Genomic DNA, 57,671 nt, shown 5'->3' with positions numbered 1-57,671 from the left:
AGTTGATTTCCTCATCGCCGAGAAGGCCGGAGCCGTCGCCACGGCTCGCGGCTGGTATGGAGCCGTAAACATTCCCGAATGCGCCGAGGCCGGCAAAAGCGTCGACATCATCAAGTTGAACAACGTGCTGCGTCAAGCCTTCTGGGGCAAAAACGACATGCGCGTCACAAAAACGTGGCTGAACGAATCCGCCGAGATGCATGCCTGGGTAAAAGGCATTATGGATCAGTATGGCTTCGCAGTGAGCTTCGATGCCGACCAGGGTGAAGGGCGAGGCGGCGTAGGCGTCGATATGTACGTGCCGCCCATCCAGGTGAGCTACACGGCTCGCGAGGATTGCCCCGAGGAGCATGCCGAAATGAGCCGCAACCAGATCTTCGAGGACCTGCTGAACAAACAGGGCAACGAAGTGCTCTTCGGCTTCGACCTCGTCAAGCTCGTCACCGACGAGAGCGGCGCAGTCAGCGGAGCCATCTTCGATGCCAAAGACGGCTATGTGCAGATCAACGCTGAGGACGTGCTGCTCGCCACGGGTGGCTACGCGGCGAACCCCGACATGATCGAGGGTATCAACCCCATCCTCCCGCGCTGCCTGACCGCCTCCAACTGGGAGCCGGGAAACACGGGCATGGGCATCAAGGCTGGCCTTTGGGCCGGGGCCATGAAGGATCCCGGCGCAGCGGCCTTCGTGTTCGATCGAGGTGCCGTCCCTCCGGGCACCAAGGCCGGCTGGACCGAGGAGAGCGTGGCGACGGGCGAGCCCATGCTGCCCGCTTCAGGTCAGTTCAATCCCGGCTCGCAGCCTTTCCTCAAGATGAACCTGCACGGCGAGCGCTTCACCAACGAGTCGGGCAACTACGACTGGCTGCCCTACGCAGCCGCCTCTCAACCGGGCGGCGTGTACCTCGAGGTGTGGGACGCGAACTTCGCCGATGACGTGGCCCGCTTCCACAGCCTCGGTTGCGCGAGCCTTACCAATCTCATCGTAAACGTCATGGGTGCAGGCACCGAGGGCTTTCTGCAGGAGCAAATCGACCAGGGTGTCGTCGTAAAGGCCGATACCCTCGAGGAACTCGCCGATAAACTGCTGCTCGAAGGCGAACATAAGCAGAACTTCCTCGCATCCATCGAGCGCTACAACGAACTTTACGATAAACAGGTGGACGAGGACTTCGGCAAGGAACCCTACACCCTGTCCGCTATTCGCCAGGCGCCCTTCTACGGCGTGACCCTCGGCGGTACCCTACTGGACACCTCAGACGGCCTTCGCATCAATGCTGACGGGCAGGTGCTCAAGACCGACGGCGAGGTCCTGGAGGGTCTCTGGGCGGCGGGCAACTGCGCCGGTTCGCTGTTCGCCGACGGCTACTACAATTTGACTCACGGCATGGCCTGCGGCCGCCTGCTCACCTTCGCCCGCCATGAGGTGCAGCACATCGCCGGAAAGAAGGCATAGCCGCTCTGGCGCACCGAGGTGCCGCGCGACGGGTCACGATGGAACCGTCGCGCGGCACCGCAGCACACCGTTGCGTCGAAAGGCGCTTACGAACACGCCTCCCCCTATAGGGACGGCCCTCGCCGAGGGTCGTCCCTTTGGCGCATTCGAGGCAACGCGCACGGCGAGCAGTCAGAGAGGCCCTTCGACTATAATAGTGAGAAGGGAAGAGAGGACTTCGCGTCAATGAGCACCACCAAGCCCTGGCTCGCCGTCTTCGCGGCAGGAGCCTGCGAAATCGCCTGCAATCGGCTACTGAACGCCGATATAATCGCCCCGCTCTCGGTAGCAGCACCCGTTGCCCGCGACACCCTGTTCATTGTGGCGAACATATGCCCGTTCCTTCTCGTGCTCTTCGCCCTGAAACGCGGGTATCTCACCCGGATGGGCCCTTGGGCCGCAACCGCGAGCTGCGTCCTCGTGATCGCCGGAACGCTCCTGGTGGGCCTCCACGCGAAAACCGGCTCGACGGCGGCACTGTGCGGCGGATACGCCCTCTGGCAGCTGGGAAGCCTATGGGCAACGCTCATGTACCTTATCGCCCTCTGCCAGCTCGATAACATACGCAGCGCCATGCTGTGCATCTGCGCCTCGGCTCTCATCGGCACGCTCGGCCAGCGAGCTGTCGACCTCTTCTCTCTTCCGATGCATCTCATTCTGTGCGCCGTCCTTCCCTGTGCGACCCTCGCTCTCTCCTCCCACCTGGCGAGGGAGAATCTCGCGCTTTTGAACGAGACGGGCGGCTTGGAGAGCGTCGAACTTTCCAATCCGGCAGCCTTTGTCAGCCCCCTGAATCCGGCTTTCCTGTGCCTTTTCGTGTTCAATCTCGTATTTGGGTTCTCCCTCGCCCTCAACTGCATCTCGGGCATTCCCGTCGATACATCTCCTTCGGGTATCGTCACCGCGCTTCTCGTAGGCGGGGTCGTCGTTGCCAGTCGACGGCGCAGCGGATTCATCGACCCTTTAGCCGCCCTGGCCGCCCTCGTCGTGATCGCGGGCCTGCTCTGCGCCATTGTGTCGCTTTTCCTCCCCCTGGGATCTGCGAGCAACTACATCCTCCGCAGCGGATCCGCCTGCTTCTCCATCATCCACTACCTGGTTATCTTCGGCATCGGCTCGCGCAACCGCATCGGCGCCCTGCGCGTGGCCGCCTGGGCATGTTTCCTCACGGGCCTGGGTACGCTGATGGGAACCTTGTCGGGCCATGGCGTAAACCGCCTCGTGGGCACGAACGATGCCCTGGCCGCAGGCCTACTCTGCGCCATCCTCGTCTCCTTTGTGGCCCTCGCCTTTCTCTGGCTCGCGAAGTTCAGCTTCCGCGCCGTCATCTTCGGCGTGGAGCCCATCACGCCCGCCGTCGCGCCGATTGAAAGCGGAAAAGAGCGGGAAAGCATCGAAGATCGCTGCGCTCGGCTCGGCACGCAGCATGGTCTTACCAAGCGCGAGGTGGAACTGTGCGCCCTGCTTGCCCGCGGCCGCAACGGCCGAGCCATCAGCGACCAGCTCACCCTGTCGTACAACACCGTGAAGACCCACGTCAAGCACATCTACATGAAGCTCGATGTTCACACCCAGCAGGAGCTTATCGACCTCGTAGAGGATGGTCTCGGACGACAAGAAGGCGCATGAGAAAGCGCGGACGCCTCGGTGGGTGGGACAACTCGTTGGCGCACCCGTCGCCCACCATGCAGCCCACGTTAAACAGACCCGGGATGGGCTCGTCGTCCTCGTCGCACACCTCCATGTCCGCGCTCGTGCGCAAACCGCCCATGATGGTCATGAACGTGCAGGTGTTTTTCGCGGCGTAGTAGGGGCCCGTGGACACCGTGGACGAGTCGCCCAGCGTCGAGAAGGCATGGGCGAACGAGTGCCCCAGCTATCGGTGTCGCTCGTGCCCGGCGCGATCATCTTGAGGTCCGCGATCTGGACGGCCAGCCCTTCGTCACCTTCGGTAAGCGCGACCACCTGCACCGCTATTTCATGGAAACCTGCGCCGAGCTCGGCGTTGCGCCAAAACAGCCGAGCCCGAAGGATCGAGGCCCTCGGGCTCGGCGGGGAAACTACGCTATTCCAGGCCCATTTCCTTCTTGAGACGGGCCAGATCGTCGTCCACGGCGGCGGTGGCACCGGCCTCGGCATACTTCTTGGCCAAGTCCTCGGTGGGGTCGGCCGGCTTCTCGGACAGCTCGGCCACGGCGTTGGCGCGATCGAGCATCTCGTCGGCCTTGGCCTCCATGCGGTCGAAGGCGCTGCGGGCACCCTCGGCGCGGTCGCTCGCGGAGGTCATCTCGTTCACCTTGGACTGGGTCTTGGCCACGGCGGCCTTGGCCTTGATGGCAGCCTTGCGCGCGTTCAGCTCCTCGATATCGGCCACCAGCTTGTCGTGCATCTGGCGCATTTTGTCGGCATTGGCCTTGGCGCCCTCAAAGGCCACGACAAGCCCCTCGCTGCGCCCGGCCAGCTCCTGCTTCTTCGCCAGGAACACCCGGGCATCGGCCTCGTTGCCGGCAGCCAGGGCCTTGCGGGCCAGCTCCTCGTACTTCTCCATCTCGGCGCGGTTCTCGTCCACGAGCTTCTTGCAGCGGCGCTCCTCGGCCATGACGCCGGCCGTGGCCTCGCGCACCTCGGCGAGGGACTCGGTCATCTCGCGCAGGTACTGGTCGACCATCTTCTCGGGGTCTTCCGCCTTGTCCAACAGCTCGTTGATGTTCGCCTTCACGATGGAGGTGAAGCGATCGAGGATACCCATGGTGCATCTCCTATCTGGCCGAATCGGCCCGGTTCGGTTGCCCCGCGCGGAAGCGGGACGTTGTCGGCAAGCGCCAGCGGGCGCGGTGCTCCCTTCGGCGACCCCGGAGGCCTTTCGTGGCCGGGGCCGACCTTCTTACTGCGGGGGCCTCGTAGGTTGTACGGGCGGTGCGTCCGAGGTTCCCGCAGCTGAGGCCGTGTACTTCTTTTCCAGGTCCTCAAGTTCGCCGTCGGCGAACGATTCCAGCGGTGTGCTCAGAATCTGCTCCATGCGCTCGGCTTCGCGTTGCCGGGCCAGGCGCCGGTTGCGCACGATAACGAACACGACGACGGCGACAATTATGACCGCTCCGCACACCGCGATAATCGGCAGCGGCGAAGGTGTCACCTCCATGATACGGTCGGCGGTGTCGGCAAACGCCTTCGAGAAGATCTCCTCCTCGGACAGGCTCATGTCGTCGTAGTTCTGGCTCAAATAGCCCTTGAAGATGTTGATGGCCTCGTCGTCGAGCACTGATCCTGTCTGCGCCCCGGCCCAATACGCAGCGTTGAAGCGCCCGTTGCCGTCATCGCAGAACACCAGCACGAAGTGGGCCTGATCGGTGAACAACTCGCTGTACTTCTCCTCGGCAATGGATTGCAGCTCCTGATAGGAACGCACCGACCCGTTCGGCAGGATGTACACATAGGGCTGCACGCCCGTCTCCTCGTAGAAGTGGCGCAGACCGCGCTCCAGCTTGGCGGGATCGTGAATCCAATCGCCGTCCTCGTCGGTGAAGTAGCCGGTTTCGTTCGCGGAGCCGGGCGCGAGGGCCGTGCGCTCCACCGTGGAACGGGGAATATCGGCACCCGAGCAACTGCCGCCACCGAGGGCCACCACCAGCAACACTACGAGCAGCACCGCCGCCAGAACCACGAACACGGTGCCGAGGCCGCTGTTGGGAGACTTGCGCTGAGGCGAGTTCGAGCCGCCCGATCCGGACGGAGGCACGCCCGGGCCTCCCGAGTCCGGCTGCGAGCCGCCCGGACCGCCACCGTTGCCAGAGCCGCCGGGACCCGGCTGCTGCGGGCCGTTCGACTGCGGCATCTGCGGAGGCATTGAGCCGCCGCCTCCGCTGCGGCTGGAGCCGATGAGGCCGCCGAGCAGGCCGCCCCAGAAGCCACCGCCACCGAAGCCGCCGCCGTAGTAACCACCCCCATGGTAGCCCCCGCCGAATCCCGGACCTCCGAAGCCGGAGCCCCCGGAACCACCAGCGGAGCGGCCGCCATGGCCGGAGCCGCCGGAGAAACCGCCGCCAAAGCCACCGCCGCCGCTTCCAAACCCGCCTCCGAAGCCACCGCCTCCGGAAAAGCCACCGCCACCTGAACGACCCATTCTGCTTCCTTACGTTTCGCGCTCCACCCGCTTCCCGGGCAAAACCTGTCACAAATGAACGATGCGCCCGGGCGCTTCGAGGAATCGGGCGCTTTTACCCTCGTTGTGTCCCGCTCGCGCAGATTTCCCGTCGCAAATCGCCGATCTGCCCGGGCGCATCGCACTTTCGGGGCAGGCCTTACCTTCCCGAAGGCCTCCGAGGTGCGTTTGCCGCCCCAAACATGCGCTATGAACGAGCAGATCGCATTTTTGGGGCACGCCGCAGCACCAGAGCGGCCGTCGTCCGCCGACAATGGCGGGAACGGGCTACTTCACAATAAGCACGGGCACGTTGGTCTTGTGCAGCACCGAATAGCACACGCTGCCGAGCATGCCCCGCACCGCGCCCAGACCGCGGTGGCCCATGACGATGCAGTCATAGCCGCCCTCGTCGGCATAGGCGGTAATGGAGTCGTGGGGCGATCCGTTCACCACGGCGATGGCAATGCCCTCGGCGTCGCCCACCAAAGGCGCAATGTTCTCGGCGATGGCATCGGTGTCGGCCTTGATGGCCTCGTTCTCCACCTCGGCCATCACGTCCATGTCCATGGTGTCGCCCATGACGCCGGACATGCGCGAGGCAATTTTGAACGTCTCAGCGTTGAAGTCGTGCCAGTCCACCACCGAGAGCACAGTGATCTGGGCGCCAGGCACCCCGGCAGCCAGATCGAGGGCCGCCGACAGTGCGTGCTGAGCCGGTTCGGACTTGTCGTAGGGGACGAGAATCTTCTTGTACATAACGGCCTCCTATTCCCCGGGTCGCGCGAATGCTAACCCGCCAACTCACAATAAATAAGTTGCAGGGTCATTTTATCACGGGCCGCCGCCCCGCCCGCGGCTCCTGCAAGCTGTAGACGCGGCGTTACCGCGCACCGCCCGATGGACCGCAACGCCGGCGGCCTGCGCCCTCGTGCCCGGCAGCACGGCCCCCGACCCTCTACCGCGGTTCCTCGTCGTTGAGCAGGCGGTGGCGCGACACCATGATGCGGAACACGGTATAGCCCCCCAGCACGAAGGCGCCCAGGTAGCCGAGCACGCCGAGCAGGGGCACATCCAAAAACCGCGGCTGCATGGCGGTGGTGCACACGATGGAGGACCCGATGAACAGCCCCGCCGACAGCAGCGCCAGGGACAGGCGCCCCACCGAGGCGTAGACCGTTGCCAGAATACGGGAGGACACATCGACGGATCCGTTCACCTTGATCTGGCCGCGATCCACCATTTCCAACGTGTTCGACAGCTGAGTGGGCAGCTTTGCCAGAGCCTCCACCGAGGCGGCGCTCGACACCACCAGATCGAGCACCCGCGTGCCGAGCAGCTTCGGATCGCCTTGCTGGGCAATGACGTGCTTGGACACGATCTCAATAACCGAGGTGGACGGCGAAATCTGCGCGATAACCCCCTCAAGGGCCACAAAGCCGCGGGCGAGCATGGTTACCGACGAGGTCATCACCATATTCTGATCGCGCAGCACTTCGATGACCTCGGTGAGCACCGTGCCCACGTTGATCTCCTTCAGCTCGGCGGTGCTGTACTTGGCCAGAAGACGCGACAGCGACGCGAGCAGGGCCCCGTGATCCACCGGCCCCGTCGCCCGCACGAGCCCCATGACCGCTTCCTTCAGCAGATAGGCATTGCCGGTGGCCACGGCCGTAAACGCCTTGCCCACGAGCATACGCTCCGAAACGGTGAGCGTGCCCACCATGCCCAGGTCGATCCACACCACCTCACCATCACGCACGAGAATGTTGCCCGGGTGCGGGTCGGCGTGGAAGAACCCGTTGTCGAGCACCTGGGTCACGTAGCTCTGGCACGCCCGTCCGGCCAGGGCGTCCACATCGATGCCCCGGCTGCGCAGGGCGGCCGTGTCGGAGATTTCCACGCCCTGCACGAATTCCATGACGAGCACCGATTCGGTGGAATAGGCCGGATAGGCCACCGGCGAGGTCACCCCCTCCTCATTGGCCAGCTCGCCGTGAAAGCGCACAAGATTGCCCAGCTCCTGGGTGAAGTCCACCTCGTTGGCCGTGGTGCGCTCGATCTCCTCCACGAAGCCCTCCAGCGACAGCAGCATATCGCGGTGGGCGTTGGAGGCGAACTCCCCCAAGGCCAGCAGGTGCTTCATGAGCATGATGTCCTCGGCCATGGACTCGGCCACGCCGGGTCGGCGCACCTTCACGGCCACCGTAGTGCCGTCGAGGAGGGCGGCCCTGTGCACCTGGGCGATGGAGGCGGCCCCTAAGGGCTTCGGGTCAATGGAGGCGAACACTTCGTGCCACGACTTGCCGTAGGCACGGTCGATCTGCTCGATCACCTGGTCGAAGGCCATGGGGTTCGCGTCGTCGCGCAGCCGCTCGAAGGCATCGCAGTAGGCCTTGGGCAAAAGATCGGAGCGGTTCGACGCCAGCTGGCCAATCTTCACATAGGTGGGCCCGAGGGCCTGGAGCACCTCGACGGCCCGCTCGGGGGTAAGCCCGCGCAGCCCGTGGTACTCGCGCATGATGTGGATAATCTCGTCCATGCGCTTGTGGGAGGTCTTGTCCTTCAGGGAAATCTCGGCAACCTTTAGAAATTCCTCGAACGTGGCCATGGGCCCTCCTTTCCGGAAACCCCATGGTATCGTCCCTAAAGCCGACCTTGCCGATGAACTATTGACTTGGTGCCGAGTCGTTGCCGCCGAGCGGGAGCGACGAGCAGGGCCCGAGCAGCTGAGCTGAAAATGATCCGGCCACACCGGTCGCACCGACCGCGCCACTCAGGACCCCGCCGGACCGCGCCGGTCGCACCATCCCCCACTCAGGGCCGCGCCACGCGCATCCTCGCCGCGTTGAAGAAAAACTTGGTAACGGATTTTGTCAAGACTTTCCCTCGGCGCAACTTCGCGTATACTTAACTCAAGTCCTGTTCCCGTCATACACTGCGATGGACCGACGTATTGAACTGAGGGAGCTTTAGAAGCTGGTGGAATGGAGATTCGTGTCCGTTGACACGAAAGCCAGGATCCCAGATGCGAGCACCCACCTTGTGAGGTGGGTTCATCCTCTGGCGGGGGCGGGACATTTCTATGCCTGCGGCATCTCGATAGGCTCCCTCTCAACCGCCGCGGGCCGCCCCGCATTCGCCTCGGCCGGGGCGGAGAGACTGTCCATCTCCTCTTCAACCAGGTGATTGTGCACGTAGGGCGCAATGGCGCGAATGGCCGCATCGGTGGCATTGCCGGCCTTGCTGGCATTGGCAATGGTGAAGCTCAGCGTTCCCTGGAACCCATGCTCGGTAATGGCGCTGAAGCTCACCGAGGGGCCCTTCTTGATCTTGCTCACCCGCGATACCGCCTTCTCGGCCGCATCCTCGATGTGATGGGCCGTGGCGGTCAGCCGCTCGCTGTTGGTGGTGACGATCAGAGCAATGGACACGCTGTTCAGCGGCGCGAGGCGCGTGACCGCCGTGGAGGTCATCACGGCATTGGGAATGTTCGTGTGGTTGCCCGAGCTATCCACCACCGTGGTGTAGCGCCAGGTCACATCTTTCACTACGCCGGTCACGCCCGACGAGCCCATGCGGATGTTGTCCCCCGGTTCTACCGAGCGCGACAGGCTCACCTGCAAACCGCCGATGAGATTCGAGAGCGTATCCTGAAAACCCAGGGAGATAGCGATACCCACAACACCGAGGCCGGTAATCATGCCGTTCACGTTCACGTTGAAGCACAGCGAGAGCACGAACCCAATGCCGATGAGCCACACCGTAGCGCGGATGACATTGATGAAGATGGAACTGGAAGGCAGAAGCGACGTGCGATTCAGCAGCCGGCGGGCGAAGTACACGGTGATGCGGCACACCACGAAGGTGACGGCGAAAATGATGGCCGCGCCGATGAGGGAATTGAACCAGTCGGCGTGGATGAATTTCTCGAAGATGTCGAAGAGCTGCTCCATGGCTTCATTATAAAACGGCCCCCTCTCGCACGAGAGGGGGCCTGCGGTCTTCACCGTATCGTTGCAGAAAGTGCGACAAACCTTCGCCGCAGATACGCCCGAGCCGCCACAGCCCGCAGCGCAACCGCATTTTGCACCAGCGAGAGCCGCGGCGCTTTCGTCCCCTATTCCCCGACAGCGGCCACGCGGCCAGCCAGGCGGCCGAAGGACATGGCCATGGAGTGGCTTGCACCGGCCACGGTCACGGGGTAGTCCACCAGGAAGCGGCCGCCCATGGTGTTGCCAGCCACGAACAGGCCCGGCACCGGGTTCTTCTCGGCGTCCAGGGCGCGGCACTGAGCATCGCAGTCGATGCCGCCGATAAGCACGAGCATGCCCGAATCGCCGAAGGGCACCACATAGAACGGCGGGTTCTCCACGGGGAACAGGCGCGTGGGCACCTTCGAGAAGTCGGTGTCCTTGCCGCCGTGGGCCAGCTCGTTGTAGCGCGCCACGGAGGCCGTTACCCTTGCGTGCCTGCTGCTCGGCGTCCATTCCAAGCAAGACGCCATCGACCTGTTCCGGGCCTAGAGCGGCAAGGGCCTAGGCCCCTGCCCTTCGGGGGTGGCCGGCATCCCCAGAGGAGGGCCATCCCCGAAGGGCGGCCTCTTCTGGAGGGCGGCCGGCATCCACCAGGGCGGCCTCGTGTGCGGGGTGTACCCTATCCCCGGGTGCCTGCGGCCAATGCGGCCACAAAAAAGAGCGCCGCGTAGTGCGGCGCCCAATCGCATAGTAGCTTTATTCCGCAGCGGGGGTGGTGCCGCCCGGGTTGCTGCCCGAACCGCCTTGGCCTCCCTCGCCGCCCTGGTCGGGGTTGTTCCCGCCATCGGGGTTCTCGGGCTGGTCGGGGTTGTTCGCCCCGTTGCCGTTATTGTCCCCATTATTGTTGCCGCCGTTGTTGCCCCCGTTATTGTTGCCCCCATTGTTACCGGGGTCGGGCTCCGGCTCGGGAGCGGGCTCGGGGCCCTTCGAGATGGTGATGGAAACCGTGGACCCCGGCGCCACCTTGTCGTTGAGGGGGTCCTGCTTCATGACCGTGCCCTCTTTCTTGGTGTCGCTGTATTCGCGGGCCTTCACGTCGGCGCCGAAGCCCTCGCTCTGGAGCTTCGCGATGGCGTCCTCCTCGGACAGGCCGATGACGTTCGGCACGTTCACCAACTCGCTGCCCTTGGACAGCACGTACTCGATCTGGGTGCCCGGCTTCTCCATGCTGCCGGCCGAGGGGCTCTGGGATATGACCTGGCCCTCGGGCACATCCTCGGAGAAGCTGCTCTCCCGCAGCACCGCCGTGAACCCGTACTCCTTGGCCTTTGCCTTGGCCTCGTCCTCGGACAGTCCCGCCAAGCTGGGCACTTCCTTCTCCTCGGGGCCCACGGCCACGACGATCTTCACCTCGGAGCCCTTGGCAGCCTTGCCGCCCGACGGATCCTGGGAGAGCACGGTGCCCTCCTCGGTGCCCTCGTCCACCTTCGGCTCTACCTTCACGGTGAACCCGGCCTCCTTCAGGGCGAATTCGGCCTCATCCTGGGTCTGGCCCACCACGCTGGGCACGTCCACCTCTTCCTCGGTGGGTGCCGCGCCGCCCATGGACAGAGCGAAGGCAATGCCGGCGATGAGAGCCACGGCCAGCACGGCCACGAGCGCAATGATAACGGGCTTCTTGCTCTTCTTCTGCGGAGGGGCCGCATGGAAGTTCTGGGGCGGGAAGCCGCCGGTGGCGCTCGGCGACACCATGCCGCCCACCCCGGCGCCCACAATGCCGGGCATGGCCTGGGTGCCGTCGATGCCGCCGATGACCGCGGTGGCGGCCTGGGTGTTCACGGCTCCCACAGCCCCCATCATCTGGGTGCGGGCGCTCGTAAATCCAGCGCCGCCCGGCAGGGTGACGGGGCGTCCGGCCAGGTAGTCGTTCAGGGCCATGCGCATGTCGTTGGCCGTGGCGAAGCGCTCAGCCGGATTCTTCGCGAGGGCCACCATGATGATGTCCTCGAGATCCGGATCGATGTCCGGGTTGATGCTTGACGGCGGCACGGGCTCGTCCTTCACCTGCTGCATGGCCACCGACACGGCATCGGGGCCGTCGAAGGGCAGCTTGCCCGTAGCGGCCTCGTAGAGCACGATGCCGAGCGAGTAAATATCGCTGGCAGCCGTGAGGTCCTTGCCCTGGGCCTGCTCCGGCGAGATGTAGTGGGCAGTGCCCAGCACCGCGGAGGTCTTATCGTTCACGGAGTTCTTCGCCCGCGCGATGCCGAAGTCCATCACCTTCACATTGCCGTCGGGCTGCACCATGATGTTCTGGGGCTTGATGTCGCGATGGATGATGTCCTGGTTGTGGGCCACCGTGAGGGCCTGGCACACCTGGCCGCCGATTTCAGCGGCCTTGCGCTGGTTGATGGCGCCGCGCTGCTGGATGGCGGTCTTCAGGTCGGACCCGCGCACGAATTCCATGACGATGTAGTAGGTGCCGTCGTCCTGGCCCCAGTCGTACACGTTCACGATGTAGGGGCTCTGGAGATTCGCCGCGGCGGCGGCCTCCTGGCGGAACCGCTGGGTGAAGGAGGGGTCGGCAGCGAATTGCGGCAGCATCACCTTCACGGCCACGACGCGCCCGAGGGTGCTGTCCTGGGCTCGATACACCTCGGCCATGCCGCCGATGCCGATGCGATCCTTTATTTCATAACGGCCACTGAAAACCTTGCCCGTCATTGTTCCCTGTCCGGTCACTATTGCTACTCCTTAACGTTCCACGTGCTAGTGCGTTTGCGTTTGCGTTTCGATGCGGACTCGTATGAGTCTAGCCATTGTACTACAGCACCCCCGCCACTTCGAGAGCCGTCTCCATAACGTCATGGGCTGCCTGGGCCCCCGCGCCCGATTCGCCGCGCTCAATGGCCACAGCCACCACGACCTGCGGGTCATCGGCGGGGGCAAGCCCCACGAACCAACTGTCGTCGTCGCCGTCGCCGCGCTCGTGGGTGCCGGTCTTGCCGGCCACCTCCACACCGTCGATGGCGGCCTTCCCGCCAGTGCCCTCGACCACGACCCCCTTCATGACCTCGATTTCCGCCTCCGCCGTCTTGGGGTCGATGGCCTGCTTCAGCTTCACGGGCAGCGGGGTGAAGCCGCGCTCGCCGTTGGCGTTGTAGATACCGTCCACCAGGTAGGGCTGCATGATGGCGCCCTCGTTGGCGATGGCGCAGCCCACCAGGCACATCTGCATCACTGTAGCCTGGGGCCCGGCCGGGCTCTCGTGCTCGCCCACCGGCTCGCCGCAAGCGGCCCAAGCGGTCTCCCACTCGGTCATCTCGGCGGGATCGGGCATGAGCGACGTGGCTAAGGGCAGATCGAAGTTGATAGCCTCGTTGAAGCCGAAGCTGCAGGCCATGTTCACGAGCAGATCGCTGCCTAGCTGCACGCCTACCTGCCCGAACACGGTGTTGGAGGAGTACCACATGGCCTGGGCCAGGGTGATCTTGCCGTAGGAGCGCTTCTTCACATTGGTCACGGGCGCGTTGCCGATCTCCATCTCGCCGGGCGAGTCGTACTCGCTATCGGCCTTGGCGATGCCGTCCTGGAGGGCGGCGGCCAGGGTGACCATCTTGAAGGTGGAACCGGGGGCATAGAGCGCCTGGGTGGCACGGTTGTACAGCTCGGATGAATCGTTCCCATCGCCCTCGGCCGCGGCCGTGAGCAGCGTCTCGTAGTCGGCCGCGTCGTAGGTGGGCGAGGATGCCAGGGCGTAGACGGCGCCGGTCTCGGGATTCATGGCCACCACGGCTCCCACCTGGCCTTCCAGGGCATCCTGCGCCGCCTGCTGAATACGGGAGTCTATGGTCAGGGCAACGTCATTGCCCTTGGTCTGGATGCCCGCCAGCGAGTTCACCACGTCGGTGAAGCTGGCGAAGTTCTGCTCGCCGCGCAAGGCGTCGTTGTAAGCCGCCTCGATGCCGGCGGTGCCGAACTTCTGCGAAGCGTAGCCCACGATGTGGGCCGCCAGGGTACCAGCCGGGTACTCGCGTTGGTAGCTGCCGTCTTCCTGGCGCACCGACTGGGCGAGCACGGTGCCGTCCACGGTGGAAATGGTGCCGCGCTCCATCTGGGCCTCGCGGGCGATGGTGTGGTTGTTGCTCGGCATGTTCTGGTACTCGGGCGCCTTGATGATCATAAGGTAGGTGAGGTTGGCCACCAATACGGCGAACAGCAGCGAAAAGATCATCATGGTGCCGGTCAGCCGCTTGCCCAGGGCCACACGCCCGAGCACCGCATCGGCCCCGTGAGAACCGATCGCTCCGGTTTGGCGCATTTCCTCGCCCACGCCGGTGCCCTCGTCGCCGCAGCGCAGCAGGAAGGCCACGATCATGAAGCTGGCGATGAGGGACGAACCGCCCTGACTGACGAAGGGCAGCGTGATGCCTGTCAGGGGAATGAGGCGCGTGACGCCGCCGACGATGATGAAAGCCTGGAGCACGATGATGGACGTGAGGCCCACGGCCACGAACGAGCTGACATCGGACTTCGCCCGGGCCGCGGTCACGATGCCGCGGATGGCGAAGCACAGGTACAGAAGCAGCAGGCCGGCAGCGCCCATGAGCCCTGCCTCCTCGGCGATGACCGGGAAGATGAAGTCGCTCTCGGCCACGGGAATACCGCCTGCGGCCACCGGTTCGCCGCCCATGCCCCGGCCGATGCCGGTGCCGAACAGGTCGCCGTCGGCCATGGAGAAGAGCGACTGCACCAGCTGGAAGCCGCCGCCCTGGGCCGCCGCGAAGGGATCGAGCCAGATGCTCACACGGGTCTGCACGTGGCCCATCATGAAGTAGAGGGCCACGGCGGCAATGGCCGCCAGGCCGATGGAGGCCACCAGATAGAGCTTCTTGCCCGTGGCCACATACAGCATGATAACGAACACGGAGAACAGCACGAGGGCCAGGCCGAGGTCCTTCTCCAGCACCACGACGACAAAGGCGAGGGCCCACATGACGATGAGAGGCAACAACGTCGGCAGGCTCGGCAGATGCAGCGGGCCCACCTTCTGGGTGAACACCGAGAGCATCTCCCGGTTAGCCGCCAGGTAGGCCGCGATGAAGAACACGATGAGGATCTTCGCGATCTCGCCCGGCTGGAAGGAGAAGGGGCCCAGTCGCAGCCACAGCTGGCCGCCGCCCGACTCCTCGCCGATGACCGGCAGCATGGGCGAGAGCAGCAGCAAAATGCCCACGATCATGAGGGTGTACTTGTAGTTGGCGAGCTTGTCCAGATTGCGCACGAGGGCCAGCACCGCCACCATAACCGCCACGGCCGCGAAGAGCCAGATCACCTGGCGCACGGCCAGATCCGGCACAATGCGGGTCACAAAGGCGATGCCGATGCCCGACAGGGCGAAGGATATGGGCAAGATGGCCGGGTCGGCCGCCGGAGCGAGCCAGCGCACGGCAATGTGGGCCACCACGAAGGCGGCGAAGATGCCCAGGGGTACGCCCAGGGTGTTCACAGATAGTTCCTGGCCGCCGGTCACCACCATCATCGCGAAGAGGACGATGACGATAGGCGAAGCGATGACCAGGAGCAAAAGCTCGATGTTGCGGCGCGTCACGGGGCCATCACCTCACGGCGCCGTCGTCGGGCGTGCGGCCGGCAATGTCGGCCTCGTATTCGGCCACGAGGTGCTCGGCATCGTCCACGCTCGCCACCTTGATGGTCTCCTCGCGCAGGCGGTTCGCCACCCCCGGCTGCAAATCGTCCACGGCCACGTCCGTCACGCGGACGAGCTTGTGGGCCGTAAACCCGAACAGCTCACCGGGAACGCCCTGGTAAATGGCCACCTTCCCCTCTTGCTCCACCAGGTAGGCGGCATTGCTCGCCAGGTAGTTGAACCCGTAGCCGCAGCCGGCCAGGATACCCACGAGCAGCAGGATGAGCATGGCAGCCGTCACGCGCGAGCGGCGGGTCATCTTGCGGCGGCGCTGCTCGGCCAGGCCGGTCACATCCACCACGATGACGGTCACGTTGTCGTAGCCCCCCAGGCCGTTGGCCTCGTTCACCAGCTGGGCCGCGCAGCGCTGAGGGTCGCTCGCGCTGACGAGAATCTTCTCGATCTCTGGGTCTTCCAGCATCGTGGACAGGCCGTCGGAGCACAGAAGCAGGCGATCACCCGCCTCCACATTGATCTCGAACAGGTCGGGCTGTGTGCGCGGATCGCTGCCCAGGGCCCGGGTGATGACCGAGCGCTGGGGATGCACCCGAGCCTCGACCTCGGTGATCTGCCCGGCCTCGATGAGGTCGGCCACAAGGGAATGGTCGCGGGTGAGCTGCTGGAGCTTGCCGTGGTGCAGAAGGTAGGCCCGGGAATCGCCCACCTGGGCAATAACGAGGCGCTCCTTCTCCAAGATTGCGGCGGTGCAGGTGCAGCCCATGCCGGCCCGGCCCATCCCTTCCCGGGCGGCCTTGATGATGGCGAGGTTCGCCTCTTCCACCGCTTGGCCCAGGGCGCTCGCGTCGGCATGCTCCGGGGCGCTGCGGGCAATCACGTCCACGGCGATCTCGGAGGCCACCTCGCCGGCGGCGTGACCGCCCATACCGTCGCATACCACGTACAGCGGCGGAGCCACCACCAGGGAGTCTTCGTTATGGTCGCGCACGCAGCCCACATCGGTGCGGCTGCCGAACGGCGTCTGAACCTTCTTACGACCCTTGACCTTCGCCATTACTGGTTCCTCACGCGCATGTCAACGTCACCGATGGTCACGAGATCCTTGTCCCGCAGGGCCACCGGGTCGTGGACGGGCCGGCCGTTCACCGCCGTGCCGTTCTTCGAGCCCAAATCCTCTACGAAGAGGTTCTGGCCCATGAGCTGGAAGCGCGCGTGGCGCCCCGACACGTAGCCGGCGCCGATGACGATGTCGGCCCCCGGCGAGCGCCCCACGATAACGGGGCCGTGCACCGCAATGGACACGCCGCGCAGCTCCTTGGGGCCGCGTTCCACCGATACGGTCCAGGAGCGCTCCTTCTTACGGGAGCCCTTTACCATGCCGATGCCCGTGCGCATGATGGCGAACAGGAACAGATAGAGCAGCGCCACGAACAGTAGGCGCGCTATGAGCAGTACGAGATCGATCACCGGAAATCCTCCTTAGCTCGAATGGCCGCGGACGCGCGGCTAGATGAGCTGGAATTCGAGGTTGGTGGTGCCCACGATAATGCGGTCGGCATCGGAAAGGGCCGCGGACTTGATCTGGCGGCCGTTCACGAAGGTGCCGTTGGTGGATCCCAGGTCGGTGAGAATCCACGCGCCGGACTCGTCCTGGCGGATTTCCGCATGGACGCGAGACACGTTGATGTCGGGAATGACGATATCGTTCTTCGACTCGCGCCCGATGGTCTCTGCGTCGCCGGGAAGGGTGAAGGCACGGTCGTTGGTGATGTCGTAGATATAGGCCTGGCGCGGCTCGTCGTCGGCCAGGTACTCGTCGTAGCCATAATCGGCAGGGGCCGCGTTGAAGTCCATGGTCTGGGGAGCGGCGGGGGCCGGCGCGGGGGCCGGCGCCTGATAGCCGTAACCGGCGACCGGAGCCATGGGCGCGGCGGCCTGGGGACGACCGCCCTGGTTCAGAATGCCGTAGCGGGCGTATTCCTCCTGGCGCAGCTGCTCGACCAAGGGAGAGGCCACCATCTCGGCAATAACGTCGAACTTGCCGTGGCGCAAATCGTCGTCCACGATGAAGCGCACGAGGGGCTGCCCGTCCATGACGAGTCCCGACTCAGCGGCCTTAGCGGACAGGTACGTCTCGGTCTCGCCGGCCAGCGTGGGGTAATAGCCCAGCAGGCGCCGATCGTCGTCGGCGTTCACGAGCACGGTGTACAGGGTGGGAGCATACTGCTTGCCTGCGCCGACCATCTTCTCGCGGCGCATCTGCTTCTCGGCCTTCTTGGCAATCTGCACGGGAGACAGCGGAGCCGCGCCCATGCGGTCGGCGGCACCTTCCACGGTGTCTTCCATTTTGCCCTCGAACCTTGAGAGGAGTCCCATGTGCTTCTCCTTGTTTCTACCATGTTTAAGCTGCGACTAAATGCACATCGGCTCATTTTGCCACAAACCATTGGTCGCGGGGTCAACAAGCCCCCAACCTTACGCAATCGTCACAGCAAACGGGGCGGACAGCCGATGCAGGCAGCCTCCGCAGTAGGGCGGCGCCGTGCGGCAAGGTAGGCAAGGTGGAGGCGACGGTTTCGTGCCGTCTTTGTATTGCGGAACACGAGGTGCCCGCGCAGCCTATAATGGTGGCCCGTAACCGATACAGGCGCCTCGGGCTGCGAGGCCCGCACGATGAGCGAGGACCCTATGAGCGACGTGAACGACCTGACCATATCTCTGTTCGGCACCGTGCCCGATTCCATTGTGGACGGGCCGGGGTTGCGCTATGCCGTGTTCGTGCAGGGCTGCTCCCACGGCTGCCCGGGATGCCACAACCCCGACAGCCAGCCGGCCGAAGGCGGCACCGTCACGGCCATCAGCGACCTGCTGGCCGACATCGAGGCCAATGGCCTCGTGCACGATGTGACCCTCTCGGGCGGCGAGCCCTTCGAGCAACCGGAGGCCTGTGCCGTGCTGGCCCGCGCGCTGAAGGAGCGAGGCTACGGCGTGTGGTCATTCACGGGGTACCTGTACGAGGACCTGCTGCGCCGAGCGGAGGCGGCTCGCACCGAACGCACGCGGCGCGAAGAAGCCGGCCTGGCCGGGGAGGCGCTCGCCGCGGGCATTGCCGCCGATCTGGCCGTGGGAGATTTGCTGGATGCCATCGACGTGCTGGTGGACGGCCCCTTTGTGGAGTCCCGCAAGTCCTTGGAGCTGAAATGGTGCGGCTCTTCCAACCAGCGCCTCATCGACGTACCTGCCACCCGCCGCACGGGCAGCGTCACCCTCTGGCAGCCCACCGACTTCAACCTGGAGAAGCCCTCGAACTGGTAGAGAGCCTCGGCTATTGCCGCACTCTCAAAATAGTGAAATGATAGTGAAATGGAAATTTCACTATCAGGGCAACATGGGTTCTCGCAGCAGGGAAGGGCAGTCGCGAAAAACCCGCCGGCGCCTCGCTAATCAGCCGTTGCCGGGAAGCGGAGGGTGAAGGTAGCGCCCTCGCCTTCCTTGCCGCCGACCTCGATGGTGCCTCCGTGACGCTGGGCACCGTGCTTCACGATGGCCAGGCCCAAGCCCGTGCCACCGGTTTCCTTCGAGCGGCTCTTCTCCAGGCGGTAGAAACGCTCGAAGATCTTCTCGCGCTTGGCCTCGGGAATGCCGGGGCCGTCGTCGGCCACCCGCACGGTAACGCCCTCCGAAGAGCCGTCCACCTCCACCCACACATGGCCACCCTCGTCGTTATAGCGAATGGCGTTCTCGATGAGATTGTGGAGCATCTGCTCCATGAGCCCCTCGTTGCCCATCACCGCGACCGGAGCGCCCTTCACCTGCACGCTTATCGCACGCTCGTCGGCGAGTTTCGCCAGGCGCCCGGCGGCGCGCTGGGCCACGCCGAGCACCTCTACGGATGCAACGACGGCTGCATCGGGCGGCAGCTCATCGAGGCGCGAGAGCGTGAGCACGTCGTCGATGAGCGCGCGCATGGCCTGGGACTCCTGATGGATGAGCCCGGCGAACCGCGGCACGTCCTCAGGTGGCACGAGGCCGTTCTCCATAAGCTCGGCATAGCCGGAGATCACCTGGAGGGGTGTCTTCATCTCGTGGGACACGTTGGCCGAGAAGTCGCGCCGCAGGCTCTCGGCGCGGGCCAGCTCCTCGTTCTGGGCCCGCAGGGTGCGCTGCTGAGAGTCGATACGGGCGAGCAGCGGGCGCATCTCGGCGTACACCGGCACCTTCCACGGGTCGGCGGGATCCACCTCGTCGAGCGGGCGCACAATGCTGGCGGTCAGCGCACGGGACACAGCAAAGGCGAGCGCCACGCCCACGATGAGCGTCGCCACCACACACACGGTCAAATCGCCGCCGAAGAAGTCGGCCATGACGGCCGCGGAGTTGGGCACCTGCATCATCGTGGCGTAGAAAATGCCCGCGAACATAAGCGTGAGCAGCGCAATGCCCCCGATGGTGAAGGTAAGGACACTCCGCAAAATGCGCCCGGACAGGCTGGGAGCGGCACCTGCGGCATCGACGGCTTCCGGCCGCCCGGCGCCTTCGACCTCGCTCATAGTGCGATCTCCCGCATCCGATATCCCACGCCGCGAACGGTGCCGATGGCCTCCTCGGCACCGGGCGCTGCCGCGGCAAGCTTCTTGCGCAGCGTCTTCACGTGCATATCCACCGTTCGCGTCTCGCCGACGAAACTTACGCCCCACACCCGCTCGAGCAGCTGTTCGCGGGTGAGGACGCGGCCCTTATGCTCCAAAAGAATGCGCAGCAGGTCGAACTCCTTGCGGGTCAGGGGCAGCTCCGCCCCGGCTGCCGTGGCCGTGCGCGCCTCGGGCGACAGGGAGATGGCCCCGCAGGACAGCCAGCCAAGTTCCTCAGCCGGAGAGCCCGACGCTCCCTGGGCGGGCCGGGCGGCGCGGCGCAGAAGCGCGTTCACCCGCGAGACGAGCTCCATCATGCCGAAGGGCTTTGCCAGATAATCGTCGGCCCCGGCGTCGAGCCCGCACACTTTGTCGAACTCGGTACCCTTGGCGGTGAGCATCATAACGGGGATGTTCTCGGTGGCTGCGTTCGCGCGCAGCTGCTGCACGAGGCTCAGGCCGCTTTCTCCGGGCAGCATGATGTCCAGCAACGCCGCGGCGGGAGCCTTCTCGCGGCAAGCCTCGATGAAGCCCGATCCATCGGGGAAGGCCCGCACCTCGAAGCCGGCGTGGCGCAGGGCATAGCTCGTCAGATCGCGAATGTGCTCATCGTCTTCTACGTAATATATGAGTGCCGGCGCAGCCATGGGAGTCCTTTCTCGTCTGCGTGCCGCATTGTATCTCATGCCGCCAGCGCGGAAGAGGCGAGGCCCCAAGTCGTCAATAAGCTGACGGGGCCTCGCCTCCAGGAAGCAGATTCTAAGCGCAGGGTGGCAGATTCCGAGGCCATTGGCCGCTGCAGAGCCTATGCCGCGGCGGTGTCGGGAGCGAAGGGGGTCTCGGCCACGGGGTTGCGCGGGCGGCGGGGGCGGCGCGGATGGTCGGGCAGCACCGCCATGACGATGCGCACCATGAGCGACACCAGGGGCAGCCACAGCAGGGTCATGGTCACGTTGAACAGGGTGTGCGCGTTGGCAATCTGACGGGCGATGACCTCGATCTCGGAACCCGGAGTGAGGGCTGCCACCACCGAAGCTGCCGGGCCGATGAGCCACACGAACAGCAGGCAACCGGACAGGTTGAAGATGCAGTGGGACAGGGCCACGCGCTTGGCATCGCGGCTCTGGCCGACAGAGGCCAGAAGAGCCGTGATGGTAGTGCCCAGGTTGTCGCCGAGCAAAATGGGAAGGGCCCCTTCCAGGCCGATGACGCTGGCACCGTCGGGGCCGGCCTGGGCGGCGAAGTTCTGCAGCACGGCGATGGTGGCGCTGGAGCTCTGCACGACCAGGGTCATGATGGTACCCACCGCCACCCCCAGAATCGGCACGCCGGTGACCTGGGCGATCATGTCGGTGAACACGGGGTTCTCGGCCAGGGGCTTCATAACGGCCCCCATGGTGTCGATGCCGAGGAACAAGAGGCCGAAGCCGAAGATGGCCGTACCGGTGAGCTTCACCTTCGACTGCTTCGCCAGGGACATGACGATGAAGCCCACGAGCACGATGCCGAGCACGTAGTCGGACAGCTTGAAGGCGATGATCTGGGCCGTAATGGTAGTGCCGATGTTGGCGCCCATGATGATGGGGATGGCCTGGCGCAGGTTCATGAGACCGGCCGCCACGAAACCGATGGTCATGACGGTGGTGGCCGACGAGCTTTGCAGCACCGCCGTGGCCACAGCGCCGGCGAGCACCGCCACCAGCGGATTCTTCGTCACCGCAGCCAGAATGGAGCGCATACGCTCGCCCGCGGCCTCTTGCAGGCTGCTGCTCATGAGGTTCATGCCATACAGGAACAAGGCCAAGCCGCCGAACAGTCCCAATCCGATTTGAAGCAGTTCTTCCACCTCTGCGTCTCCTTCTTACGGCGGCCCGCCCCTTGCGAACCGCATTTGTCGGCAGGTCGCGCCCCGGCGGCCCGTGCTCGTCTCAGCAGGGAAGGAGTATGAACCCCTATTGAGCGGCCGCCGTAAGAGCCATGTAAAATGAAGGTAAAATCACGGGCTGCCGATTACCCAAAACGACCGGCGACGTAGTCGGCGGTGCGGGGGTCGGTGGGGGTCGAGAAGATGGTGTCGGTGCCGTCCAAGGTGACCGAGCCTTCCACACGGCATCCTTCAACCAGATCGTTCATGCGGTTCAGGGTTTTCAGAAGCGTAGATTTTCCGCAGCCGGACGGTCCGATGAGCGCGGTCACCTGGTTTTCCGGGAAGGCGAGATTGATATCGCGCAGACCCTGGAAGTCGCCGTAGAACAGGTTGAGGTGCTCGACGGCCATCTTTGCGGGGGCGGAAGCGCGCGCGGATACGGGGGTGGGCGCAGGTGCGGATGCGGGAACCGATGCGGGGACGTGCGCGTGCGCGGACGCGGAGACAACGCCGGAATTAGCGGGGGCGGGCGCGAATGCGAGGGCAGCCGCAGAGGTGGTGCCGTAGGTGGTGCGTGCGGCGCCGGGGGCAGTGCGGGCAGCGCGCGCGGGCCCGGAGGCGGCACACACAACGTCGACCGAAGAGTCACCAACCGGCTCCGAAGCGCTCATCTCGTTCGCGCGTTCTTTCAAAAAGCTCGTCATTTCTTGCTCACTTCCATCTTTGTCGCCACCAACCTCATGGCGGCGTTCAGTAAAAGAACCAGGGTCAGCAGCACCACGGCCGTGGCGTAGGCCTCGTTCACATGCAGGCCCTCGCAGGCCAGGGTGTACATGTACACGGCCAAGGTGCGACAAGAGTCGAACAGGGCGAAGATGCCCTGGCCGCCGAAGTCGGGAATTTGGGCCACCGCTCCAGCGAACGCCACCAGGCGCCGCAACCGCTGCGACAAACGAGAAGTGCCGGAGGATACTTTCATGCCATTGTTCCTTTCACGTGCGCGGGGCAGTATCCCAGAACCGCCGCCCCGCAAGGCCATTCAACTTTCGAAAGCGGCCCGCAAGGGAAGGGTCGCCTCCGTGCATCCATGATGGGCCCCGCTTCGTAAAAGAACCGAGCAACACCCGTAAAGAGTCCCCGTCAGTTTTGAAAAGCTTCGGTAAAACCCCAGCGCCAAACGCCTGAAGCGCTTACTTGACTGTCATTTGGCTCGCGCGTCAATGGCAACTCCGAGCAGCTGCCCGGGCGTATTTCCAGGCGCCGCGCTTTCGCCGAGTAGATGCCAGTTGAGGGCCGAAATGGTCGGCGGCCGACGAATGCCTCTGCCATTACGAGCCTGAAGTGGCAGAAAAATGCCAGTTGAGGGCAGATATGGCAGACCACCCTCGTTCGGCCTTACCATTTCGGGGTCGAAGCGGCATTTCCGTGCCCTTCAGGCACCTTTGACATCTCTTCGGCCGCTCCGGCGTTTTTCAGATGCCGGAAAGTTACTTAATGGTGCGACTCACCGCAAGAAGGCCGGAGCGCTTGGGAGGGGACGCGCTCCGGCCAGACAGAGAGGAGAAAACAGATGAAGGGTCACGAAGAGGAGGAGAGAAATCTCGACAAGCAAGACGGCGAGGGCGACAAAACAATCTAGGCGACGCCAGTCAGCGCAGCTAACTTCGCGTAGACCTCGGTGTTGTCGTAGAAGCCGTCGAAAACTTCGGCGCCAGCGCCCATGGCGAACACGGGCACGGTAAGTCCCGAATGGGCGTAGGTGGAGAAATCGACACCCGACTTATGGTTGAGCAAATGAGTGAGAGTCACCGTGAAGGGCTCGTAGGTGCCGTAGTGGACGTACTCTTCCTGGGTCATGTCCTCCTGGTCGCCGACGCCGACGGCCACAGTTCGCTCGTAGGCCTCGCGCAGCTGCTCGTCCTCGTAGGCAGTGAGCATCAGGCTGCCCGGCTCGGCCTCGGCCGCTTGCGCGTCGGCGCCCGACGACAGCGCCGAGGCCGGCCTTTCCAACCCGAACAGTTGGGCCACATCTTCCATCGCCTGCTCGTAGGTTGCTCCGGCATCAATATAGCCGGCCACGTAATCGCTGTTGAATTTGGCATAGGAGATATTCTGCCGCGCGATGTTGGCCAGGAAAGTGTCGTAGTTGGTTTCCGCATAGCCGATGGTCAAGCCACCCGTCTCGTGGTCGCCCGTCACAACGATCAGGGTCTCGTCGGGATGGTCCTCGCAGAACGCCACTGCCTCAGCCACGCAGTCTTCCAAGGCCATCACGTCGTGGATGGCGGCGGCGCAGTCATTCGCATGGCACGCCCAGTCGATCTTGCCGCCCTCGCACATCATGAAGAAGCCAGCGTCGCCGTCACCCAGCACCTCGATGCCCTTGGCCACGTAATCGCGCAGCGACCACTCGTCGGCCGACGCATCCATCGCGTAGGAAAGCGCGTCCTCGTCGGCCAGTTTCTCCGCCACAAGCAGCGCCTTGCTACCAGCCGTGACATGGGCGGCCTCGTCGTAGGTGCGCGCCACCACGTAGCCGGCATCACGCGCCGCCTCGTACAGATCGATGCGGTTATCACTGGCGCCCGTAGGGTTGAGCAGGCCGCCGCCGGCAAAGTAGTCGAACCCGCTCGCAATAAGCTCCTGACCGATCTCGTAATAGTTCTTGCGCGACTGCTGATGAGCGTAGAAGGCCGCCGGCGTCGCATGGTTCAAATTCACGCTGGTGAGCACGCCCACCTTGTAGCCGAGCTGGCGCTTCAGTTTCTCGGCGATGGTCTCGAAGTGCTCGGAGGCGTCCGGCGACACGTTGATGACCCCGCTAGCCGTCTTGCGCCCAGAGGCAATGGAGGTGGCCGTGGAGGCGGAATCGGGGCAGAACGAGGTGCTGTCGTAGGTGTACTGGGAGCCGATGACCGGGAAGTCCATGAAGCTCACGCGCCCGATGGTCGGTTCTTCCCCGCCCTGCTGGGTGCCGTTGAAGTAGGCTGTTGCCTGAATTTGGGGGTAGCTCATGCCGTCGCCGATGAAGAGGAACACGTACTTCGGCGTTGCGGCCGCAGAGTCCCCTTGCGCCCCGCCTTCGCCGGTGGCAGCTATGGCCACCGAACTTGGCTCGTCCGAGGAGCAGCCGAGCAGCGCGCCCATGGACGCCGCTCCCGCCAGGCCCACGGCCCCGCGCAGGAAGTTGCGGCGGGATACAAGATCCGGAATCGCATCATCTATCATGAGAAGTCCTTTCTCGGGTTTCATCGTTCAGCGAACAACTCAACGATAGATCGGCACAGTAAAGCTTCGGTAAGCCGTGAGGAAAACCTTTGAGTGCTTTTCGTAAGTTCTCGCGAGGCCCGGCTCCGGCCTCATCAAGCAGTATCTTTCAGTGGCCCTTGGCCATCCGCACACCCCTCTGAGGCACGGGCTTGTTCGGCTTCTCTGCCGCCGTATCGCCCGAGATGGTGGCCAGCGAGCGCTCATAGGCGTTGAAAGCCTCCGCGACATCCCCCACCACGTAACCTTTCTTTCCCGTCGTAAAAAAGAAGGGTTAGTTCATTAACCTTTCTTTTCAAGAAGAAAGAGGCGTCGAATCTGCTTTACAGCCACGCCAAAACAAAGCGAAGGCAATTCCTGCAATAAAAACAACGATTGAGCGAGTTGAGAGAGCCCAAAAGAGCACCTCAAGCAACATTTTAGTCGATTGAGCGAGTTTTGATACCTACGGAACTCGCTCAATCGTCTTTTTGCTGCAGGAAGGCCGGAAAACTTGGAAGGGGAAGGCGTACGTAGACATGAGCATCACTTCTCTGAAAGGACAGCGAGCAACGCGATGGGGACTTCGGGGGTGAGGCATTGCAGGAATGCCTCCACGGGGTAGGCGAAACCCGTTTCGGTGCGATAGGCCATAAGGGCCAGGATACCGCCGCTTGCGTATTCGAAGACGATGCGGCGTTGAGCTTTTCAACCGAAGATCTTTCGATGAATGCGAGCAACTACCTGCCTATAGAAGACATGGAGACCGCTTACCTGCACGGCAACGAGGACTGGCACATGTTCGATTGCTACGGGCCCGTGTTCATCGGCTTTCCCAATGAAGGCAACGTGGGACTGGTGGTGTTCACCTGCATAACCATGGCCATGGTGTCGGTGGCGCTCGGCCTTCTGGTGTCGGGCTTGGCCACTACGCCGTTCCAAGTCATCCAGCTCATCTTGTTGTTTGTCGTTCCGCAAATTCTGCTGTGTGGCGCGAACCTCGCCACCGTAGGGTTCGATCTCGCCATACTGTGGGGATTTCTCGCCCTATTCTTCACCCTGGCCGCCGCCAGTTTCCGCAAGAAGCGCGCGTGAGCACCTTTCGCCTGCAAGATTCTCGATATTTCGAATGTGTCCAGCATTTCGAAGGCGCCCGCTTTTCGAATATCGCTCAAAATGCCAGTTAAGGGTCGAAATGGTCGCCGCACACAGAGACCCTCTGCCATTACGGGCCTGAAGTGGCAGAAAAATGCCAGTTGGAGGCAGGCATGGCAGAAGGGAGAATCCGCCGCTTGCCAAAGCAGGGTCGAACTGGCATTTTCTGAGGAAAAGCAAGAAGAGGGCCGTCGCTGGGACGGCCCTAGGTGCTTGGGGTGCTCGCGAAGCTTGGGAGCTTGAGCGTGGCGCCGCTACTCGGCAGACTCCGGCATCGGTACTGCGTGCTTCACGCGCTGGCTCTCCTCGGCGCGCTTGGCGTCGTTGAAGCGATCCAGGGTGCCCACCAGGTAGCCGGTGATGCGGCGGATGCGCTCGAAGGGCTGGTTGTGGGCGTCCTCGGAGCGGCCGCACTTCGGGCACACGTCCTCGATGATGCCGTTGTAGCCGCACACCGGGTCGCGGTCCACGGGGTGGTTCACGCTGCCATAGCCCATGCCGCAGTCCTTCATGTAGCGGATGACGCTCTCGAAGGCCTCCAGGTTGTCCGACGGATCGCCGTCCAGCTCGATGTAGCTGATGTGGCCGCCGTTGGTGAGCGCGTGGTAGGGCGCCTCCAGGGCGATCTTGTCGTAGGCGGAGATGTCGTAGTACACCGGCACGTGGAAGCCGTTGGTGTAGTAGTCGCGGTCGGTCACGCCGGGAATGACGCCGTAGCGCTCGCGGTCGATGCGCACGAAGCGGCCGGACAGGCCCTCGGCAGGGGTGGCGATGAGCGAGTAGTTCATGCCGCGCTCCTGGGAGACGCGGTCGCAGTAGGAGCGCATGTGGCCCACGATCTCCAGGCCGAGGCGCTGGGCCTCGGGCGACTGGCCGTGGTGCTGGCCGGTCAGGGCCACCAGGCACTCGGCCAGGCCGATGAAGCCGGTGGTCAGGGTGCCGTGCTTCAGCACGTCGCGCTGCACGTCGGTGGGAGAGAGCTTCTCGGAATCGATCCACACGCCCTGGCCCATGAGGAACGGCGCGTTGTACACGTGCTTGCGGGCCTGGATCTCGAAGCGCTCGTCCAGCTGGCCGGTCACCAGTTGCAGCTTGGAATCGAGCAGGTCGAAGAACAGGTCGATGTCGCCCTTGGCGCGGATGGCCAGGCGGGGCAGGTTGATGGAGGTGAAGGACAGGTTGCCGCGGCCGGGCGTGACCTCGCGGTCGGGATCGTACACGTTGCCCATGACGCGGGTGCGGCAGCCCATGTAGGCGATCTCGGTCTCCGGAGTGCCTTTGTAGTACTGCGCGTTGAACGGCGCGTCCAGGAAGCTGAAGTTCGGGAACAGGCGCTTGGCCGAGCAGTGCATAGCCAGCTTGAACAGGTCGTAGTTCGGATCCTCGGGGTTGTAGTTCACGCCTTCCTTCACGCGGAAGATTTGCACGGGGAAGATGGGGGTCTCACCGGAGCCCAGGCCCTCCTCGGTGGCCAGCAGCATGTTCTTGATGACCATGCGGCCCTCAGGGCTTGTGTCCATGCCGTAGTTCACCGAGCTGAAGGGCGTCTGGGCGCCAGCGCGGGAGTGCATGGTGTTCAAGTTATGCACCAGGGCCTCCATGGCCTGGAAGGTCTGGCGGTCGGTGTCGCGCGAGGCGTTCTTCTCGGCGTAGGCCACGATGCGGTCAGCCGTGGCCTCATCGGCGCCAGCCTCAACGAGGGCGGCCACCACGGCGGCGCGGAAATCAGCGTCCATCTCCAGCGAGGCGATGCTGCCCGTCTCCTCCTCGATGCGGGCGAGGGTCTTCTCGGCAAAGTCGCGGTCGTCGGCGATGTCGGTCAACAGGTCGATACCCTCGGCGATGTGCTTTTTGAACAGACGGCGGTAAGTCTTGCGCACACCCACGGCCAGGCCGTAGTCGAAGTCGCAGACGGACTGGCCGCCGTGCTGGTCGTTCTGGTTCGACTGGATGGCAATGCAGGCCAGGGCCGCGTAGCTGGAAATGTCGTTGGGCTCGCGCAGCACGCCGTGGCCGGTGGAGAAGCCGCCCTTGAACAGCTTGCGCAGCTCGATCTGGCAGCAGGTGGTGGTCAGGGTGTAGAAGTCCATGTCGTGGATGTGGATATCGCCCTCGCGGTGGGCCTTGGCGTAGCGCGGGTCGATGACGCACATCTCGTAGAACTGCTTGGCAGATTCCGAGCCGTACTTCAGCATGGTGCCCATGGCGGTGTCGGCGTCGATGTTGGCGTTCTCGCGCTTCATGTCGGAATCGGCGGCCTTTGAGAAGGTGATGTCCTTCAAAGTCTGGATGAGGCGAGAGTTCACGTCGCGCACGCGGCTGCGCTCGGCGCGATACAGGATGTAGGCCTTGGCGGTCTGCACGAAGCCGGACTCGATGAGGGTCTCCTCCACCAGATCCTGCACGCCTTCCACCGTGGGCGTGCCCTCGATGGCGCCGCTCTCAAGCTTCTCGACGACCGTCGCGGCGATCTGCTCGGCGGTGGCGCGATCCTGCATGGCCGCACAGGCCTGGAACGACTTCTCCACTGCATCGGCGATCTTCTGGGGGTGGAACTCCGCCGTGCGCCCGTCGCGCTTGATGATGGTCTTGAGCATAACCGCTGTACTTCCTTTCGTCTGTCACGTTTCCGCGCTGTGCCAACCACAACATGCAGAAGCCCGGCAATGTTTTCCCCACTGCCGGACTTCCGAAACTCCTGAGGGGTAAACCTGTGTTTCGCAATGTTTTGCGCACATGCTTTCCACAGGTTATTCACCAGCAGAACCACTATATATTGTGTTAATAGGTTCATTTGGCGGATACATATAGTACTCGCCAATGTGTTCGAGTTCAACCGAACAAGTTGTGTTTTTAGTTATTTGAAAACTACAGAAGTTTTTTCGATGAGAGGTGACGGGGCGTCAGCAGCGCAGGTTACCTTCGCGGCGGCTACTCAGATTTTCGAAATCGAAAGGACACAGAGAGCGCGGGGCACCTCAGTCGCGCCCCGCGCATGGGCCGCAAGGGCGGCTACTCCACCGCTACGTCCTGGCCCGCCACCGCAGCCGCGAGGACGCCGGTGTAGGCCGGCGTGGCATTCCCCGCAGCGCGGAGGAACTGCACGCCCGCAGCACGCAGATCGGCCGCAGCGGCCACCATGGTGTCGGGGACATAATAGGGATTCTCCGGCGTGGATCCCTGCTGGCGATCGTTGCGTTCGCGCGCCGCCAGGGTTGCCATGATACAGAGGTCGGCGCCCTGGGCCCCAAGCGTCTCGCGCACGGTGGTAGCCAGGGCAGCGGCGCGGGCAGGGGCGGAAAGCGTGGCGAAGCCGGCCACCGAGGCCCCGAACTCGGCCATGACGGCCACCGCTTCGGCCAGCGTTCCCCGGCCCGAGGCCAGCATGCCGTCGGCGGTCACGTCCACCGAGGCGAAAACTGGAGCATCGCTTACCTTGCGCAGCCCCATGAGCGCGCATTTCAGGTCATCGACCGTCGTGAAGCCATTCAGGAAGAAAGCGTCGAAATCGGCTGCGTCGAACAGACCCGCGGCGCGGGCGTACTGATCGCGGTTCTCCACAAGCGACCCCTTCGACGAGGGATCGAGCGGCAACCCGCACGGCGCAATCTCCACGAGAAGGTGCTGGGGCTTGAAGCTGCGCGGGATAGCCACCGCCGCACGGGCAAGCTTCTCGGCGGCGTCTTCCATCCCCAAAGCCGTCAGACGGGCCGGAGCGAAATCGGCCACGGGGGTAACAAGGCACTGGGGCCCCGCCGCGGTTTCCAGACGATAGGCATCCTCGATGGTCTCGGGCTCCAACAAAACGGCGAGGGCCTGATCGCGTGCGTCCTCGATACCTTGGCGACGCAAAGCCGCCTGCACGGGAGAAGCGACAACGAGCATATCTTTGAAGAAGCGCAGGGCGATATCGGCCATGGGAATTCCTTTCCGCAAAAGTTTTCCCATCTATGATACAGGAAGCGGTCGAAGATTTTCTGGAAGCTCTACCGAGGGCGAGCGGCACGCTGAACGGCGCAAACGGCGACTTGTTCGCCCAAGATGACAGTTCGCCGCCAAATTTGCGCCGTTCTCTTGGAGAGGCGATACACATTCTGGACGCGAAAACAAGTCTTGCTTTATTATTCGTATCAGCGATTTGGAAGTTCCCCTGCTTCCATCGCTCTGCTTCAATCCCCTTGAAAGCAGATGCGGCACTCGATGCCGCTACCCCCTCCTCCGGCGCGGTGAGGCACCCCTCCTCACCGCGCCACTTCTTTTCTCTGCGATCTTCGCTGGGGTTCGCGAGGGCCTCCTTAACGGCCCTTGCAACGACGGGCTTCGCCGCCACGACGGCGCGAACCCGGTGGCGCACCGCTGTGGCGGGGCGCACCCCTTCGAGCGATGTCGAATGCTCGCGACGATGAGCACGCCGGCAGGACAGTGATCGGTTCTGCCGGCATTTTTGCTCCATGGAAACTTCGCCGACGCTCGCAAGGGCCATCAACTCGTGCCCATCCCCAGATGCGCGAAGCAGAACGTGGAACTTCACCCATTCCGGGTGTACTCGTTCTCGCTGAAATAACCTATGGTCGTGAAAAACCCGTTTCCCGTTAAGGAGGCGCCGATGAGTGCTGTACCAACCGAGCCCGTTGAGACGATCGAACCTCAACCAGCCATCGTTCGCGTGAACATCCCCTTCGTTTCACGGTCGACGTCCTTTATCCCGGGCCACACCCTCACCGGAGACCGAGCGGCGCGCACACTCTACCTCGACGCCCTCGAGCAAGAGGCCCGTGCTGTCGCCCCCGATGCCGCGTCACTCGCAGTCGCCGCCTTCCGACTCGATGGCCCCATGCCTTCCGTGCTGAGTCCCGACCATCTGGGACGTCTAACCAAGACCCTGCACCAGGCGTTTTCTTGCACGCCAAGCTGTACCACGACCCTTGTGGCAACGCCCCAGACCGTTGGCACGGCCTCGCTCACCGGCTGGACCCAGGGAGCCATCAACCGCGTGGAGCTTCTCGTCGACAGTCTCGAGCCGGAAGAGCTCGACCGGCTCGAGCGACCCTTCAACGTGAACGATATCCAGAACGCCCTGCTCTTTCTGGACAAATTCCATATCGGGAACGTGGGCGTGCGCCTTATCGTGGGCACGCCGGGTCAGCAGACACCGGCCTTGCTACGCGGTCTGCGCTCCCTCGCCGGCGTCGGCGTTTCCCATTTCACTCTTGCCCCCTACTCCCACGCCTGCCTAGGCCGCACAGAAGGGACGGCCCTAGAAGAGGAGAACGTCGCCGCGGCGCGGGGGCGGCTTCGCGAATACGGTTACCTCGAATACCTTCCCGGTCTGTTCGCCCACGAGGAGCGGTTCCGCGACACCTTCGCCGTGCTCCAGGCCCGACAATGTCCCGAAATCGGCCTGGGTATAGACGCCCGGAGTTGCTTCGGGGGCCTCTCCTATGTCAACACCGACGACTACACCACCTACGTGAGCTTCCCCGACGACCCGAGCAAGACGGTCGTGGCCGTAGAGAGCTGCCCCGCAGGCTAGTCTTCGCTCCGCTCCTCCCGGTCGGAGGAGCCGACCATGCGACGGCGAACCAGCTCGATGAGTTCTTGCTGGCTGTGCACGTGCACCTTCGCGTAGAGATTCGAGATGTGGGTCTTGACGGTGTTCTCAGACAAAACAAGTTGCTCGGCGATGACCTTCCTGTTACGCCCCTGGGCGAGCAGGGGGAGAATCTCTCGCTCCCGTTTGGTCATGCGCGTCTCCGCCGCGAGGAGCTCGCAGGCATCGGCCATATCAGGCTCCGAGGAGAGCTGAGCGGGCTTGACGATTCCCCAACTCTCATAGGGCGAGCTGCTGTTGCTGAGGTACAGGCACGCCAGGAGCAGGACGACGACCATTACCACGGCGTCCTCCCGCCCGAGTCCGAACAGGCGCGTATCCACTGCGATGAGACCCAGCGCCTGCCCCGCTGCCAGCACGGCCCCCACGAGGGCGAACAGCCACCGCACCATTGCAGGAGACTCAGCTGTGAGGTAGGCACCCAGAACCCACAGTGAGACGAACGCAGCATAGTAGCCGGCAAGGCAGAGCACGAAGCCCACGAACAGATTGCCCCCCAAAGCTACGAAGGCGAACCCACAGGCGAGAATGGGAATGTCCACCTGGTAGATAATATGATTGTAATCAAGGCGGCCGCAGAGGATCGTGGCCGCTGCCACCAGGGCAGCGAGGGGAAACCCGAGCGCGGAGAGGGGGTTGAACACGCTGTGCCCGGTGTTAGTTTCGGAGAGGACCCCCTGAAGCATCCCCAAGGCAATTCCGACGAGCAGAAGGGTCGCGGCGAACTGAAGGGGCATGCGCGCCGTCTCCCGGTGCCGGCTCACACGCAGGCCGTCTTTCGCGGCGAGCCAATCGTAGAAGGACGGCATGGCTACGAGAAAGGCGACCATCAGGCCCTCCCTCATCTGGCCCGGCGTGTAAAAGAGCACCATCTGCAAGGGCGAACACAGAAGGAGCCCGGCCACAGCGGCCACCGATACGACCCGCGGCCGCAGCGCCCCCTCCATACCGAAAAGCGATCCGATCTCCATATAAAGATAGGCGCTCGCAACTCCCATTGCCACCGACTGCACGAAGAACGCCGGTCCGGCCACCTCTCCATCGAACGAGCCGTCGACGATATCCATGGCGAGAATGACGAGACCGAGGAATAGGGCCGCCGCATATCGCTGGATCTTGCGGGCCCGCGGCGCCGCCGGCGCGGTGCTTCTCCGCACAAGGAAGAGAAGGAGGCCGGCAACCACCAGGCTGACAAGGAGCACCACTCGGGAAGGAATGGCCCACGATCCTATTTCAACCACCAGGTTCGTAGGGCTCTGAGATATGACCCAGTTCCATGTAAACAGCAAGCCGAGGACTACGCAGAGCGGCCCATCGATGCTTCTTCTCGCTCTCCTCGAAAGCACTCGCCCCTCCCAACCTCACGACTTCGAACTTCCGTCGAGCTCTTCTCCCATCTTAGCACTGCGCTCCGAATCGGCCAGATAGCCCACGCCCAACCCCTTCACCCCGCTCGGGTGAATTACCGTGTTTCGCAGCGTTTCGCTCTGACTGGGTGCTCTTTCGCTCGAGAAAACATGGGAAAAGAGAGGAGCGGCCTCGAGTCGCGAAAACAACGAGCTCCCCGCCTGGGGAGGGGGTACGACAAAAGGAGATGAACATGGAGAGGACACTTTCCCGCCGAGACTTTCTGGTGGGTGCCGCTGCGGCAGGTGCCGCGCTGGGCATCGCCGGCTGCACGCCGCAGGGCGGCGATGTGGTGGCGAAAACCGAAGACGTGAAGGCTCCCGACACCGGCGGCGAGGCCGAGGGCGGCAAAGGTGGCCCGGGGGGTCCGGGCGGCCCGGGCGGCGCAGCGGCCGATCCCACGCCCTTCAGCGGGCTGACCGAGGACGGCCGTGTGCGCGGTTACTGCGGACCGGGCGACTGGCTGGGCGAGGCGCCCGTCATCGCCGAGGACGAGATCGTGGAAACACGCGACTACGACGTTGTGGTGCTCGGTGGCGGCCACGCGGGGCTGATGGCGGCTTGCGGTGCGGTAGACGAAGGCGCCACGGTAGCGGTGGTGGAGATGCAGCCCTGGTCCAGCTATGTGGACGAAGAGGGAACCTCCGGCACGAACCTCGCAGGCTGGTATGGCGAGGACATCGGACACGTGAACTCCCAGTTCCTCATCGACCGCGGCTTCGGCCCCTACAACACCGGAGAGATCACGGCTGAGTTCTGCAAGCGCGCCGGCGGCCGCGTGAACCCCGGCCTGCTACGCAACTACGTGCAGCAGTCAGGTCCGATGTTCGACCGCTACAAGGAGATTTACGACTCCTACGCCGACGAGCGCAAGAAAAACGACAGCGCTGTGTACATGAAGGACACTATGGTGGTGATCGATGGCGAGCCCGTCGCTGACGAAGGAACCTTCGACATGTCCAACATGTTCGAGTACCCCCTGTGCAACACCCAGGCTGCCTGGAGCGGCGCCAACGTGGAGTACCCCATCTCCTGCGGCGGCTACAAGACTTGGCCCTGCAACGCCCAGTTCTACGGCTACCAGGGCAACAACATCGAGTACGTACATAAGTACATCGTGAAGCACACTCAGGAGAACGGCGCCGACTGGCTCTTCGAGACCACCGGCATCGTGCTCACGCAGAACGAGAACGGCGATGTGACGGGCCTTATCGCCCAGGGCAAGGACGGCTACATCCAGCTGAATGCCGCCAAGGGCGTCGTGCTGGCCGCCGGCGACTTCATCGGCGATCCGGCCATGTGCTGGGCGCTGCTCAACGAGGGCATGGAGTGGGGCGAGCGCAGCGGTGCCACCGCCGACGACTGGACCCAGACGGGCTTTCGCGTCGGCGCAGCCCATAAGATGGGCTGCTGGGCTGGCGGCATGATCGAGCCGAGCCCGCGCGGCTGGATGGGCCTGGGCGGCGGCGCAAGCGGCCCGTGGGGTACCACCCCGATGCTCATGATCAACTCCGAGGGCAAGCGCTTCTGCAACGAAGGGGCCATTCCCCAGCTCACCCAGGTGTGTCTGCGGCAGCCCCATGGCCTGTGCACATGGGTGTCGGACGCCAACTGGAAAAAGATCGTCGGCGCCGCCCCGCTCGATCACGGCGCGCCGAACTTCGGCATGGACGACTATATGGTGCAGCTAGAGGCCGACATGGCCAAAGTGGAACTCGGTAACCCCGAGGGCACCGAGGTGGTCGGCGCCAATCTCGCCGAGCGCAAAATGATGAAGGGGACGGTATTCGGCGCCAACACCCTCGAGGAACTCGCAACCCTCCTCGGCTACGAGGGCGATGCGGCGGCCGAATTCCTTAAGAGCATCGAGCACTACAACGAGCTGTGCAAGTCCTCCAACGGCGACACCGACTTCGGCAAGGACGCGGCCTACATGGTCCCGATCGAAACGCCTCCATTCTACGGCGGCAAAGGCCAGCTGTCCCACAGCTCCAGCCCCATGATGGTGACGCTGTCGGGCCTCGTGACCGATGAGACCCAGAACGTGCTGACCACCGATTGGAAGCCCATCAAGGGCCTCTACGCCGCGGGCAACTGCTTGGGTGGGCGCTATGGCTTCGGCTATAGCACCCCCATGGCGGGCAACTCGGTCGGCATGGCCATGACCCACGGATGGCTGGCCGGCCAGACCGCCGCAAAGCTCTAGTCCGTTCTGCGCGGCCCTCCCCCCCTCCCTCCAAGGACCGCGCCGAACATATACCGAGGCCCCGCAAACTCCTCCGTTTGCGGGGCCTTCCTTATGCGAATCGCAGCTGCAGCCGCAAGCTTATTCCTCGGCGGCACACCCGCAGCCGCAGGATTCGCCGGACGCATGGTCGTGGGCGCCGCAGCACTCGTCGCCGGCATCTTCCCCATCGTCCCCAGCGGCGGCGTACTTCTCGTCGATCTCGTCGGCGGCGTAGGAGAGGGGCTCCTTCAGGGCCTCCATGAAATTCGGAGCCTCGCCGATGTAGGCCGGCTCGGCCTCGAAGGTGAAGTTGCCATCGTCGTCGACCGTATACAGATAGGCCACCGCATAGCCGTCCTCGGCGCCAGGCTGGCCGCCCTCGGCGATGATGGCATCCTTCACACCGTCGTCGGTCTCGATGTAGCCGTCGTAGCAGAAGGCGTAGCCGCCGGCGCCGCGGGCACCGCGCACGTTAGCCTCAGCAGCCGCGAAGCACTCCTCGGCGTTCTCGCCGGGATGGGTTTCCAAGAACAGGTTGTCCTTCACGATAAGCGCGGTGAAGGGAACGAGGTCCTCGCCGCCTTGCAGCTTCTCCTTGCCCTCGTCCAGGGCGAACACGAGCACCCGCTCGAGCTCCTCGGGAATCTCGGGGACATCGGTGCTGTCGTTTTCAATAGTACGGTCGGCCACGGCGGGCCTCCTTTCTCAGTTGGGAATGCGGCGCGGCGACGTTGCCGACACCGGCGCTCCTTGATGCATGCCCGCAGTGTACCGCAGCTTCCTTGACTGGTCGGCCACAAGGCGTTGACAAACGGGTGGTGCGCCCCAACCAATCGATGAGGGCGAAGATAATTTTCAGCAATGTATTAGTAGGTTGGGAAGTCTTGCCACCCATGATCAAACGTGCGATCGCATATCTCTCCGTGATCCTCGCCATCTTCGCGCGGGACGTGAAGCGCGTTATGCGCAACCCTGTGGCGCTGGTCATCGTGCTGGGCATGATCGCGATGCCGTCGGCCTACGCCTGGTACGTGGTGGTGGCGAATTGGGACCCCTACAGCAACACCGCCGCCATGAAGGTGGCCGTGGCCAACGAGGATGCGGGCTGCGACAGCCCCGAGGCGGGACGGCTGGACGTGGGGCGCAGCGTGGTGGATCAGCTGCACGACAACCATGATATGGGCTGGGAGCTCACCGATCGCGAAAGTGCCATCAACGGCGTCTACGAGGGAAAATACTGGGCCGCGCTTGTGATTCCCGAAGATTTCAGCGAAGACTTCGCCAGCGTGCTCACCGGAGATTTCACCCAGCCCACGCTGGAGTACTACGTGGACGAGAAGCCGTCGTCCATCGCGCCGAAGGTGACCGACGCGGCGGCTACGGCTATAGAGCGATCTATCAACGAGAGCTTCGTGAAGACTGTGGCAGAGAAGGTGGTGGATGCCACCCAGGAGGTCGGCGCCCACGCTGAGGACAGGGGCGATGCCGCTGAGAGCAGCTTGACCAGCGGCATCAGGAGCGCGCACGACACCATTGCTGAAACGCGCTCCACCTTAGGCGAGCTCGTCGGCACCGTGGGCGACACCCGCGAAGCGGCCCGTCACGCCGACGACACGCTCGCCAGCCTGCAGGATGAGGTGCCCCGTCTGTTGGAGGCTGTCGGCCAATCGGAGAAGCTGCTGGCCAGCGTGCGGAGCACCGCGAACACCTACGGAACCGCACTTTCCCAGGAAGCCACCGACGGCGCGCTGCAGCTTTCAGCCGCCGCCACCCGAACGCAGCGCGCGCTCGGCGCCATAAGAGGAGACGTGGCAGCCGCCGAGGCGGCCACGCGGACGGCACTCGCCGCAGCCGAGGAGCTGCTTGCCGACAACCAGACGCTCGTGGACGATCTGGCGACGCAAGCCGGTGCGGCCGGCGCCGACCCCGCCGTAACCCAGGCGCTCGCCGAGGCGCGCTCCGCCAACAAGCGCCTGACCGCCACCGCAGGCGCCCTGCGCACTGCCAATGACGACCTGGCCTCCACGGCCGCGGCGCTGGAAGGCGAAGCCGATGCGCTCGACAAGGTCGCTGGCAAGGGGGCCGATGCCGTCCGCGGCGCGGCGGGCACATTCCAGAGCAGCGTGCTGCCCGACCTGACGAGCAGCCTCGATGCGCTGGTAGAGGCCTGCGGCACCCTGGAAGGGGCTCTGCGCGGCCTGTCCCCGTCCCTTGACCAGGCGCGCTCGCTGCTCGCGGAGCTGGGCGACACGCTGGAATCCTCCCAAGCCTCGCTAGCGACCACCTCCGATTCCCTGGCCACCATGGAGGACAACCTCGCCCGCTCGCTCACCGACCTTAGCTCCCTGCAGAACTCCGCGGCCGTGAAGAGCCTAGCAGAATATCTGAAAGCCGATCCCGCCGAGATCGGCAGCTTCATGGCGGCGCCCGTGGCCCTGGACACACAGCTTGTGTACCCCGTGAGAAACTATGGCAGCGGCGTGGCGCCCTTCTTCACAAACCTGGCGCTGTGGGTGGCCGGCTTCATTCTCATGGCCATGGTGAAGCTGCGGGTGGATCCGGAGGGACTGCCGGAGTTCACCGCCGTGCAGGCCTACTTCGGGCGCTGGCTGTTCTATGTGGTGTGCGGCCTGGCCATGGGGTTTGTGTGCTGCGCTGGCGACCTCGTGCTGGGCATCCAATGCGAGAGCCCGGCGGCCTTCATCGGGGCGGGCCTGCTCACCGTGTTCGTGGACGTGAACCTCATGTTCGCCCTGTCCTACGCCTTCCGTCACATCGGCAAGGCCGTGGCCGTCATCCTGCTTATCGTGCAGATTCCCGGATCCTCGGGCATGTTCCCCATTGAGATGATGCCCGACTTCTTCCGCTTCATCCACCCGATGCTGCCCTTCACCTACTCTATCGATGCCATGCGCGAGGCCATCGGCGGCTTCTACGGGATGGACTACTTGTACGACATGCTCTGGCTGGGGCTCCTGTTCGTGCCGCTCGGCTTCTTCATCGGTTTGGTGGTGGGCCGCTCCGATTTCAACCTGAACCTCATGTTAGACGAGAAGCTCGGCGCCACCGACCTGCTGCTGGCCGAGCCGGTCACTCCCACGGCAAAGGCCGCCGGAGAGACCCGCGGGCATTTCCGCACGCGCACCCTTATCCGCGCCCTGTTGGACACCGACACGTTCCGCCACACGCTTGTCGCGCGGGCCGAGCGCTTCCGGCGGCGCTATCCCCTGCTACGACGCATCGGGTGGGCGGCCCTCATAGCGCAGCCGGCCATCACCTTCGCCATTATGGTGCTGGTGCACGCCGACGTGAACACGCGGGTGCTGATGCTCATGGCCATGGTGGCGGGCATCATTGCCGTGGACGCCTACCTCATTATCATCAGCTACCTGGACGCCAACCTTACCCGCCAGCTGGCCCTGGCGAACCTGAGTGCAGCCGACCTGCAGGAAAGGGCCTCGCAGGCGACGGGAATCGCAGCAGAGAAAAAGTTCCGGGAGGGCTCCGGATGTTCTGGCCGAGCGAGCTCCGAGAGCGTCGAAACAGCCCCGTGGGCCGCTTCGATGAGCGAGAGCTGTCTGAGCGAATCGGAATGCCCGGAGACCTCCCGCCCCGAAAAGCCTTCGGGTGGTGATTCCGCATGAGAATGATCTGGGAAATCTTCTCCGGTGACGTACGGAACCTATTCAAGAACGTCATCGCCGCCATTGTGGTAATGGGTCTGGCCCTCGTGCCGCCCATGTACGCCTGGTTCACGACCCTGGGCTTCTGGAACCCCTACGACAACACGGGCAATATCGAGGTGGCGGTGGCCTCTCAGGACGAGGGCTACGCATCCGACCTGCTGCCATCGCGCATTAACGCCGGCGACCAGATCATCGCGAAGCTGCGAGCCAACGACAAGTTCGACTGGCAGTTCGTCAGCGCCGACGAGGCCGTGGCGGGGGTGCGATCGGGCGAGTACTACGCGGCCCTTGTCATTCCGAAGGAGTTCTCGGCCGATCTCATGACGGTGTTCTCCGACGACATCGCCGAGCCCAAGATCGTCTACTACGACAACGAGAAGGAGAACGCCATTGCCCAGCGCGTAACCTCCACGGGCGCGAATACCCTTCAGGAGACGATCGACGAGACCTTCACGGAAACAGTAGCGTCGGTGGCGCTGGACACTACGAGCAGTCTCACGTCGTTCATGAGCGGCGAGGGCATCCTCGCCTACGGGCAGAGTCTTGGGAATCGGCTCGATGAGGCCATCGGCGAAGTGGAGGCGGCGGCCGATCAGGCCGGGGCCTATGCCGATCTGGTAGGCTCCACCGACTCGCTCGTGACGGCCACCGGCTCCATCTTGAAGGAGGCCGCCGACGCACCGGACGAGACGGCGCCTTTGGTGAGCGAGGCACGCGACGGCCTGGCAGACGCCCAGATGGGCCTGGCCAGTGCAGCAGATGCAGCGCAGAAGGCGCTCGACGCTGCCGATGCGAGTTACAGCGCCGTGTCCCAAGCGGCCGATACCGCCTTCGCCACTATGGAAAGCGACCCTGTGGCCGCCCGCGAGGTGCTCGCTGCCACCGCAAGCGATGTGCAGTCGCTGCAGCAGGCCTACCAGTCGATGCGCGATACGCTGGCCGCAGCCGACCCGAGCAGCCCGGCCCTAGCCGCCCTCGATCGGGTCATCGCGCAGCTTGGAACCTTGGAGGGAAGCCTGCAAGCCGCCGAGGCGGCGATCGGCAAGGACACCGCCTCACTCGATGAGGCGCGCCAAAAGGTGACCGATGCCATCGGGAGGGGGAAAGAAACGCTCGATGCCTCAAGAGCCACCTACAACGATCAGCTGAAGGGCGAGCTCGAGAGCCTTTCAGCCAGTCTGCAGAAGGTGGGTGACGACACCTCGACGCTGGCGGCCTCCCTGCAAAGCACCGCCGCGGGTCTCGGCGACTCCACCGACTCCCTCGGCTCGAGCCTGCATGCGGCCGAGGAATCCCTGCGCAAAACGGCCGACACGCTGCGCGCCGCCGCCAGCCAGCTGACCCAGGCCCGCGACGATCTGCACCAGGCGCTGAGCGCCGGCGACATCGACGAGGTACGGCGCATCATCGGCAACAACCCGGCCGCTATCGCCCAATTCATCGCCGCTCCGACGAAGCTGGAGCAGCACACCGTGTACCCCATGGCCGACAACGGCAGCGCCATGAGCCCCTTTTATACATCGCTCTGCCTGTGGATCGGCGCCATCTTCATGGTGGCGCTCATGAGCGTGAACGTGTCTCCTACGCGCCAGCAAGCGCTCGCGAGGAAGCTCGGCCGCGCGCCCCGGCCGGCCGAGCTGTACCTCGGCCGCTACGGCGTATTCGGACTGATCGGCCTGGCCCAGGCCCTTGTCGTGGGGCTCGGCAACGTGTTCTTCCTCGGCGTGGAATGCGAGCATCTGGTGCTGTACCTGGCCGCCTGCTGCCTGGCTTCCGTGGTGTTCACGAGCCTCGTGTACACCCTTACCGTCAGCTTCGGCAACATCGGCAAGGCCATCGCCATCATCGGGCTGGTGCTGCAGCTGGCCGGCTCCGGCGGCCTCATGCCCGTGCAGATGCTGTCGGCGCCGCTGTTCGATGCCATCTACCCCTGGCTGCCCTTCGCCCATTCTATGCCCGCGCTGGAAGGAGCCATGGCCGGCATCTACGGCAACCAGTACCTCGTGCAGATGGGCCTGCTGGCCGCCTTCCTCGTGCCGAGCCTCATCCTGGGCCTCGCCTTGCGCCGCCCTGTTGTGCGCCTGAACAACTGGGTGCTCGCCAAGCTGGCCGAGACGAAGTTCCTGTAGATCGCGCAGTCCTAGCCGCAGCGAGCGAGGGCTATCAGGGCAGCCATCTCGGCGTCGCCGATCCTTCCGCCCGAGGGCAAGATCCACTTCCTCTAATTTTAGTTAGCGGAAGCGAATTGCATTTCGCTTCCGCTAACTGTATAGTGCGGAAGCGAAATTAACCGAAAGGGGATCCTCATGAGCGATTGGCCAGCCATAACCACCGAGGAAGTTTCATGGCATCTGCGCGATGAGGATGCCTACCTCATCCCGAAATCCCGCCGCAGGAAGATCACTCCCACCTACCGGGCCGCCATACCAGCCGAAATCCGCCATGCGCGACCTGATATCTCAGCCGAACTCGCTGAACGCCTCGCTGATGCCCGAACGCGTCTTGCCCGATTCGACGAGCATCAGAGCTCCCTGGCCTTCAACCTCCCCAGCCTCCTGTTACGCAGCGAATCGGCCGCAAGCTCCCAGATTGAAAACCTCACCTCCAGCGCGCGTAATATAGCCTTGGCCGAGCTCTCGTCCACCGCGCCGTCAAACGCTCTCGTGATTGCGGGAAACATCGATGCCATGCGATGCGCGCTTCATCTCGAGGACGACCTCACGATCGACGGCATTCGGCAAATTCACCGCCAACTCCTCAAGAAAGCCTCCCTCGATTTTGCAGGAGAGTTGCGCAATGAACAGGTATGGATCGGTGGCACCCCCTACAGCCCGCACGGAGCGCTCTTTGTCCCACCTGTGCCCGGTCGCATCGATGCGTGTCTGGGAGATCTTTGCATCTTCGCGGAAACGGAGGATATAGACCCTCTCGCCAAGGCCGCCCTTACCCATGCCCAATTTGAGACCATACATCCCTTCATCGATGGGAATGGGAGAACAGGGCGAACGCTTCTCCACCGCATGCTGCGCAGCGACGGCGTCCTTCTCCATGCAACGGTGCCCATATCGGCAGGCTTGCTGCATGACATCGACGACTACATGAGCGCCCTTTCGAGCTACCAGCAAGGCGACCCAACACCCATCATCGAGCAAGTTTGCGGCGCGATTGACTTGGCCTTGGTTGTCGGGCAAAAAACATCGCGCGCCATCGCAGATCTCGTAGAAGACTGGGCGACCCGCATGAGAGAGCGCTCGGGATCTCGTATTTTCGAACTGCCTGCGCTGCTCGTTGAGCAGCCCGTCGTCAATTCCAACTACGTGGCAAGCGGGCTCGGGGTAACCCGTAGGGCGGCGACTTCCATCATCAGCAGAGCTTGCGAATACGGCATACTGAAGCCCCTTGGAAATGCGCAGCGAGGGGATTTCTATCAAGCCTCTGAGCTGATCGCCGTCCTCGACGAGATATCGAGCATGGCCGGCATACGCCGGCTCGCGGCAGGAGTTTAATCTTTCCCCGAAAGAAAGTCGAACCCAACGGCGGCCCGCGTGGCGGCGGAAAGGATCGGCATCGACCAGAGCGCGAGCTCGCGTCCCTAGTCGCGCTCGCCCGGTTGGCGAACGGAGATCTCCTGGGACTTCACCGACACGCGGGAATTGGGGGGCACCGAGAAGGTGACGAAGGTGGAGCCGGCAATGACCGATCCCTCGCCGATGACGGTCTCGCCGCCGAGCACGCTGGCGTTGGAGTAGATGGTCACGTTGTCCTCGATGGTGGGGTGGCGCTTCACGCCGGCCAGGCGCTGGCCGCCGCGGGTGGAAAGGGCCCCCAGGGTAACACCCTGGTACAGCTTCACATGCTCGCCGATGACGCAGGTCTCGCCGATGACCACGCCCGTGCCGTGGTCGATGAAGAAGTAGTCGCCGATGGTCGCGCCGGCACCGATGTCGATGCCGGTGGACGAATGGGCGATCTCGGTCATCACGCGGGGGATGATGGGCACGCCCAGCTCATAGAGCACGTGCGCGATGCGGTACACGTAGATGGCATACAGGCCCGGGTAGGTGAAGATGACCTCCTCCTTGGAACCCGCCGCTGGGTCGCCGTCGTAGAGCGCCTGCACGTCGGTGAGCAGCGTGCGCTGCACCTCGGGCAGAGCGTCGAAGAACTTCGTACAGATGTCGGCCGTCTGCTGGCAGATGGTGTCGGAGGTGCAGCCGCCGCATAGGTGGTTGCCGCTGCCAATGAGGTCGTCGCGCTCGTCGGAGGTGTAGGTGAGCGCCAGAATCAGCTGCTGGCGCAGCACGCTCTCGATGTCGATGAGGGTCTGGCCGATGAAGTAGCTGGGACTCGTGGAGGGCGAGAGCATCTCGGGGCCGAAGTAGCCGGGAAACAGCACGCGACGCAGCTCGGTGATAAGTCCCTTGATAGCCGTGCGGCTGGGGAAGCGCCGTCCCGGCTTCGTGAAGAAGATCTCGTCCGCCTCGTAGTTCTTCTCGATAGCGGCGACGATGCGCTCCAGATTGTCTCCGAACATAGGGCCTCCTCGCAGATCGGCGGCACGGGCCGCCTTCCCAGGCGGCCGTCCGCGGTTTTCGATAGGATAGCAGAAAGGCGACGGTTCGCCGCTGAACACAGCGGCCGGGGGCGAAAGGGCTACTATCGAAGGCGAAGATACTAGATGCTCGTTCGACGCCGAATCGCAGCCCGCGCACCTGGCGTCTTTGCCTCGCACGGAAGCCGGCCATGCGGCTTCCCAAGCCAAGCAGCCCCGTTGCCTTCGCTCGCCGGGGCTGCTTGCATTTCCACGAGACCTACTTCCCCTCCTCGCAACCGCAATCGCACTGCTTCTCTTCCACGCACTCGTTTTGGCCGCTCGGCCCATCGCCGCAGTACACGGCGCGGTCGGGGTTGCCGGCCAGATAGGCGGCCATGGAGTACTGGGTGATGTCGCTGCGGTTGATGATGCCCACGATGTGGCCCTCTTCCAGAACCGGCACCTTCTTCAGGTGATTCTCGGCCAGCACGCGGCACACGTCGGTCAGGTTCGCGTGTACACTCACACATATGGGGCTCGCAGCACCGATCTCGCTGGCGCGCATCTGCATCACCTTCGCCAGCTTCTCGTCGTAGCCCTCTTCGTCGGGAACCGTGCGGTTGATGAGCACAATAGGATCGGTAAACGAGCTACGGCGCGGGCTCAGGCGCTTCAGAATGTCGCCGTCGGAAATGAAGCCCACCGGCTCCCCCGAAGCGTCTACGATGGGGGCCGCCGAGATGTTCTTCTCCACGAACAGGCGCATGGCCTCTTCCACGGTAGCCTCCTGGGAGAGCGAGTACACGTCGGTCTTCATGATGGAGGTGAGCAGCGACTTGCGCGTGCCGCCCTCATCCACGGCCGCCTCCTCGCCGGGTTTGTCCTTCACGAACATAATGGTCATGACCAGGCCCACCAAGCACAGCAGCGTGCACACGAGGAACGCCGCGTTGATGCCGAACATGGTGCCCTGGGCCGTGCCGAAGTCCGGCGTGGCGAAATTCTGCACCTGGGTGGATACGGCGATGATGATGGCCGTGCCGAGGGAGCCCGCCACTTGGCGCAGGGTGTTGTTCACCGAGGTACCATGGTTCATCACCTTGTTGTCCAGGGCATTCATGCCCCAGGTGGTAATGGGCATATTCACGAGCGCCATGGAGAACATGCGCACGGTGTACACAATCGTGAGGTAGATAATGCTCGACGTGAGGTTCAGAATGGCGAAGGCGAAGGTGGTGAGCGTCAACAAGCTCATGCCCACAATGGCCATGCGACGCGGGCCGTGGCGGTCGAACCACTTGCCGGCGATGGGGTTCATAACCCCCATGAGGATGGCGCCGGGCATGAGCACGAGGCCCGACACCGTAGCCGACAGCCCGTGGAGCGACTGCACGTAGATGGGCATGAGGATGCCGGCCGCCAGCAGGGCCCCCTGCACGAGCATGCCGATGATGGTGCCGATAAGGAAGCGGCGGTTCTTCAGCACATCAACCCGCAGCATGGGGTGGGGCAGCCGCGTCTGGCGGATGAAGAACCACACCACCCCGACGATGCCGGCCGCGGTGGTGGCCACGGGCACCAGGGTCAGTCCCACCGAGCCCAAGGCCGAGAAACCGTAGAGCATGAGCCCGAAGCCCAGGGTGGATAGAACCAGCGACAGCGGGTCGAGCACCGAATCGCCCTTGTTCGCCGGGGCCTTGTTGTCCACGAGGAACAGCGATGCCGCAATGATGACGAGCGACAGCGCAAAGATGATGTAGAACAGGATATGCCAGTCGGCCTGATCGATGACGAAGCCCGCCACCGTGGGGCCGATAGCCGGCGCGAAAGCGATCACAAGGCCGAAGATACCCATGGCCGACCCGCGGCGATCCACGGGAAACACCAGCATGAGCACGGTCATGGTCACGGGCATGAGGATGCCGGCGCCCATGGCCTGCACGAGCCGGCCGCCCAAAAGCACCGGGAAGTTCGGGCCGACGCCCGCCATAAGCGTGCCGACGGCAAAGGTGGCCATGGAGAACACGAACAGCTTGCGCGTGGAAAAGCGATCCTGCAAAAATGCCGTGATGGGAATCATGATGGCGTTCACCAGGGTGAATCCCGTGGTGAGCCACTGGGCCGTGGATTGATCGACGGCCATTTCCGCCATGATGGACGGCAGCGCCGGCGTAACCAGCGTCTGGTTCAACACGGTAACGAAGGCGCCGAACACCAACACCGCCAACATCAGCCATTCCTTGCGGGACAATTTCATCTTCTACCTCGTCTGCTACTCGTCTCTTGCGTGCGCTTCGCCATATGCGTTCTGGGGGCCGACCTACTGTACCACTGCAAGGCCCCGCGCCGCCGCGAACCGCGCCGAACGGTTGCAGGGCTGGCAACTTGCCCGCAGTCCTTTGGGAGCTCTGACTTAAAAGCCGAACCGAAGCGCCAGAGGACGGAAGGGCCGCGACCGGGCGGGAGAAAAGCAACAGCACTATGAAAGTTCACGGTAAAGCGGTGTCAGTTCGGCGGATGCGGCGGGAAATCGCCTAGGATATGTCCCGTAATTTAGTCGACGGATAGGGGCTCTTCCAAAGGGGAAGCGGCCTGAAATCCACCGAAAGGGTGCATGACGGTATGTATACCGCACTTTGCTTGTTGCTCGTTGTCCTGTTCCTGCTGATGAACGCGTTTTTCGTTGTGGCCGAGTTCGCGCTGGTGCGCGTGCGCCGCAGCCAGATCGATATGGCCGTGGCCGAAAAGCGCCGCGGGGCCGAGGCGGCCCGCGATGTGACGACCCACATCAACGCCTACCTGTCCGCCTGCCAGCTGGGCATTACCCTGGCCTCTCTGGCTATCGGCTGGCTCGGCGAACCGGCCGTGTCCGCCGTGCTGGAAGGCCCGCTGCTGGCCCTGGGCCTGCCCGAAGCCGCCATCCATCCCATCTGCGTGGCCGTGGGCTTCTTCATCGTGACAGCCCTGCACGTGGTGGTGGGCGAGCTCATCCCGAAGTCTTTCGCCATCTTCTCCACCGAGAAGTACGCCCTGCATACCGCCGGGCCCCTGCGCGTGTTCTACCGCATCACCTACCCCATCATGGTCATCTTCAACGGCGTGACCAACGCCGTGATGAAGCTTTTCGGCCATGATCCGGCCGACGAGCACGAGGTGTACACCGGCGACGAGATCAAGCTGCTCATCGACGAGTCCACGGAAAACGGCCTTATCGACCCCGAGCAGAACGAGTTCGTGGACAACATCTTCGATTTGGGTGACAAGGACGCCGAGGGCATCATGACCCCCCGCACCGACGTCATCTGCCTGGACACCGAGGACACGCTGGAGGAGAACCTTGATCTCATCCGCCAGTACAAGTACTCCCGCTACCCCGTGTGCCACGGCTCGAAGGACCACATCGTGGGCTTCGTGCACACCAAGGACCTCGTGGACACGGCGCTGGACACACCCATGAGCGAGTGGAACGTTCGCGAGCTGCCCGCCGTGCCCGAGAGCATTCCCATCGCGAAGCTGCTGGAAACCATGCAGGAGCGCTGCACGAAGATCTGCGTGGTGGTAGACGAGCACGGCGGCACGGCCGGCATCGTCACCATGAGCGACATCATGGAGCAGATCGTGGGCCGCATCGACGACGAGTACGTCCATGACACCGACGACGACGTGGAGGAGCTGCCCGACGGCACCTATCAGATCAACGGCACCCTGGCCATCAACGACCTGGTGGAGCTGCTCGGCTTCGAGCCCGAGGAAGCCGACGAGGTGGAAACGGCCGGCGGTCTGCTGCTGAAGCTGTTCGACCGCATTCCCGCCGAGGGCGACGTGGCGGTGCTGGAGCATCGCGGCGCCAAGGTGACCTTCACCGTGCTGTCCATGGACCGTCTGCGCATCGACCGCATCTGCATGGCCATCGACCGCCCCGACGAGGAGTAGCGGGCGGCCCCGAGAGCTTCGTATCCGGGCGGTCTTCGGGCCGCCCTTCGACCGAGCGACGGCCCCGTGTATAATGGCCCCGTATGATCGAGGGCCACAACAGGAAGGGGCATACCGTTGCAGCGCAATCATGGGCGGTGGCTCGGCAGGAATCTCCTGATAGCTGTGGCGGGTATCTCCGCCCTTCTGGCGGCCCAGTCATTTGAGGCGCCCTGCGAGATTTCCTGGTATCTTCCCCTGGGACAAGGCAGCGTGCCGGCGACCATTGTAGACGTAGCCGTCGCCTCCCTCGTTTCTTGCGCTTTGATCATCGCGGGCAACCGAGGGGGACGCGCACTCGCGAGTGTTCCCTTCGCCATAGCAAGCGCCTCATGCTGCCTAATGGGCCTGGCCATGCAAGGCACGGGAGAGCCCCTCTCCATCTTCGGACTCATCCTCATGTCTGCCGGGGGAACCGTTCTTCTCTTCTGCTGGCTGGCGGCAGTCTGTGCCCAGCGCGATATCGGCATTGCCGAGCTGATGATAGAGGTCGAGGTGCTCGCATCGGCGGCGGCGATTCTCCCCTCGCTTCTGTCTGCGTCATGGTGCCAAGCCCTCGCCGGCATGAGCGTGGCAGTCTCTGCGGTGGCACTTTGCCTCTTCCAGCGCCCCGCGCCTTCCGCATCGGAGGCCGAGCGGTCTTTTACCCTCGAGCCGTCTTCGCTGGCGAAAATCCTCTGCAGCTTCTTTGTTATCGGACTGGTGGTGGGATCCTTGCAGTACTCGGTCTTCCTGCAGCAGGCAGAAGGCGAGATGTTCCCCGTCATCATTACCGCCATATCGCTCGCACTTGTGCTCTGGCTCTTTAACCACGGGCGAGACTTCAATCTGTCGGTATGGACGAAAGTGGTTGCGACCCTTTCGCTGGTCGCTCTTATCTTAGTGCTGTTCTCATCGACTCTCACCTACCTTGCCTACGTGTTGGCCGGCATCGCATACTCTCTTTTGGAATGCGGCGCCCTCTACATGGGATTGCTCCTGGGGCGGCTGTATCCTGGTACTCGTGTGAGAATCTTAGCCACTGCCTGGTGTGTGGGGACTTTAGGATCCCTCCCCCTGCTGGCTTCCGCTTTTTTCGGACCCCACATCGCAAGCAGGGTCGCCATGCTCTTCATGGCCCTTCTGCTCGTCGTGGCATCCATTTGGATTCTGGAGGATCGAACCATGTCGCTGCTGTTGTCCGCAAACGGCGGCGCGAAGCTCACCTCGCTCTCGGGTCGTCCCCTTGAATCATTCAGCGACAGCATGGGCCTGACTGCTCGCGAACGCGATGTGTTCAATCTCTATATCGTCGGACGAAGCGCCCCCTACAGAGCTTGCTTCCCAGCTGGAGCTCAGCGCCGATGCCACCCAGAATTTAACCGCAGCGGTCGCGCGCTACAACGAGCTGTGCGGAAAAGGAGTCGATGAGGACTTCGGCAAGGCAGCAGAGAAGATGTTCCCCGTGGTCGATCCTCCCTTCTACGCGATCACCTACGATATGCTCAAGCACACGTCGGTGGAAGATGTGAGCTGCATGCGACTGCTCGTTACCATGGGCGGTCTCGTAACCGACGACAATGCTCGCGTGCTCAACGACGACATGGAGCCCATTCCCGGCCTGTTTGCCGTTGGCAACGTGCAAGGCGGACGCTTCGTAGAGGACTACCCCTTCACGTTGTCGGGAGCCAGCCACGCCGCGGCCCTCACCTACGGGTATCTGACGGGCAAATATCTCGCCGAGCAGGCCTAAACGGCGTCATTTTGGCGCGCGGGAAATTCTGAGGGTCCCGCGCGCCAATCGATCCCTCTGGCCCAAACAGTAAAGAACCCCGGCCTGGGCAAAGTGCCGGGGTTCTCCCTTTTCCGCTGACTGGCTCCACTATCGAAAAGCGTAAACCGCCGGGGTAGCTCCCCTCGAGGGCCATCGGAATTCTAAGACTCCTCCCCGATAAAACGCATGGCGCTCTTCCAGGTGATGGCCTCGAACTCCTCGGGGGTGAAGGGCATGGCCGCCAGCATGCGATACTCAGTGGCGGGGCTCCACATGGGGAAATCGCTGCCGAACATGACGCGGTCGGGCCCATAGGCACGCACCAGTTCCACCGTGCGACGGGGCCCGAGGAACTCCAGGGCGCTGGAGGTATCCACGAAGCAGTTCTCGTTTTCCAGGTACTCCAAGGCATAATCGAAGATGGACCAGCCGCCAAAATGGGCCGCATCCACCTTCAGGCGTGGAAAGGTGCGCAGAATACGCTGCAACCGGCGCGGGTGCGAGTAGTCGTAGCGGTAATCTCCCGTGTGGATGACGATGGGCAGCCGACCCTCGATCACCTCGTACAGCCGCATGAGACGCGGATCGTCCATGTTCACCATCTGAGTATCGGGATGAATCTTCACGCCCTTCAAGCCCAATTGAATAGCGCGGTCGATCTCCCCTTCTACGTCCACATAGTCCTGGTGCATAGTGGCAAAGCCGATGAACTCGGGGTGCATGAAGCACTGATCGGCGATGAACGTGTTGATAGTCTCCACCTGACCGGGAGACGTGGCCACCGAGTGCACGACATGATGGGTGATAGGCGTACCCTCGCAGGCTGCGAGCAAAGCCTCAGCCGAGGCATCGGGCGCGGCCATGGTCACGCGATAGAAGTCGCCCACGGCAGCCGAGGCCTTTGAGGCGATCTTCGCAGGGTAGATATGGGAATGGGCATCAACAACCGACATGGAAGCCATCCTTCGACGCGAGCCTTATTTTCCCTATTGTAAGGAAGGGGGAGCTGCGGAAAAATGACCAACCTGCTCATTCTGTTGCCAAAATCAGCGAACGGCAGACTCGTTCTTTGCCTGAGAATAAACTGGCGGAGGAGGAGGGATTCGAACCCTCGTCACCGGGGTTACCGGTGAAACGGTTTTCGAGACCGCCGCATTCAACCACTCTGCCACCCCTCCGCAGGGGCGATGCACCGAATCGGTGCCATAGCAAACGTCGCATAGGGACGTATATAGAAGCGAGCCTTAACGGCTCGCGAATTAACTCTGGCGGAGAGGCGGGGATTTGAACCCCGGATACGCTTTTGGCGCATACACGATTTCCAATCGTGCTCCTTCGGCCAGCTCGGACACCTCTCCACATAGCCATGCCCCGCAAAGGCGAAGCGTCTAAGGAGTATAGCGCAGGGAACGGTCCCAAGCAAGAAGTTTTTGCGGAAGTCTGGCCAAGAGGGGCCGCTGTTCACCACATCGTCAAATATACCCAAAGCCTCGCAGCGCCGACTGGCCCGACAATTCCGGCGGACCCATGGGAAAAGCGCCTGCGGGTAAAACCGGCAGGCGCTTTTCTTGCTTGCAATCGCGAGGATCGCCGCTCGGTTCAGAGAGGCTCGCTACTCTGCGGCGCCCTCCTCGGGCTGGTCGCCCTCGGCCGGCTGACTGGTGCCGTTACCATCAGCCTCAGCGGGCTGATTGTCCTCAGCGGCCTCGCCCTCGGCGGTCTGATCGCCCTCGGCGCCGACAGTCGGCTGATCACCGGCGTTGCCGCCTTCAGTGCCTTCCGCAGGCTGATCGCCCTCGGCCGGCTGATCTCCCTCGGCAGCGCCTTCGCCATCCACGACCTCGGGCTCGATGGTCACGGGATTGCCCTCGCCGTCAACGGCGGTCGCGGCCGCGTCATCGGCACCGTCCTTCGGGAAGTTCGCCATATCGACGTAGTAGGGCAGGCCCTCAGGCATCTCGTTGATGACGATGTCGGCTGACTCGCGCTGACCCTCGAGCCAGGTGTAGTAGGCCTGAGACTCGTTGGAAGTCTTCACGGCGTTGCGCAGGGCATCCTGGAACTCCGTCGGCAGCTGGTCGAGGCTATCCAGCTTCTCAGGGGCATCGAACTGCTCGGTGCAGGTGATGATGTGGATGCCATAGGTGCTCGGCACCAGACCGCTCACATCACCCACGTTCAGCGTGGCCAGAGTGTCGCTGTACTCGGTCACGAAGTTGCTCAGGTTGTTCCAACCCACATTGCCGCCGTCGGCCGCAGAGGCGGTATCCTTGGAGTAGGACTCAGCCGCCGTGGCGAAGTCCAGCTCGCCGGCGTTGATCTTCTCGAGCACCTGCTGGGCCGTAGCCTCATCGCTGGAATCGAACAAAATATGAGACGACTTCTTCGCGCCGTCAAAGGAAGACAGGTAATTCTGCTCGTTGGCCAGGGCCAGGGCGTCCTCATCGGTGGCCTCGGCGGCCTCTTCGGCCACCTTGGTCTTCAACTGCTGGGACACGAGCGACAGCTCGATGTTCTCGCGGTACTCGTCCTCGGTCAGCCCCACAGCAGACAGGGCCTCGCCCCAAGCCTCATCGGAATCGTAGTGGCCCTTCATGGCATCAACGTACTCGTTCACGTCATCGGGATTCGCGGTCACGCCCAGGGCTTCGCTCCCCTGCTTCACAAGTTCCTGATCGACGTATCCGTTGATGATCTCCTCGCGGACGGTCTCCGGCGTGTAGTCGTTCTCGGCCAGCCATTCGCCCCACGCCTGCTCATCGGTCAGGCTCATCTGGGCGCGAATGTCTTGGATGGCCTGGGTGACCATATCCTCCTGGATTTCCACGCCGTTGACGGTTGCGGCCACACCACCGGTGTACACGGGCGCATCGCTGGAGGAATTCTCAGCGCAGCCCACAACGCCCACGATGCACGCAGCCGCAAGGCCCATGGTGGCAAGCGATTTCGCAAAGGTCAGCTTCTTCATACATACCTTCCCTCATAGGTGACTGGGCCGTCGGATTCGTTTCGCGGGTGCGTTTTGAGACAGTCCCAGATGATTTCACAAGGCATTTTCCCATGGGGATGCGCACGGTAACAACCGCCGCACAATTTGCCCACTTTTGATTCACGGTTCGTCAATTACGAAAAGGACAAACCCCACGTCAACACTGATGAATTGACGCGGGGTTTGGATAAGGAAGCGCAGCAGGGCGAGATACGAAGCAGGGATGCTACTTCTTCGCGGCCTTCTTGCGATCGGTGGCGGAAAGCAGGCGCTTGCGCAGGCGGATGGACTGCGGCGTCACTTCCACCAGCTCGTCGTCCTCAATGTACTCCAGGGCCTCTTCCAACGTGAAGGTGATAGGGGGCGTCAGCTGAATGGCCTTGTCGGCCGAGCTGGAACGCTGGTTGCCGAGCGACTTCGTCTTCTCGACGTTCACCACCATGTCGCCTTCCTTGGCGGACTCGCCCACGATCATGCCCTCGTAGCACTCATCGCCCGGGCTCACGAACAAACGCCCGCGCTCCTGCAGGGTGTCCAGGGCGTAGGCCACGGCCTTGCCCGTGGACATGGCGATCATGCCGCCGTTCTTGCGGCCGGCCATCTCGCCGGAATAGGGGCCGTACTCCTTGAAGTGGTGGAACAGCATGGCCTCGCCGCGGGTGGCGTTCAGAATGCGGGTCTTCAGGCCCATGGTGCCGCGAGAGGGAATGCGGAAGGTGAGGTGCGTCATGGTCTCGTCAGAGGACATGTCCTCCATGATGCCGCCGGCGGTGCCCATGACCTCGATGGCCTTGCCCGCGTACTCGTTGGGCACGTCCACCGTGGCTTCCTCGATGGGCTCCAGCTTGCTGCCGTCCTCGGCGGTCTTGTACACCACGCGGGGGCGCCCCACCTGAAACTCGAAGCCCTCGCGGCGCATGGTCTCCATGAGCACCGACAGGTGCAGCACGCCGCGGCCGGCCACCTCGATACCGGTCTTGTCCTCCAGCTCGTTGATGCGCATGGAGATGTTGCTCTCCTTCTCGCGCATGAGGCGCTCTTTCAGCTGGCGGCCGCCCACGATCTCTCCCTCGCGGCCCACAAGCGGGCTAGAGGAAGCCTCGAAGACAACGGCCATAGTAGGCTCTTCCACGGCGATGGGGTCCATGGCCACAGGGTTCTCCGGACAGGTGATGATGTCGCCGATATCGGCATCCTCGATACCGATGACAGCCACGATGTCGCCGGCGTCGGCAGCGGTCACTTCCGCCTTGCCGAGGTTCTCGAAGGTGTACACCTTGCGGATCTGGGCGCGGCGCTCGGTGCCGTCGGCCTTCACCACGAGCACCTGCTCCTTCTCGTGCAGCGTGCCGCTCACCAGGCGGCCGACGCCGATGCGGCCCTCGTAGCTGGAATGATCCACCGTGCACACCTGCAGGGCCACCGGGCCATCGACGTCCACCTCGGGGGCGGGAATCTCGCTCACGATGGTATCCAGCAGCGGCACCATGTCCATGTTGTCGTCATCGGGGGCCAGGCGCGCGTAACCGTTCACGGCCGAGGCGTACACCACGGGGAAGTCCAGCTGCTCGTCGGTGGCACCCAGCTCCACCATGAGGTCGAACACCTTGTCCACCGCGCCCTCCGGATCGGCGTTGGGGCGGTCGATCTTATTTACCACCACTACGATGCGCAACCCGCGCTCCAGGGCATGGGACAGCACGAAGCGGGTCTGGGGCTTGGGACCCTCGTAGGCATCCACGATGAGCAGGGCGCCGTCGGCCATGTTGAGCACGCGCTCCACCTCGCCGCCGAAATCGGCATGGCCCGGCGTGTCGATGACGTTGATCTTCACGCCCTTGTAGTTGATGGAGATGTTCTTGGAAAGGATGGTAATGCCGCGCTCGCGCTCCTGGTCGTTGGAGTCCAGCACGCGCTCTTCCACCTGCTGATTGTCGCGGAACACGTGCGACGCCCACAGCAGGCGGTCCACCAGGGTGGTCTTGCCGTGGTCAACATGGGCGATGATGGCAACGTTGCGGATGTTCTCTTGCTTCATGAATCTTCTTTCTTATTCGGTTTGGGGCCTAGAAATTATAGCGCTTTGCAGCGCGTATCAATGATGATCGGCGCAGACGGTGCAGGGAAGCCACCCGCCGTGAGGGCGGTCACTCGTCCAGCAGAGCCTCGTATTCCTTACGTTCCTCGGTTAGCTTCGCAAGGTGCTCGTTCAGGGTGTTCAGGTTGCGCTGGGCGCTGATAGCCTGCACAACCCCCCAAATAGCCGCGGGCACCGCCATGGCGGCGATGAACCCGAAGATGCCGAAGGGCCGGCGAATGGTGAAGAAGGCGGCCACGGCGCCGATACCTGCCATGGCCAGGCCGTTGCGGCGCTCGTCGGTCACCGTGTCGCGCTGGGCCACCAGCTGGGCCCGGGCCGCGGCGATGCCGGACAGGCGCGCCCGAATCTCAGCCTCGGTGAGGTACTCCACTTCCACGTCGCCCTCGGTCTCGGTCCACGAACGAGCGGCGCCGGACGAGCGGGGAGCGCTGCTACTTGCGGAGGAGCCGCGGCCGCGCCGGCCACCATGCGACGAGGTCAACAGCTCATAGGCTTCCTGGAGCCGCTTGAACTGCTCGGTGGCGCGACTCTGGAGCTTCTCGTTGCCGGCGAACTTATCGGGATGCAGGATCTGCACCGTTTCGCGGTAGGCAACCTTGATGTCATCGGCCGAGGCATCGTCCTCCAGGCCGAGTATGTTGAGGGCTTCGTTTCTGTTCATGCGGGCCATCCTAGCACGAACGGGCTTTCTTCGACCGCGCGGCCACGAATACCGCAAGAATCAACAGCAGTGTGCTCGCCGCCATGCCCAGCTCGTCCAGGACGTTCCCCGTCAGATAGGTGTCGGGCAAAGGAAGGCCGAGGCCCAAGGTAGGAGCGAAGTACAACAGATCGAAGGCAGCGTGCAGCAGCATGGGAAATCCCAGCGAGCGCAATATGGCCCCGTCGCGAGCGGCGAACCAGCGGCTGTTCACGACCAGGGAGCCCATGAGGGAGCCGAAGGCCGTTCCCTCTACCACCTTGAGCATCGCCTGGACCGCGACAGCTGGTGAGAGGGCAGGAAGCGGAGTTTCAGGGGAGGGGAGCAGGTGGGCGATGCCGAAGAGCAGAGCGCTGACCGCGACCGCGAACACGGCGGCCCCGTGCGGGCCCCAGCGCCGGACCAGTGCGCGAGCCAAAGGCATGTTCTTCCGGGCCAGCCAAGGGATCATCGCAGCCAAACCCCATAGCAGCGGCCCGCGAAACAGCAGCTCTTCACCTACGGCCGCTTCGAGCGACACGACGAGGGCGTCACCAAGGCCAGTCAGAGAAAAGGATGGCAGGGCGGCGCCGTTGCAACCAGCGGCCAACTCCAGCTGCACCTGCGCGGCGGCCGAGGCTAAGCCCCCGCACGCGCCGGCCAAGAGAACGAGAACGAGAACGATAGCGGGCCGTCCATTATGTCGCAAGCATTTCATAGGGCTTCATTATAATGGTGCCGCAATACCCGACTTCTTGGAAGGGAGTCCCGTGGCCCTATCGCGCGGAACCTCGGCTTTCACCCTGAAAATGGCCGCCATTGCGGGCATGAGCTGCAATCACGTGGCCAATGTCTTCGGCGACGTCATGGCACCTGCGGCTACGATGATCCTCTTTACGTTGGGAGGCCTCACTTTCCCCATCATGGCGTTCTTGCTGTGCGAGGGGTACCGCCATACATCGAGCATCCGACGCTACGCCGCCCGGCTGGCGCTGTTCGCTGTCGCCGCCGAAGTGCCGTGGTTTCTGCTGTGGGGCCCGTCGCTGAACGTGCTGTTCACCCTGCTCATCGGCCTTGGCCTGCTGTGGGCCCACGATCATCTGCGCAACCGGGGGGCCTATGGGCTCGTGATCGTGGCCGGCGTAGCCGCCAGCTGGCTATGCGACTGGGCCATTGCAGGGCCGCTCATGATCGTTTTCTTCCACCGCGTACGAGAACAGCCGCGCGGCGTATTGAAGGTCATGGCAGCCTTCGGCGCGGTCTTCGGAATTCCCCAACTCATAAGTGTGTGGGGCGCTGGCCTGGGTGCGGCCGGGGGGCTTCCCCCGGCTATCCAATGGGGGGCGCTGGGCTACTACACCCTGGGCTTCGCCCTGGCCACCTTCCTCATGACTACCTACAACGGCCAGCGCGGCCCGTCCCTCAAGTGGTTCTTCTACGCCTACTACCCGGCTCACCTCCTGGTGCTCTGGATCGTCGCCCAATTCGTCTAGGCTGCGGCGCCTCTCGGGTTTCGGCTAAGCCCGTGCGAGCGTCTTCCTCTCAACGTAAAGAGGGCGGCGCCGAAGCACCGCCCTTAAGGGGTATGTTGTGCGAGCCAGTTAGGCGGCGGCGATGAGGGCCGCCAGCTCCTCGCGACCATGAAAGCGCACGGCCGGGGCCTGGGGATCATGGGCGGGAATCACTTCGCCCTCCCACACGTTGCCGTTGTCCTTGAACTTTTCCGAACGAACGACCCACCGAAACGCCGGCCGCGTGCGGTTATCAAGGGGTGCCACCTCGTCCGGGAAGGTCATACCGGCCAGGGTGCGCTCCAGGGCGGCCAGCTCGGTCTCGCCCCGATCGGCCATCACCATGCCGGATTCCGGGTTGTAGATAATGCCCTCGCCCACGAAGGCCAGGCGCATCTTCTGGCGGCGCTTGCTCTCGGCCCACAGGATAGCGCCCACCACAGCGGCCACGACGACCCACCACAGAATGGCGACGATCAGATCCAACGGATCATCCACGTGGTTGAAGCCGAGGGCAAACCAGGCCCACAGCAGGGCAGCCGACGCGACAACCGCGAGGGTGGCTACCAGCCAATTGCTCTTTCTCATGCGAAGTTCCTTTCCGAGAAGAGGGGTGCGGTGCTTGGGCGACCGCACCCTCGCGATGTACGTTACAGAGCCTGATGGCCCGTGAGGGGAACAAACGTCTCCTCGGTTTCTTCCGTGCGGCCCGTGATCTGCCGCTCGATATCGTCGATATCACTGATCAGGGCAAGGCGGCGGCGCACCACAACGATGCCATACAGAGCCGTGAGCAGAATGCCGAGCATCATCACCCAGTGCACCCAACAATGGGGCTCGTCGAAGGCGCCCATGGGGGTGGCGTCGTCTTCGATCTGCTCGCCAGCCTCATCGGAGGGCGTGGCTGCCTGCGGCGTGGCGTCGTCCTCGATCACTTCGCCAGCGGGCTCTGCGACAGCCGGGGCGGGCGTGGGCGCAGCCAAGACCGGGGGCGCGACGGCCGGAACAGCGGCAGGGGCGG

45 protein-coding genes and 2 tRNA genes (1 of these 47 running past the window's edge) are annotated in these 57,671 nt (G+C 63.6%); 13 read left to right on the top strand and 34 right to left on the bottom strand.

Features of this window, described 5'->3' with window-relative positions; translation table 11 throughout:
• Both F8D48_RS02040 and F8D48_RS02035 read left to right on the top strand, forming a co-directional pair.
• Window positions 1-1,456 carry the 3' portion of an FAD-binding protein gene (locus tag F8D48_RS02040; RefSeq protein ID WP_151429756.1) on the top strand. 302 nt of this gene lie to the left of the window's left edge, so 1,456 of the gene's 1,758 nt are visible here — the last part of the coding sequence; its start codon lies beyond the left edge, outside the window; its stop codon occupies window positions 1,454-1,456.
• Window positions 1,457-1,681: 225 nt separating this feature from the next.
• Entirely contained in the window at window positions 1,682-3,124 is a 1,443-nt protein-coding gene (locus tag F8D48_RS02035) for a helix-turn-helix transcriptional regulator (RefSeq protein ID WP_151429755.1), read from the top strand.
• Here the strand turns inward: F8D48_RS02035 and F8D48_RS02030 are convergent.
• The 12 genes from F8D48_RS02030 to F8D48_RS01975 form a co-directional block, all read right to left on the bottom strand.
• Window positions 3,078-3,266 (bottom strand): FAD-binding protein, encoded by a 189-nt coding sequence (locus F8D48_RS02030; RefSeq protein WP_240806181.1) that lies wholly within the window; start codon window positions 3,264-3,266, stop codon window positions 3,078-3,080. The genes F8D48_RS02035 and F8D48_RS02030 overlap by 47 nt on opposite strands.
• Before the next feature lie 294 nt (window positions 3,267-3,560).
• Window positions 3,561-4,244: a PspA/IM30 family protein gene (locus F8D48_RS02025; protein ID WP_150839141.1), complete on the bottom strand. Its 684-nt coding sequence runs from the start codon at window positions 4,242-4,244 to the stop codon at window positions 3,561-3,563.
• A gap of 135 nt (window positions 4,245-4,379) precedes the next feature.
• Window positions 4,380-5,618, bottom strand: a complete 1,239-nt coding sequence (locus F8D48_RS02020) for a hypothetical protein (protein WP_151429754.1) — start codon at window positions 5,616-5,618, stop codon at window positions 4,380-4,382.
• Between the two features lie 306 nt (window positions 5,619-5,924).
• Entirely contained in the window at window positions 5,925-6,395 is a 471-nt protein-coding gene (locus F8D48_RS02015) for a universal stress protein (RefSeq protein WP_151429753.1), read from the bottom strand.
• Window positions 6,396-6,594: 199 nt separating this feature from the next.
• Window positions 6,595-8,247: an ABC1 kinase family protein gene (locus F8D48_RS02010; protein WP_151429752.1), complete on the bottom strand. Its 1,653-nt coding sequence runs from the start codon at window positions 8,245-8,247 to the stop codon at window positions 6,595-6,597.
• Between the two features lie 472 nt (window positions 8,248-8,719).
• The gene (locus F8D48_RS02005; RefSeq protein ID WP_151429751.1) at window positions 8,720-9,592 is read right to left on the bottom strand and encodes a mechanosensitive ion channel family protein; all 873 of its coding nucleotides are present in this window, start codon (window positions 9,590-9,592) and stop codon (window positions 8,720-8,722) included.
• A gap of 164 nt (window positions 9,593-9,756) precedes the next feature.
• A complete protein-coding gene (locus F8D48_RS02000) occupies window positions 9,757-10,143 on the bottom strand; it encodes an FAD-binding protein (protein WP_257475592.1) in 387 nt (128 codons plus the stop codon).
• A 226-nt stretch (window positions 10,144-10,369) separates the two neighbouring features.
• Window positions 10,370-12,337 (bottom strand): Stk1 family PASTA domain-containing Ser/Thr kinase, encoded by a 1,968-nt coding sequence (gene pknB / locus F8D48_RS01995; RefSeq protein ID WP_151429787.1) that lies wholly within the window; start codon window positions 12,335-12,337, stop codon window positions 10,370-10,372.
• A gap of 100 nt (window positions 12,338-12,437) precedes the next feature.
• Window positions 12,438-15,224 (bottom strand): FtsW/RodA/SpoVE family cell cycle protein, encoded by a 2,787-nt coding sequence (locus F8D48_RS01990; protein ID WP_151429750.1) that lies wholly within the window; start codon window positions 15,222-15,224, stop codon window positions 12,438-12,440.
• A gap of 7 nt (window positions 15,225-15,231) precedes the next feature.
• The gene (locus F8D48_RS01985; protein WP_151429749.1) at window positions 15,232-16,335 is read right to left on the bottom strand and encodes a Stp1/IreP family PP2C-type Ser/Thr phosphatase; all 1,104 of its coding nucleotides are present in this window, start codon (window positions 16,333-16,335) and stop codon (window positions 15,232-15,234) included.
• On the bottom strand, window positions 16,335-16,748 hold the full coding sequence (locus F8D48_RS01980) for an FHA domain-containing protein (protein ID WP_135971346.1): 414 nt from the start codon (window positions 16,746-16,748) through the stop codon (window positions 16,335-16,337). The genes F8D48_RS01985 and F8D48_RS01980 overlap by 1 nt, the downstream gene beginning before the upstream one ends.
• Before the next feature lie 39 nt (window positions 16,749-16,787).
• The gene (locus tag F8D48_RS01975; RefSeq protein WP_151429748.1) at window positions 16,788-17,657 is read right to left on the bottom strand and encodes an FhaA domain-containing protein; all 870 of its coding nucleotides are present in this window, start codon (window positions 17,655-17,657) and stop codon (window positions 16,788-16,790) included.
• 297 nt (window positions 17,658-17,954) lie between these two features.
• On the opposite strand from F8D48_RS01975, the gene F8D48_RS01970 reads away from it, so the two are divergent.
• Window positions 17,955-18,596: a 4Fe-4S single cluster domain-containing protein gene (locus F8D48_RS01970; RefSeq protein WP_240806174.1), complete on the top strand. Its 642-nt coding sequence runs from the start codon at window positions 17,955-17,957 to the stop codon at window positions 18,594-18,596.
• 125 nt (window positions 18,597-18,721) lie between these two features.
• On the opposite strand, the gene F8D48_RS01965 is transcribed toward F8D48_RS01970, so the two are convergent.
• From F8D48_RS01965 to F8D48_RS12075, 7 genes are all read right to left on the bottom strand, one after another.
• Window positions 18,722-19,831: a sensor histidine kinase gene (locus tag F8D48_RS01965; protein WP_151429747.1), complete on the bottom strand. Its 1,110-nt coding sequence runs from the start codon at window positions 19,829-19,831 to the stop codon at window positions 18,722-18,724.
• Entirely contained in the window at window positions 19,828-20,559 is a 732-nt protein-coding gene (locus tag F8D48_RS01960) for a response regulator transcription factor (RefSeq protein ID WP_151429746.1), read from the bottom strand. Before F8D48_RS01960 ends, F8D48_RS01965 begins: the two co-directional genes overlap by 4 nt.
• A gap of 158 nt (window positions 20,560-20,717) precedes the next feature.
• Window positions 20,718-21,758: a Na/Pi cotransporter family protein gene (locus tag F8D48_RS01955; protein WP_151429745.1), complete on the bottom strand. Its 1,041-nt coding sequence runs from the start codon at window positions 21,756-21,758 to the stop codon at window positions 20,718-20,720.
• A 164-nt stretch (window positions 21,759-21,922) separates the two neighbouring features.
• Window positions 21,923-22,483 (bottom strand): ATP-binding cassette domain-containing protein, encoded by a 561-nt coding sequence (locus F8D48_RS12305; protein WP_276489824.1) that lies wholly within the window; start codon window positions 22,481-22,483, stop codon window positions 21,923-21,925.
• Window positions 22,480-22,758, bottom strand: coding sequence for a hypothetical protein (locus F8D48_RS11765; RefSeq protein ID WP_205717307.1), 279 nt, complete (start codon window positions 22,756-22,758; stop codon window positions 22,480-22,482). The genes F8D48_RS12305 and F8D48_RS11765 overlap by 4 nt, the downstream gene beginning before the upstream one ends.
• A gap of 656 nt (window positions 22,759-23,414) precedes the next feature.
• Window positions 23,415-25,007, bottom strand: a complete 1,593-nt coding sequence (locus tag F8D48_RS01940) for an alkaline phosphatase (RefSeq protein ID WP_205717306.1) — start codon at window positions 25,005-25,007, stop codon at window positions 23,415-23,417.
• A 148-nt stretch (window positions 25,008-25,155) separates the two neighbouring features.
• Window positions 25,156-25,287, bottom strand: a complete 132-nt coding sequence (locus tag F8D48_RS12075) for a hypothetical protein (RefSeq protein ID WP_022926615.1) — start codon at window positions 25,285-25,287, stop codon at window positions 25,156-25,158.
• A 464-nt stretch (window positions 25,288-25,751) separates the two neighbouring features.
• On the opposite strand from F8D48_RS12075, the gene F8D48_RS01935 reads away from it, so the two are divergent.
• Window positions 25,752-26,120 carry a hypothetical protein gene (locus F8D48_RS01935; RefSeq protein ID WP_151429744.1) on the top strand — a complete coding sequence of 123 codons (369 nt, stop codon included), beginning with the start codon at window positions 25,752-25,754 and terminating at the stop codon, window positions 26,118-26,120.
• Between the two features lie 314 nt (window positions 26,121-26,434).
• Here F8D48_RS01935 and F8D48_RS01930 read toward each other — a convergent pair whose 3' ends face one another.
• Both F8D48_RS01930 and F8D48_RS01925 read right to left on the bottom strand, forming a co-directional pair.
• Entirely contained in the window at window positions 26,435-28,777 is a 2,343-nt protein-coding gene (locus F8D48_RS01930) for an anaerobic ribonucleoside triphosphate reductase (protein ID WP_151429743.1), read from the bottom strand.
• A 415-nt stretch (window positions 28,778-29,192) separates the two neighbouring features.
• On the bottom strand, window positions 29,193-30,098 hold the full coding sequence (locus F8D48_RS01925; protein WP_136435084.1) for a homocysteine S-methyltransferase family protein: 906 nt from the start codon (window positions 30,096-30,098) through the stop codon (window positions 29,193-29,195).
• A 1,009-nt stretch (window positions 30,099-31,107) separates the two neighbouring features.
• On the opposite strand from F8D48_RS01925, the gene F8D48_RS01920 reads away from it, so the two are divergent.
• Window positions 31,108-31,713, top strand: a complete 606-nt coding sequence (locus F8D48_RS01920) for a radical SAM protein (RefSeq protein WP_151429742.1) — start codon at window positions 31,108-31,110, stop codon at window positions 31,711-31,713.
• Here the strand turns inward: F8D48_RS01920 and F8D48_RS01915 are convergent.
• The gene (locus F8D48_RS01915; protein ID WP_151429741.1) at window positions 31,710-33,032 is read right to left on the bottom strand and encodes a helix-turn-helix transcriptional regulator; all 1,323 of its coding nucleotides are present in this window, start codon (window positions 33,030-33,032) and stop codon (window positions 31,710-31,712) included. The genes F8D48_RS01920 and F8D48_RS01915 overlap by 4 nt on opposite strands.
• 359 nt (window positions 33,033-33,391) lie before the next feature.
• On the opposite strand from F8D48_RS01915, the gene F8D48_RS01910 reads away from it, so the two are divergent.
• Window positions 33,392-35,404: an FAD-binding protein gene (locus tag F8D48_RS01910; RefSeq protein WP_135970142.1), complete on the top strand. Its 2,013-nt coding sequence runs from the start codon at window positions 33,392-33,394 to the stop codon at window positions 35,402-35,404.
• A 120-nt stretch (window positions 35,405-35,524) separates the two neighbouring features.
• Here the strand turns inward: F8D48_RS01910 and F8D48_RS01905 are convergent, their stop codons facing one another.
• Window positions 35,525-36,115, bottom strand: coding sequence for a hypothetical protein (locus F8D48_RS01905; RefSeq protein ID WP_240806173.1), 591 nt, complete (start codon window positions 36,113-36,115; stop codon window positions 35,525-35,527).
• Window positions 36,116-36,318: 203 nt separating this feature from the next.
• On the opposite strand from F8D48_RS01905, the gene F8D48_RS01900 reads away from it, so the two are divergent.
• The 3 genes from F8D48_RS01900 to F8D48_RS01890 all read left to right on the top strand — a co-directional run bounded on the left by F8D48_RS01900 (window position 36,319) and on the right by F8D48_RS01890 (window position 42,617).
• A complete protein-coding gene (locus F8D48_RS01900) occupies window positions 36,319-39,069 on the top strand; it encodes a YhgE/Pip domain-containing protein (RefSeq protein WP_170272691.1) in 2,751 nt (916 codons plus the stop codon).
• On the top strand, window positions 39,066-41,240 hold the full coding sequence (locus tag F8D48_RS01895) for a YhgE/Pip domain-containing protein (RefSeq protein ID WP_151429739.1): 2,175 nt from the start codon (window positions 39,066-39,068) through the stop codon (window positions 41,238-41,240). Before F8D48_RS01900 ends, F8D48_RS01895 begins: the two co-directional genes overlap by 4 nt.
• A gap of 177 nt (window positions 41,241-41,417) precedes the next feature.
• The gene (locus F8D48_RS01890; protein ID WP_151429738.1) at window positions 41,418-42,617 is read left to right on the top strand and encodes a Fic family protein; all 1,200 of its coding nucleotides are present in this window, start codon (window positions 41,418-41,420) and stop codon (window positions 42,615-42,617) included.
• 86 nt (window positions 42,618-42,703) lie between these two features.
• On the opposite strand, the gene F8D48_RS01885 is transcribed toward F8D48_RS01890, so the two are convergent.
• The gene (locus F8D48_RS01885) at window positions 42,704-43,645 is read right to left on the bottom strand and encodes a serine O-acetyltransferase (protein WP_135970146.1); all 942 of its coding nucleotides are present in this window, start codon (window positions 43,643-43,645) and stop codon (window positions 42,704-42,706) included.
• 277 nt (window positions 43,646-43,922) lie between these two features.
• Window positions 43,923-45,875: an MDR family MFS transporter gene (locus tag F8D48_RS01880; RefSeq protein ID WP_240806172.1), complete on the bottom strand. Its 1,953-nt coding sequence runs from the start codon at window positions 45,873-45,875 to the stop codon at window positions 43,923-43,925.
• A 392-nt stretch (window positions 45,876-46,267) separates the two neighbouring features.
• Here F8D48_RS01880 and F8D48_RS01875 point away from each other — a divergent pair, with 392 nt between their 5' ends.
• From F8D48_RS01875 to F8D48_RS01870, 3 genes are all read left to right on the top strand, one after another.
• Window positions 46,268-47,578: a hemolysin family protein gene (locus F8D48_RS01875; RefSeq protein ID WP_151429736.1), complete on the top strand. Its 1,311-nt coding sequence runs from the start codon at window positions 46,268-46,270 to the stop codon at window positions 47,576-47,578.
• A 393-nt stretch (window positions 47,579-47,971) separates the two neighbouring features.
• Entirely contained in the window at window positions 47,972-49,027 is a 1,056-nt protein-coding gene (locus F8D48_RS11880) for a hypothetical protein (RefSeq protein WP_240806182.1), read from the top strand.
• Entirely contained in the window at window positions 48,945-49,349 is a 405-nt protein-coding gene (locus F8D48_RS01870) for an FAD-binding protein (protein ID WP_240806180.1), read from the top strand. The genes F8D48_RS11880 and F8D48_RS01870 overlap by 83 nt, the downstream gene beginning before the upstream one ends.
• A gap of 182 nt (window positions 49,350-49,531) precedes the next feature.
• On the opposite strand, the gene F8D48_RS01865 is transcribed toward F8D48_RS01870, so the two are convergent.
• From F8D48_RS01865 to F8D48_RS01835, 7 genes are all read right to left on the bottom strand, one after another.
• Window positions 49,532-50,323: an amidohydrolase family protein gene (locus F8D48_RS01865; RefSeq protein ID WP_151429734.1), complete on the bottom strand. Its 792-nt coding sequence runs from the start codon at window positions 50,321-50,323 to the stop codon at window positions 49,532-49,534.
• A gap of 132 nt (window positions 50,324-50,455) precedes the next feature.
• Window positions 50,456-50,548, bottom strand: a tRNA-Ser gene (locus F8D48_RS01860).
• Between the two features lie 88 nt (window positions 50,549-50,636).
• A tRNA-Ser gene (locus tag F8D48_RS01855) sits at window positions 50,637-50,728 on the bottom strand.
• A gap of 254 nt (window positions 50,729-50,982) precedes the next feature.
• Window positions 50,983-52,338, bottom strand: a complete 1,356-nt coding sequence (locus tag F8D48_RS01850) for a peptidylprolyl isomerase (protein ID WP_151429733.1) — start codon at window positions 52,336-52,338, stop codon at window positions 50,983-50,985.
• A gap of 247 nt (window positions 52,339-52,585) precedes the next feature.
• On the bottom strand, window positions 52,586-54,397 hold the full coding sequence (gene typA / locus F8D48_RS01845) for a translational GTPase TypA (RefSeq protein WP_151429732.1): 1,812 nt from the start codon (window positions 54,395-54,397) through the stop codon (window positions 52,586-52,588).
• Between the two features lie 109 nt (window positions 54,398-54,506).
• The gene (locus tag F8D48_RS01840) at window positions 54,507-55,121 is read right to left on the bottom strand and encodes a J domain-containing protein (RefSeq protein ID WP_151429731.1); all 615 of its coding nucleotides are present in this window, start codon (window positions 55,119-55,121) and stop codon (window positions 54,507-54,509) included.
• 10 nt (window positions 55,122-55,131) lie between these two features.
• A complete protein-coding gene (locus F8D48_RS01835) occupies window positions 55,132-55,857 on the bottom strand; it encodes a CPBP family glutamic-type intramembrane protease (RefSeq protein ID WP_151429730.1) in 726 nt (241 codons plus the stop codon).
• A gap of 52 nt (window positions 55,858-55,909) precedes the next feature.
• Here F8D48_RS01835 and F8D48_RS01830 point away from each other — a divergent pair, with 52 nt between their 5' ends.
• Window positions 55,910-56,632, top strand: a complete 723-nt coding sequence (locus tag F8D48_RS01830; RefSeq protein WP_170272690.1) for a TraX family protein — start codon at window positions 55,910-55,912, stop codon at window positions 56,630-56,632.
• Between the two features lie 108 nt (window positions 56,633-56,740).
• Here F8D48_RS01830 and F8D48_RS01825 read toward each other — a convergent pair whose 3' ends face one another.
• Window positions 56,741-57,238, bottom strand: coding sequence for a thioredoxin domain-containing protein (locus F8D48_RS01825; RefSeq protein ID WP_151429729.1), 498 nt, complete (start codon window positions 57,236-57,238; stop codon window positions 56,741-56,743).
• A gap of 62 nt (window positions 57,239-57,300) precedes the next feature.
• The coding region (locus F8D48_RS11550; protein ID WP_205717305.1) for a hypothetical protein at window positions 57,301-57,671 on the bottom strand (371 nt) is incomplete at its 5' end.

Origin of the sequence: Adlercreutzia muris (assembly GCF_008831045.1) — a bacterium.
Lineage (GTDB): Bacteria > Actinomycetota > Coriobacteriia > Coriobacteriales > Eggerthellaceae > Adlercreutzia > Adlercreutzia muris.
The sequence above is the reverse complement of the archived record's forward strand: the minus strand, read 5'-3'. Positions and strand labels throughout refer to the sequence as shown.

Coding starts and splice junctions, on each gene's coding strand:
- F8D48_RS02035 (WP_151429755.1), top strand. CDS start 1,682: ATGAGCACCACCAAGCCCTGGCTCGCCGTCTTCGCGGCAGGAGCCTGC.
- F8D48_RS02030 (WP_240806181.1), bottom strand. CDS start 3,266: ATGGGCGGTTTGCGCACGAGCGCGGACATGGAGGTGTGCGACGAGGAC.
- F8D48_RS02025 (WP_150839141.1), bottom strand. CDS start 4,244: ATGGGTATCCTCGATCGCTTCACCTCCATCGTGAAGGCGAACATCAAC.
- F8D48_RS02020 (WP_151429754.1), bottom strand. CDS start 5,618: ATGGGTCGTTCAGGTGGCGGTGGCTTTTCCGGAGGCGGTGGCTTCGGA.
- F8D48_RS02015 (WP_151429753.1), bottom strand. CDS start 6,395: ATGTACAAGAAGATTCTCGTCCCCTACGACAAGTCCGAACCGGCTCAG.
- F8D48_RS02010 (WP_151429752.1), bottom strand. CDS start 8,247: ATGGCCACGTTCGAGGAATTTCTAAAGGTTGCCGAGATTTCCCTGAAG.
- F8D48_RS02005 (WP_151429751.1), bottom strand. CDS start 9,592: ATGGAGCAGCTCTTCGACATCTTCGAGAAATTCATCCACGCCGACTGG.
- F8D48_RS02000 (WP_257475592.1), bottom strand. CDS start 10,143: ATGGCGTCTTGCTTGGAATGGACGCCGAGCAGCAGGCACGCAAGGGTA.
- pknB (WP_151429787.1), bottom strand. CDS start 12,337: ATGACGGGCAAGGTTTTCAGTGGCCGTTATGAAATAAAGGATCGCATC.
- F8D48_RS01985 (WP_151429749.1), bottom strand. CDS start 16,335: ATGGCGAAGGTCAAGGGTCGTAAGAAGGTTCAGACGCCGTTCGGCAGC.
- F8D48_RS01975 (WP_151429748.1), bottom strand. CDS start 17,657: ATGGGACTCCTCTCAAGGTTCGAGGGCAAAATGGAAGACACCGTGGAA.
- F8D48_RS01970 (WP_240806174.1), top strand. CDS start 17,955: ATGAGCGAGGACCCTATGAGCGACGTGAACGACCTGACCATATCTCTG.
- F8D48_RS01965 (WP_151429747.1), bottom strand. CDS start 19,831: ATGAGCGAGGTCGAAGGCGCCGGGCGGCCGGAAGCCGTCGATGCCGCA.
- F8D48_RS01960 (WP_151429746.1), bottom strand. CDS start 20,559: ATGGCTGCGCCGGCACTCATATATTACGTAGAAGACGATGAGCACATT.
- F8D48_RS12305 (WP_276489824.1), bottom strand. CDS start 22,483: ATGACGAGCTTTTTGAAAGAACGCGCGAACGAGATGAGCGCTTCGGAG.
- F8D48_RS11765 (WP_205717307.1), bottom strand. CDS start 22,758: ATGAAAGTATCCTCCGGCACTTCTCGTTTGTCGCAGCGGTTGCGGCGC.
- F8D48_RS01940 (WP_205717306.1), bottom strand. CDS start 25,007: ATGATAGATGATGCGATTCCGGATCTTGTATCCCGCCGCAACTTCCTG.
- F8D48_RS01935 (WP_151429744.1), top strand. CDS start 25,752: ATGAATGCGAGCAACTACCTGCCTATAGAAGACATGGAGACCGCTTAC.
- F8D48_RS01930 (WP_151429743.1), bottom strand. CDS start 28,777: ATGCTCAAGACCATCATCAAGCGCGACGGGCGCACGGCGGAGTTCCAC.
- F8D48_RS01925 (WP_136435084.1), bottom strand. CDS start 30,098: ATGGCCGATATCGCCCTGCGCTTCTTCAAAGATATGCTCGTTGTCGCT.
- F8D48_RS01910 (WP_135970142.1), top strand. CDS start 33,392: ATGGAGAGGACACTTTCCCGCCGAGACTTTCTGGTGGGTGCCGCTGCG.
- F8D48_RS01900 (WP_170272691.1), top strand. CDS start 36,319: ATGATCAAACGTGCGATCGCATATCTCTCCGTGATCCTCGCCATCTTC.
- F8D48_RS01895 (WP_151429739.1), top strand. CDS start 39,066: ATGAGAATGATCTGGGAAATCTTCTCCGGTGACGTACGGAACCTATTC.
- F8D48_RS01890 (WP_151429738.1), top strand. CDS start 41,418: ATGAGCGATTGGCCAGCCATAACCACCGAGGAAGTTTCATGGCATCTG.
- F8D48_RS01885 (WP_135970146.1), bottom strand. CDS start 43,645: ATGTTCGGAGACAATCTGGAGCGCATCGTCGCCGCTATCGAGAAGAAC.
- F8D48_RS01880 (WP_240806172.1), bottom strand. CDS start 45,875: ATGTTGGCGGTGTTGGTGTTCGGCGCCTTCGTTACCGTGTTGAACCAG.
- F8D48_RS01875 (WP_151429736.1), top strand. CDS start 46,268: ATGTATACCGCACTTTGCTTGTTGCTCGTTGTCCTGTTCCTGCTGATG.
- F8D48_RS11880 (WP_240806182.1), top strand. CDS start 47,972: ATGCAAGGCACGGGAGAGCCCCTCTCCATCTTCGGACTCATCCTCATG.
- F8D48_RS01865 (WP_151429734.1), bottom strand. CDS start 50,323: ATGTCGGTTGTTGATGCCCATTCCCATATCTACCCTGCGAAGATCGCC.
- F8D48_RS01850 (WP_151429733.1), bottom strand. CDS start 52,338: ATGAAGAAGCTGACCTTTGCGAAATCGCTTGCCACCATGGGCCTTGCG.
- typA (WP_151429732.1), bottom strand. CDS start 54,397: ATGAAGCAAGAGAACATCCGCAACGTTGCCATCATCGCCCATGTTGAC.
- F8D48_RS01840 (WP_151429731.1), bottom strand. CDS start 55,121: ATGAACAGAAACGAAGCCCTCAACATACTCGGCCTGGAGGACGATGCC.
- F8D48_RS01835 (WP_151429730.1), bottom strand. CDS start 55,857: ATGAAATGCTTGCGACATAATGGACGGCCCGCTATCGTTCTCGTTCTC.
- F8D48_RS01825 (WP_151429729.1), bottom strand. CDS start 57,238: ATGAGAAAGAGCAATTGGCTGGTAGCCACCCTCGCGGTTGTCGCGTCG.